The following is a 55,659-nucleotide window of genomic DNA, read 5'->3' as shown; positions in this document are numbered from 1 at the left end:
CTTAAACGGATATGAACTTTACAGGAACTTGAATATTTTAATTTTTACTAGGTGCGAAAGTTGAGTTTATTATAATTCGCTACCATAAGGAAACGAAATTTTATAAAAGTCTTGAAGAATGGGAAGCTAATCTCGATGTCACAAACTTGAACGAGGCGGAAAGCCCTTTTGAACAGATCGTTGAGGAAAGGCTGAAAAACCAAACCGAATGGTTGAAAAAAACATCAACCCTCCAGTCACTAACCTTGGAGCAGGAAAAGGATGAACTGCTATCCTGGATCCATGAGGTGAAAACACCGTTAACAGCGATGCAGTTAATGATCGACCGGCTAGAGGATAATAGTTTAAAAGCCCAACTCACTCATGAATGGCTTCGGGTTCATTTGCTGCTTGATCAACAGCTTCATCAAAAACGTATTCCCTTTATGAAAAATGATTTGTATATTGAAAAAGTGGCACTCAGGCCGCTGATTTTTGAAGAGATTAAAACACTCAAATTTTGGTGCATCCAAAAAGGGATTGGGTTTCATGTCGAAATCGAAAGTACTGAAGTTCTGACAGACGGGAAATGGCTGGGTTTTATTCTTCGCCAGCTGTTAACGAATGCCGTGAAATATAGCCAGGCATCCGACATTGAAATACGAACGTATGAGCAAGATGGACAGGTGAAGTTAGAAATCCGGGATTTTGGCAGAGGGATTAATCGAAAAGATTTGCCCCGTATTTTTGAGAAAGGCTTTACGTCAACAACGGAGCATCATGACAATAAAGCGACCGGGATGGGGCTTTATTTAGCGAAAAAAGCCGCTGAATCATTATTCATCCACATTGCTGTCCAATCAGAGGTTGGCAAAGGGACAGTCTTTACTTTACGTTTTCCGAAAAGAAACCAATTTCACTATATAACGGGCATGTGACAAAAATGTCATATGCTTTTATTATTTGTTCGGACAATGGCAGGAGAAAATCACCATCCTTTTTTATACTTTAAGAAAGCATAACTTTCGTAGCCATTTTATTCTTTTATCGGTTCAAAGTATAAGAAAAACTAAGGCTTTCGCTATTAAGACTCGGCGATAAGCCAAGTTTTTCTAATACTTAAATTCATCAACCACTAAAAAGGAGCACCAAGATATGAAAATTTTAGAAGCGAATAACATTCATAAAAGCTATGGCAATAAATTCAATCGGCAGGAGGTGCTAAAGGGGATCGATCTAAGTATTGACAAAGGGGAGTTCGTCAGCATTATGGGAGCCTCTGGGTCGGGAAAAACCACCTTGCTTAACGTGCTCTCATCCATTGACAAGGTAAGCAGCGGATCAATCAAAATTGAAGGAACCGAAATGACCAACATGAAAGAGAAGGAGCTGGCTCAATTTCGAAAGAATCATTTAGGCTTTATTTTTCAAGAATATAATCTGCTCGATACGCTTACCGTAAAGGAAAATATTCTCCTGCCTTTGTCGATAACGAAGACGCCCAAAAAAGCGGCAAACGAAAAATTCGAAGCATTGGCAAGGGAACTCGGCATTTATGAAATGAAAGATAAATATCCAAATGAAATATCTGGCGGACAAAAACAGCGTACCTCCGCAGCAAGAGCTTTTATTCATGAACCAAGCATCATTTTTGCAGATGAACCGACAGGGGCGCTTGATTCCAAATCCGCTTCTGACTTATTAAACAAACTTAGTGATTTGAACCAGAAACGAAAAGCTACGATTTTAATGGTCACTCACGACCCTGTTGCAGCCAGCTATTGCAGTCGTGTTATTTTTATAAAAGATGGGCAAATGTATACACAATTGAACAAGGGTGATGAAACAAGGCAGGCTTTTTTTACAGGAATTATGAAAACGCAAGGTGTTTTAGGCGGGGTGTCGTATGAGCATTAATCAACTCATCCTCCGCAATTTGAAAAAGAACCTGACAAATTATTACCTGTATGTGTTTGCCTTAATTTTTAGTGTGGGCCTCTACTTCGCGTTCGTCACGCTACAATTTGATCCTTCCATGGATGAAACAAAAGGATCGGTTAAGGGAGCGGCTGGGATTCGAACAGCTTCTATATTACTCATTGCCATTGTCTCCGTTTTTCTATTGTATGCGAATAACCTTTTTATCAAAAGAAGAAGCAAGGAAATTGGTTTATTCCAATTAATCGGCATGACAAAAAGTAAAATCTTCCGTCTTCTGACCACGGAAAATTTCCTGCTCTATTTCGGGTCTTTATTGATTGGAATTTTTATCGGATTTGCCAGTTCCAAATTAATTAAGATGATTTTATTTAAAGTAACGGGCGTGGAAATAAACACAACGCTTCACTTTTCGACCGAAGCGTTTGTTCAAACGTTGCTCGTGTTTGGGGCCATTTATGTTTTGATTATGGTGATGAATGTTATTTTCATTAAAAACCAAAGCATTTTATCCCTATTCCGTGTTATTTCGACTGCGGAAGGCAAGGTTAAGAAAATTACTGTCTTTGAAATCATGATGGGGATTCTTGGCATTGCCTTGATCATGATAGGCTACTATGTATCTTCAAAACTATTCGGCGGTGATTTTACCACGATGACTGAGCTATTTATGGCGATGATTTTTATTCTTGGCTCGGTCATCATTGGAACGTATTTCTTTTACAAAGGTTCAGTCCGGTTTATCACCAATGTGATTCGAAAAAACAGGGACGGCTATTTGAATATTAATGAGGTGTTGTCCTTATCGTCGATTATGTTTCGTATGAAATCGAATGCCTTTTTGTTAACGATCATCACGACCGTATCTGCTCTTGCCATTGGCCTGTTGTCGCTAAGCTATATTTCCTATTACTCTGCCGAGAAGGAAGCTGAAACGAGTGTACCGGCTGATTTTTCACTTTCAAGCGTTGAAAGTGCCGAGCAGCTTAAGCTTGCCTTGAAAGAGGAAGGAATTGCATTTCATGAAACAAAGCATGAGGTTATTCAGGTTGATGTAAATCTCGAGGATATTATGGAAACGAAATTAAAAGAAAAGGAATTCGATCCCAAGATGATGACCCTTTCTGTTGTAAGTGATAAAGGTTTGAAAGATATTAATGTATCACCAGATGAAACAATCTTCACAGGGTATGCTAAGGTGTTGAGCAAAATGCTGACCCTGAAGGATTCCGGAGAGATTGAATTGATGGGAAAAACGAAAAGCATTCCTCAAACATTCATTGGGCTTCAGGATGACCACATTCTTTCATACAATTTCACCAGTGGCGGCCTGCCTGTTGCCATTGTAGATGAGGCTGTTTTTGAACGTTTGAAGAAAGACATTAATCCAGAAATTCAAATTAATCCAGAACTTCAACTGGAATCCTCCGTATATATTGGGATTGATATAGAGGATAAGAAAAATATTAAAAGCGCGAATGCTGTTTTTCAGAACTTAAAATTAAGCGAAAACGACACAGCTTTATCTCGTTTCGAAATGGCGAACATCCAGAAACAAGTGAGTGGTCTCGGGATGTTTATCGTCGGCTTTTTAGGGTTAACCTTCCTGATCACGTCGGGCTGCATACTCTATTTTAAGCAAATGGATGAAGGTGAAGATGAGAAGAGAAATTACACGATTTTACGAAAACTCGGATTTACACAAAATGATTTATTGAAGGGGATTCAGTTGAAACAACTTTTTAATTTTGGAATTCCGCTCGTTGTCGGGTTGTTCCATAGCTATTTTGCCGTCAAATCAGGATGGTTCTTTTTCGGAACCGAATTATGGACGCCGATGATTGCTGTTATGGTACTGTACACTGCCTTATATTCGATCTTTGGCATCCTGTCCGTTCTTTACTCCAAAAAAGTTATTAAAGAAGCCCTATAATGGAAAAGAAGATAAACTCTAGTGATGCCCCTTCATTGCTGGAGTTTTTCTGCTGTATTAGAATTGAATGCAGTAAAGACCAAAACATGATTGATGAAGATTTATTTAAAGCACATCAAGAGAAATTAAATCCAAAACTGAAACGAAAAATTATGCGTTTTATCTTTAAAAAAAGAATGTTTGGGTATAGAGGATTGTGGATGAGGATTATGTTTTGGAAGAGAAAATGAAGGTTGTTCTGGTATATTTAACCTAGGTTAATAGACCTATAAATTCGATTATTCAACACCAATTGACAAATTCCTTCTAAATTTCTTAAAAATGTTAGCTTCTTGATCTATCGACCTTCTTGATAAAACATCAAGAGTACGTTCATGTTTTTCTTGCGTATTTTCAAAACGCTTGACTGTATCTGATATTTCAAAAACGGCTAATTTCATTGCTGGCATGTTGGAAACACCATCTTTGGTTGCCATTGTATTTTTGATAACTTCTACTTTTTCTTCTAGCCCCGAAAGATTTAGCCCTACCAAGAAAATCCGTAAACATAAAACAAAAATCAATCGGAAATACCGCAATGGAGGGAGCATGACTTTCATGCAAGGCTCACAAGTCTAAACCAGACTGTGGGTCTTTTATGTTAAAATGACGAATAGGCGCGATCCGTTGGGAGTTAAAAATTTTAAGCGAACAGTGGTGGTTGCATGGGGAGCAAAGACCGAAACAAGTTTGACGAGGATTTATTCGAAGATCTCGACGATGAACAGATGCATGACCTTGTTCTAGAAGCGCAAAAGGAAATCTCGGCTAAAGAACAACAAAGGAAGTCGAGTTCAAAAGCAAAACGCCCATTCCCTAAATGGGTATTTTGGCTGATTGCCATGGCAATGGTTTTCAATGCAATTGCCCTCATACCACAAACATTTTCAATTCCAGCGATAGATTTTCTCATAACCTCTGCTAAATTATCAACTCAAGACGACATAAAAGAATATAAAAAAGCAGTTGTTGTGATCGCGACGGAAGATAGCAGAGGGACAGGCTTCTCGATATCGAGTGATGGAACGATCTTAACAAACGATCATGTTATTGATGGAAAGGAGACTGTTACCGTTTCGTTTCCTAATGATGGGTTATTTACTGCAGAGGTTGTTATGACAGATCCATCGATTGATCTGGCTGTTTTAGAAACAAAGGGTGAAAATTTACCATATTTACATCTGGCAGAACGAACAAAATTTGTTTCCAATGAACCCATTCAAGTTATTGGAAATCCACTTCAATTTCAAGGGATTGCTAACGAGGGGACAATCATTGATTATATAAAATTGGAGAATTGGGAAAAAGAAGTCATGATGGTTAAGGCTCCGATTTATCGAGGGAATAGCGGAAGTCCAATTATTAATCAAAACGGCCAGGTGATTGGGATTGTCTTTGCGACATTAGATCATGAAGAATATGGAAAAGTAGGTCTGTTTGTTCCGATTGATTATTTTAATGAATCCAATCATTAATGTTTCATCTAATGGGGGAGGAATCACCTTGGAAGCTTTGTATATGACGGGAGGCATACTTGGTTTAACTTTTCTTCTTATAGGCGGTATGTTTTTCTACCTCGGATTCAGGCGATCCCATCCGACCAGGAATTGGGATATGACATCAGGCGTCATTAAATCGAGTTTTTGCTCCATTTTATTCATCCTTTCAAACGTTTAATTTAAAAAAGGGAAGTTTTGACTAGAGGATTGTGAATGAGGAATGTGTCAAAAAGAGGAAGAGAAAAGGTTATTATGGTATTTTCATCCTAGGTTATTAGGACCTATAAATCCGATTATTCTACACCAATTGACAAATTCCTTCTTAAATTTTGCATTAATTTTAAAAATTTTTCTCGATTTTCTATAAAAATGTTATTTTTTTTTACAGTTAGTTATTTAATCCGTTTACGAAAAAGCGAATGCCTTTTTGTCAGTTTTCCTTTGATGAGTCTTTTAATTCTTTATACAACATTTCGAGGTTAGGGTCAGCTAGTATTTTATCCCGTATTAGCGGGGGCGGTTAGAAGACTATTTTCATACGTTTAAATTTGCGAAAGAGAAAAATTATGCTTTCTATCTTAAGAAAAACGCTTACGCGTCCTCTTTCTTATTTTTTTAAAAAGGAAAGTTTTGACTAGAGGATTGTGAATGGGGATGATGTCAAAAAGGGGAAGAGGGAACGTTATTTTGATATTTTCATCCCAGGTTACTAGGCCTATAAAATCAATGATTCAACACTAAATGACAAATTCCTCCCTAAATTTCACAATTAATTTAAGAACAGTTTGGTGCCTCGGTTGCTTATCTATCCTTTAACTGTCGCTGGATTTTATTTTTCGGTCACAATCAAAAAGCGGGGGTGCTGCACCCTCGCTTTTTAAACCATTTTATTTTTTCAATAACAAATACATAAAATAGGGCCCGCCGATTAATGCCACCATAATACCTGCCGGAATACCGTCTGGATCGACCAGATTACGTCCAACCGTATCCGCAAGCAATAAGAGGAATCCGCCAATTAAAATAGCGATCGGGATAAATAGCTGGTTTCTAGGCCCCACTAAAGCCTTTGCCATATGAGGAGCCATTAGTCCGACAAAGGCAATGCCGCCAGTGACAGAAACCGCTGAAGCGGCGAGTGCGACCGCTGTAAAAAGCAGGACAATACGCTCCCTTTCAAGCGATACACCAACACCAATGGCTACAGGTTCACTAAGCCCGAGGAGGTTTATGCGATGTGCTTTATATAGCGTAAATGGAATAAGCAGCACTAACCATGGAAGCAGCGCCCAAATGAAGGGCCAATCTGTGCCCCAAATACTTCCGGCTAACCATTTTGCGATAAAGTCTACTTTTTCACGTTCGGCGGATGAAATAAGGACAATCATAACCCCGGCTAACGCAAATGAAAACCCAATCCCAATGAGCACTAATCTTACAGGCTGTAGGCCTTGTTTTTTATGATATGAAAACAGATAGATTAAGCATACGGTTAGTAAACCGCCGATAAAGGCAACAAGAGGAAGCAAATAAATAAACGAACCAGCTTCTATCGGAAAATACAAAAAGAAAAGGGCAACAGCAACGCCTGCCCCGTTGTTAATGCCGATAATGCCGGGATCAGCTAAGTCATTTCGTGTGATGCCTTGTAAAATTGCGCCGGATAATGCAAGTGCCATGCCTGCTAGCAATGTAATGATGATTCGGGGTAAGCGAACAGAAAATAGGACAAATTCTTCTTTAAATGTTCCCTGCCCAAGAAGGGTTGGAATAAGTCTGTCATAAGAGAGGGAGGAGTGCCCCAGCCCTGTCCCGATAACGATGGTTACGAAAATAAGCGTGAACAAGAGGGATAAAATAATGCGCTGTTTTCTGATTAAAGCTTGCTGGATCATGAGAACGCCTCGCCTCCTTTACGGACGATAATGAGGAAGAAAGGCAGCCCCATCACCGCAATGATGGCTACGACAGGTGTTTCATACGGCACATTGAGTGTACGGCCAAATGTATCAGCTAAAAGCATAAAAGCAGCGCCTAACACGGCTGACATCGGGATAATGAACCGGTAATCTGTTCCGACAATAGCCCGAACGATGTGGGGGATCATCAATCCGATAAAAACCATATTTCCAACGATGGCAACAGAAGCACCTGCAAGCAATGTGGTGATTATAAATAGGAGGATCTTGATTTGTGTTGATTTTTGGCCTAAACCAACTGCCACCTCTTCACTTAAACTAAGAATTGTAAGTTGTCTTGAGAGAAAGAGGGAAATGAGAATGCCTGCCAAAATAAAGGGCACAATCACTTGAAGTTGTTTCCACGAAACACCGATTAATCCTCCTGCTGTCCACATGGACACCTCTTTAGAAACTTTGAAATAAATGCCGACCCCTTCTGAAACGGCGAAAAGAAATGCGGAAACGGCTGCTCCGGCTAATACGATTCGAAGAGGGGAAAATCCGCCTTTTTTCAAGGCGCCAATACTAAAAACCAAAATTGCTCCAGCAGCTGCTCCGATAAAGCAAGCGATCATAGTACCGAAGTAATTTGCTGAAGGAAAGAAAACAATCGCAATCGCCAGTGCAGCCTTTGCACCAGCCGTTAATCCGAGCAATCCAGGGTCGGCAAGCGGATTCCGAGTCATACCTTGCATAATGGCACCAGATACAGCAAGTGCAGCGCCTACAAAGATTCCCGCGATTTCACGAGGTAAGCGAATTTCACGGATGATCGAAATTTGTTCACTCTTTACTTGGGACGTAAAGGCTAGCCAGACATCTTTCATCGCAATGTCTGCTGCCCCAAAAACGATGGAAATGACAAACATGCTAATTAATATCAGGATGCCTACGATAAATTTTAATAAAAATGGAAGGGTGCGCTTTGTGTCTTTTTTCATCGCTATCAGTCTTTCATCTTTTCTTTAACGGAGAAATGGGAAAAACCCCATTTGGTGAATTAGTTTCCTAAAAACGATTCTTTAAAAAATGCTAATTGCTTTTCCAATGTCACGGGATCAGTGAAGGAAGCACCGTTCCCATTGAGTTCAAAAACGTGGTTATTTTTAACGGCAGGAATGTTTTTATACGCTTCGGTTTCTTGGAATGAAGTGTCGGCATCTGAGTACTTACTAAGGATCATATAGTCTCCAGCATATTCCGGAATGAGTTCCGCGGATATTGTGTAATAGCCGTCTTTCAACGCCATTTCTTTTACCTTTTCAGGCATTTTCAATTTCATCGCTTGATAGAGGATTTCTGTTCCACGTGCCCAGTTGTCACCGAAAACGTAGAGTTCCTTATCATGGCTTTCTATCACAGATACCGTTGCATCTTCGCCAATTTTAGCGCGTACTTCTTCACCGAGTGCTTCCGCACGGCTGCGGAAATCGTCAACCCAAGCTTGGGCTTCTTTCTCTTTGTTTAAAAGCTTGCCGATTTCTAAATGCTGGGTTAAGTAGTCAACTTTCCCCCATGTATACGTTATAGTAGGTGCAATTTCTTTTAATTTATCGATGTTCTTAATCGTGGATAATCCGATAATGAGATCGGGCTCTAATTCGATGATTTTCTCCAAACTTTCGTCAGATACTTCTTCGACGTCTTTTAATTCCTCCTCGAAAGTTGGATTCGTTTTAGACCAGACATCGACACCGACAACATTTACACCTAATTCGAGTACATTACCTGTAAAGCCGGAAAGCAAAATGACTCTTTGTGGGTCTGCAGGTACTTCAATTGGCCCATCTTCAGATTCGTATGTAATGGTTTCTTGTTTCTTGTCATTTGTAGTGGAGGTGTCCTCTTTCTTTGTTGTATCGTTAGAGTTGCATGCACTAAGAATTAGCGTAAGCAGCAATAGGGGCAGGAATGCTAGCTTCTTCATTTCTTTCTTCTCCTTTTATTAAATTGTACGTGATGCACATTGGTTTGTTTGTGCGAGGATCACGTCCGATTTCGGCATCAATTTGAAAAACTTTTCTGAGCACACTTGGGGTCATTACTTCTTCACAGCTTCCGGCTTTTACGATTTCGCCATCCTTTAACGCGATAATGTAGTCAGCAAAACGAGCGGCTTGGTTTAAATCATGGAGAACCATGACAATGGTACGCCCCTGTTCCGCATTTAATTTTTGTAGAAGCTCTAACACCTCAAGTTGATGCGCCATATCTAAGTAGGTTGTCGGTTCATCGAGAAAGATAATCTCCGTTTCTTGTGCAAGCGCCATCGCAATCCAGACACGTTGACGTTGTCCACCTGATAAGGCGTCGACAGGCCGAAACTTAAAATCTTTTATTCCAGTGACTTCGAGCGCCCAATCAATGACTTCAATATCCTGTTTTGTTAAACGTCCAAAGCCCTTTTGATAGGGAAAGCGGCCGTAGGATACGAGTTCACCAACGGTTAGCCCGCCGGCGCCTTCTGGTGTTTGTGGAAGAATCGCCATTTTTTTAGCGAGTTTCTTTGTGTTTTCTTTTGAAATATTTTCCCCGTCTAATATGACCGAGCCAGATTGATGCGGAATAATACGAGTGGTGGCTTTCAATAGCGTCGACTTGCCACAGCCATTCGGACCGATAATTGTCGTGATCTTTTTGTCAGGAATTTCCACACTAAGATCTTTCACAATGAGTCGTTCCCCGTAGCCAATGCTGACGTTGCTTGTATATAAACGAGCCATTTGTTCACCCCAGTTTGTTAAAATTAAATAAGCAATTGAGAATGATTATCACTTTCTTTATATTGATTACTATAATTGCCATCTCAGTTACTGTCAACACTTAATTGAGAATGATAATCAAAAACAATAAATATACAAGGAGTGAAGGGAATTGGGCAAAAGGTTTGACGTGACTATAATCGGAGGGGGGCTGGAAGGGGTTTACCCCACTTTTTATCGCGGGCTGAGGGAAGTGAAGAAAAAGGTTATTGAATCGCTTGTAAGAATCATGAGGTGATTGAACGGGTTGAACTGACAAATCATGAAACAGGCGAGACATCTCTTTTACCTATTGATGAGGTGATTATTAATCACGGCTATGAACGGGATACATCATTACTTGAAAACAGTGAATTAGACATTGCAAGGATAAATGAATACTATATTGCCGGGAATTCAATGAATGAATCTTCCATTGATGGTCTTTACGCTGCTGGGGATATTTTACAGTATGAAGGGAAGGTAAATTTAATTGCGGGTGCTTTCCAAGATGCTGCAAATGCTGTGAATAAAGCAAAGCAGTTCATCCAGCCTGATGCGAATAAAATCGCTATGGTCTCTTCTCATAATGACATCTTTAAAAAGCGAAACAAAGAACTTGTTAAGCAAATGATTCGATAAACGTGCCTTCCCATCCAAGCGCTGCCTGGATGGGAAGGGAAATGCGAAAATAAAAGCTCTTGTAAAGGTAGAATGCTATAAATGTAAATAAAAAGTTTTAGTGAAAATAGGGTGCTAGTTCTTGAAGGCGTTCTTCAGGCAACGCTTTTTCGATCATGGGGAAAATAACCCGTTCTTCTTTTCGAATATGAGTCTCAAGAAGCAAGCCTAATTCATGCATCACTGGCAGATCATGTTCTTTGGATCGAAGAAGGGTGTCAATGAATGAGCGAATTTGTACATGTTCAAGAAGCATCTCTTTAATTTCCTGACGATCAATGGAAGCATATTGAGCAAAAGCAGGTAGCAGGATTTCTTCCTCTTCACGGAAATGCTGTTGACCTTCTGGAATCCAGAATTCGCGCAAATCGTTTATAATTTCCTCCAATATAAGCCTGCTTTCCTCAGTGCCTGCTCTCCTTAATTTTAAACCTGTGTGAAGACCGATCATATGGTGCCGAGACAATGGCTGCAACACTTTATGCCTTTTTAAACCTCTATGTTTTCCTTCCAATTGTATTCTCTCCAATCATTTTGATCTGTGTGTAAAGAATTGGCCAAGAATGCTAAAAAATAATCAACAGAGTGTGTGTACCTTAATGAAGTGTGCACACTCTTTTTGTGTTTGTAGCAATTGAACAGTGGGTTTTTGAAAAACAAAAAATACGGATGTGGCGAATGCAGACGCAACTGCTAAAAAAGCCCCCTTAGAAAAAGGAGAGCCGACGGTTCTTATTGCAATCACGGGTGAATACCCTCCATTTAAACGGGCGTGAATCGCGCAAAAAAAGATTTCCATATGACACTGGAGTAAATGCCAACAAAATAATTCATATATATTTACTGATACTTTTTAGCGACCAAAAATTCCACAAAAGGCAATATTATCATCGCTAAACCTAATATACCTAATAGAAAAACATTGATTGTACCGTTTATTAATTTGTCAGCAGCCACTGCTGCCAAAATAAAGAATAATAGAATGAAGTAACTGATTTTCGAGCTTTCTTCCGTAATTCTTTGTCCAAGCTCTTCTTCGAGTAATATTCCGTCTTTTTCTTCCTTATTTCCCCACGTAATGGCAGAGAAAAACATCATCAATAACGTCCCAATTACAATAACTTCATTGAATCCAACTTCTTTTCCAGTAATAATTTTAAAAATTGAATAGCCGATCACAATTAGAGTGGCAGCTCCAATTATAATTGCACCTATTTTTCGAGTACTCATTTTAAATCTCCTCCCCACTCAAAAATAAATTATCAATCTTAACGCCTAAAGTCTTCGAAAGATTAAAAGCTAATTGTAAACTTGGGTCATATTTGTTATTTTCAATCGCATTAATAGTTTGCCTACTTACATTACATAAATCAGCTAATTCCCCTTGGGAAATACCTTTCTTTTCTCGGTATTCCTTTATTCTATTTCGCATACGAACGACACCTTCAAATTTAAAATGATGTAAAACTTATTTTACACCATCATTATAAATTAAGACGAAAAGGCTGACAAACATTTTTTACAGCCATTCGTTTTTTACATATTTTCTGGCATTCCACACGATTATCCGATTTAGTGTTATGTAAACATAAAACTTTAAAAACAGGTTTGCTACACAATAATCCGAATACCTTATAGAAATTATTTAAAATATACTTGACACATCGGAATAATGGACATAGAATCTAAGTAATCTTAAATAACGGGAATCTTATTTATTCGCTGACTAGACAAACTAGAGGCGGTTTTAATCAATGATTGGTTAAAGCTGCCTTTTTTTAATGAAAAAATTTCATGGTGAGGGAGATTAAATTGCAACTTCAAGTAATGAACAGTCCTTTTAATAAGGAACAGGTTGAGCTTCTCAATCAGCTATTGCCAAATCTTTCAGAGATCCAGCGTGTGTGGTTAAGTGGATATCTTTCCGCTATTCCCGGAACAGGGAGTGAAGCGGCTGCAAGTATTGTCCTTGAGGATCCCGCTGTTGCATCTGCCCCAAATGCTCTTGCTTCGAATCAAGAGGTGACCGTGCTTTTCGGTTCGCAAACAGGCAACTGCCAGGAGCTTGCCGAAAGCATAACAGGAAAAATGAAGGAAAAAGGCTTTCAAGTAACGCTATCTTCTATGAACGATTTCAAGCCAAATACATTGAAAAAGGTTAAGAATCTACTTATTGTGGTCAGCACCCACGGGGAGGGAGATCCTCCTGACAATGCGCTGTCTTTCTACGAGTTCCTTAACAGCAGAAGAGCACCGAAATTGGAAGAGTTACGGTATTCCGTGCTTTCTTTAGGAGACAGTTCCTACGATTTTTTCTGCCAAACTGGCAAAGAATTCGATGAAAGATTGAAAGAGTTGGGAGCAGAAAGCCTTTGGCCGAGAATGGATTGTGATCTGGATTTTGACGAAACGGCAGAGGAATGGATGGAAGGGGTTTTAAGCGCCCTTAGTGAAGGGAGCGGCGGCAATGCCGGAAGGAAAGAGGCGACACTTGTCTTTTCTTCTCCTGCAAAAACCGTTTATTCAAGGACGAATCCTTTTCAAGCGGAAGTGTTGGAGAATTTGAACCTTAACGGCAGAGGGTCGAATAAAGAAACTCGCCACCTCGAATTGTCGCTTGAAGGCTCAAATTTTCAATTTGAACCAGGCGACAGCTTAGGCATCTATCCGGAAAACGATCCGGCGCTTGTGGACACTCTTATTGATGAGATGGGCTGGGACCCTGAAGAGCTTGTTCCGATAAACAAGCAAGGAGAGGAGCGAACGCTTCAGGAAGCATTGCGCAATCATTTTGAGATTACTGTGTTGACAAAGCCTTTATTGAAGCAAGCGGTTCAGCTTTTTCCAAATGAAAAATTAAAGGATTTGATGGAGCCAGAAAGAGAACAAGCGCTTAAAAATTATCTGAATGGCAGGGATCTGCTTGATTTCGTGAAAGACTTCTCTCTTTCAACTGTTCCGGCTCGCGAATTCATACCGATGCTCAGGAAAATGCCTGCACGCCTTTACTCGATTGCAAGCAGTTACCTTGCGAATCCAGATGAAGTGCATCTTACCATCGGAACTGTCCGTTATCATACCCATGGCCGTGCGCGAGCCGGCGTCTGCTCCATCCAATGCGCCGAGCGTGTGCAGCCGGGGGATACGCTGCCCGTCTATCTTCACCGCAATCCGAATTTTAAATTGCCGCCTGAACCGGATCGGCCGATTATTATGATCGGGCCTGGCACAGGCATCGCTCCATTTCGTTCTTTTCTGGAAGAGAGGGAAGAAATTGGAGCGACCGGGAAGACATGGCTGTTTTTCGGCGATCAACATTACGTGACGGATTTTCTTTATCAGATAGAATGGCAGCGTTGGCTGAAGGACGGGGTTCTGACCCGAATGGATGTTGCTTTTTCCCGCGATACGGCTGAGAAAATTTATGTCCAGCACCGCATGCTTGAGAAAAGCAAGGATCTTTTTACATGGTTGGAGGAAGGCGCAGCGATCTACGTTTGCGGCGATGAGAAACATATGGCAAAAGATGTCCATCACACATTGGAGACCATTCTAAAAACTGAGGGCCATATGAGCAAGGAGGAAGCTGAGGGCTACCTCATCGAAATGCAAAGACAAAACAGATATCAACGCGATGTGTATTAGAAAATAAAATGATGGGGAAAGGGGAACGAAAAATGAGTGAAGGCAAAGTTGCTCCATTACAGGATGGCCCGCCAAGCGATGTTGAGAGAATTAAACGCGAAAGTAATTATTTGCGCGGGACGCTAAAAGAAACGATGGAAGAGCAGATCAGTGCCGGTATTCCGGATGATGACAACCGATTAATGAAATTCCACGGCAGCTATTTGCAAGATGATCGCGATCTGAGAAATGAACGCCAAAGGCAGAAGCTCGAACCTGCTTACCAGTTCATGGTTCGGGTGCGAGCCCCGGGAGGAGTGACAACCCCGGAGCAATGGCTTGCCATTGACGATATTGCGCGAAAGTACGGAAATGGCTCGATCCGCTTGACGACAAGGCAATCGTTTCAGCTGCACGGGATTTTAAAATGGAATATGAAAAAAGCAATAAAAGACATTAATGAAACGCTGTTGACAACCCTTGCCGCCTGCGGTGATGTGAACCGGAATGTGATGTGCAATCCGAATCCTTATCAATCTGATATTCATTCGGAAGTTTATGAGTGGGCGGCAAAACTTAGTGAACATCTTTCGCCAAGAACGGCTGCTTATCACGAAATTTGGCTTGATGGCGAAAAAATGGTAGATAGCAGAGAATCAACAAAAGAAACTGAACCCATTTATGGTCCGGTCTACTTGCCGCGGAAGTTTAAAATTGGCATCGCCGTCCCGCCTTCGAACGACGTTGACGTTTTTTCACAGGATTTAGGCTTTATCGCTATCGTGGAAGAAGGCAAGCTGCAAGGATTTAACGTCGTTGTCGGGGGAGGCATGGGAATGACACACGGCGACCCGGCGACTTACCCACAAGTTGGCCGTGTTATCGGTTTTTGCAAGCCTGATGAAGTGATCGATGTTGCCGAGAAAATTGTTATGATCCAACGGGATTATGGCAATCGTTCCGTTAGAAAGAACGCCCGCTTTAAATACACAATTGACGCCCGGGGCTTGGATTGGTTGATTGGCGAGCTTCACGATAGGCTTGGATGGCGCCTTGAACAGGCACATTCCTATCATTTCGAGCATAATAGTGATCGATACGGTTGGGCGAAAGGGAGCAATGGGAAATGGCATTTGACATTATTTATTCAAAATGGACGCATTAAAGACGATGAAGAGTATCTGTTAATGACTGGCCTGCGCGAAATTGCCAACATTCATCATGGAGATTTCCGGCTTACCCCGAACCAAAATGTCATTATCGGTAATGTGGCGGAGGAAGATAAGCATCAAATTGATCAATTGATTGAAAAATACAATCTTTCAGATGGAACATATAACTCCGCACTAAGAAGAAATTCCATGGCATGTGTCGCCCTTCCGACATGCGGGCTCGCTATGGCTGAATCGGAACGTTACCTTCCCACATTGCTAACGAAGTTGGAATTGGTTTTGGATGAAGCGGGTTTACGTGATGAAGAAATTACGATTCGGATGTCTGGCTGCCCAAACGGCTGCTCCCGCCCGGCATTAGCTGAAATTGCGTTCGTCGGGAAAGCGCCTGGCAAATATAACGTATACATGGGAGGCGGTTTTGCAGGGGAAAGGCTAAATAAGCTATACAAAGAGAATATCGGGGAAACGGAAATTTTGGAAACATTAAAGCCGATTCTTTTTCACTACGCAAAAGAAAGAGAGCAAGATGAACACTTCGGTGATTTTGTTATTCGAGCCGGTTATGTAGACGAAGTAAAGTCTGGACTTGACTTTCATAACTAAATGTTGACCCCTTCTTGACAATTTGGGGAAAGGTGGATAAAATAATAACAATATTTAAAACATAGTAAATTTATATGATAACTATAAAATTTACAAGGAGGCTGCAGGTGAAGGATAAATTGGAAAATTTTGACCAACTTTCCAAAGAAATTTTAAACATGTTAAAAACTTTATCCTACGGTTCCATTACAATTGTTGTCCAAGATGGAAAAGTCATTCAATTGGAAAAAAATGAAAAAGTAAGACTAAAATAGCGCTGACTAGACAAACTAGAGGCGGCTTTCCCCATGAATGTTATGGGGGAAAGCCGCCTATTTTTGTTCATACATCACTCGGCGGAAGGGGATTTAGATGGAGGAAGAATTAACATATACTACCTGGCATGATGAAAAGGCGCAAAGGATTGAAGCAGATTTTAAAGATAGCTTGGATGTGTTGAAATGGGCCTATCGTGAATACGGGGATCGCGTTGTCTATGCATGCAGCTTCGGGGCGGAAGGGATCGTATTGCTTGATCTGATAAACAAAGTCAAAAAAAATGCCAAGGTCCTCTTTTTAGATACGAACCTTCATTTCAAAGAGACGTATGACTTAATTTCAAAAGTGAAAAAGCGATATCCAGAACTTCAAATCGATATGAAGAAACCTAGGCTAACCCTTTTGGAACAAGAAAAGGATTACGGCGAAAAATTATGGGAGCGCGACCCGAATCAATGCTGCCATATTCGGAAGGTCGAACCATTAACCGAATCACTCACCGGAACGCCAGCTTGGATTTCCGGTTTGCGAAGAGAACAATCCGATTCCAGGAAAAATACAAATTATTTAAATAAAGACAACAAATTTCAATCCATTAAAATCTGCCCGCTTATTCATTGGACATGGAAAGATGTCTGGATGTACATTACGCTGCACAACTTGGATTACAACGTCCTTCATGATCATGGCTATCCGAGCATCGGATGTGAAAAATGCACACTTCCTGCAACAGATCCATACGATACAAGATCAGGGCGCTGGGCCAATACCGGAAAAACAGAATGCGGCTTACATTCTATTTAACTTCAATCAGCTAAAATCCCTGGCTTCTGCAAGCGGCGATACAACATGCAAACAGGCAAATCATTCAGTACGGGTTCAAACTTCATCTGAATCTAGTGAAAACCTCCGGCGAATGCCATAGGTTTTACATCAAGGCGAATTTGATTGAAGAGAGTTTGTGATAAAAACATGTTCATGCTAATCGCTTTTACGGTTGCTTTATTTTTTGCGATGAACATAGGCGCAAGCGGAGCGGCGGCTTCCATGTCAATCGCTTACGGATCCGGGGCAATCAAGCGGAGAAAAGCAGCGCTTTTGTTGAGTGCGGCAGGCATTTTCGCCGGGGCGTCTCTTGGCGGGGGTGAAGTGATAAAAACGATCGGTTCAGGACTTATCCCGTCCTCGATCATCACAGTAAAACTGGCGATCATTATCCTTTCAAGCGCTGCGGTTACGCTGTTTATCGCGAACGTGCTTGGCATTCCGCTTTCAACGAGCGAAGTAACAGTTGGCTCGGTAATCGGTGTCGGAATCGCCTATGGTACGTTTCATGTTGAGAATGTTGTGATCATTGTCCTTTGGTGGATCGCGATTCCGATTTTTGCTTTTTTTCTCGCATTTTTCTTCGGAAAAGGTCTGGAAAAATGGAAAAAGCGATTTTCAACTTTTAAGAGTAAAAAATATCATAGAATCCTAGTATTCTTTGTTATTGTTGCTGGATTTTTAGAAGCCTTTTCTGCTGGGATGAATAATGCCGCCAATGCGGTTGGCCCTCTTGTTGGGGCAGGACTTATTTCAGTCGGAGGGGGCATGGTGCTCGGCGGTTTCTTTGTCGGATTGGGCGCGATGTTGCTGGGCGGAAAGGTCATGGAAACAAACGGCAAGAAAATTACGGATTTAACCTTAGCTCAAGGGGTCACAGTCTCTGGAACGAGCGCCATGCTCGTCATGGCCGCATCGATTTACGGCATCCCTGTTCCAATGACCCAGGTTACAACTTCAGGAATTTTAGGCATCGGTGCCTCAAAAAAAGGCGCGGAAATTTTTCAGCAAAGCATTATCAAAAAGATATTTACGGTGTGGGTAGTCTCGCCTGTCTTTTCGCTTGCTGTCGCTTATTTATTTGTGGAAATTTTTCTCGTACATGATTTGTATACGTTGCTTATCTTTGCAAGTGTCCTATTTGCAGCAATTGTAACAATGGTACGAATGAAACTAGTAAAAAAGGCCAGGAAATATAAACAAGGGAGGATCTAACATGGCAACAAGTGTCCCACATGGTGGGAAACTAATAAACCGGTTCGATGTCTCAATCCCTGTTAAGCATATTCAAAGTAAAATTGAGCTTGACTCCATTTCCCTAAGTGATTTGGAATTAATCGCCAACGGGGCATATAGCCCGCTTACAGGGTTTTTGGGTGAAAAAGATTACAATGCGGTCGTTGAACAGATGAGATTGGAAGACGGCACGATTTGGAGTATTCCGATCATGCTGCCGACAGATGAACAAACGGCAAATGAATTAAGTATTGGCAGGGAAGCGAAGCTTGTCTACCAAAATACGGTTTATGGCGTCATTCACGTCACCGAAATATTTGTGCCAGATAAACAAAAGGAAGCCGAAAATGTGTATGGGACAACAGATGCAGCCCACCCTGGTGTTAAGAAGCTCTATGAACGGCCAGATGTATACGTTGCGGGCCCCATCACTCTCATAAAAAAGCCGGATAAAGAATTTCCAGCTTTTCATCTTGAACCAAAAGAAACGAGAGAACATTTTAAAAAGCAGGGCTGGAAGACAGTGGTCGGCTTTCAAACGCGCAATCCTGTCCACCGTGCTCATGAATACATTCAAAAAGCTGCCCTTGAAATGGTCGACGGGTTATTTTTAAATCCGCTTGTCGGTGAAACGAAAGCAGATGATATCCCGGCAGATGTCCGAATGGAAAGCTATCAAGTCCTGCTCGAAAACTATTATCCGAAAGAACGGGTATTTCTCGCTGTTTTTCCAGCAGCGATGAGGTACGCAGGTCCTCGCGAAGCAATTTTTCACGCAATCGTCCGAAAAAATTTTGGCTGCACTCACTTTATTGTAGGGAGAGACCATGCAGGAGTCGGAAACTATTATGCAACCTACGAGGCCCAGGAGCTTATCAGCCAGTTCGAGGATGAGATTGGCATTCATATTTTAAAATTTGAACATAGCTTTTACTGCAAGGCTTGCGAAAATATGGCTTCTTCAAAAACTTGTGGGCATCGTGCTGATCAGCATTTGATTTTATCAGGGACAAAAGTTCGGGAAATGCTCCGGAATGGAGAGTACCCGCCAAAAGAGTTTAGCCGTCCGGAAGTAATCGAAGTATTGATTAAAGGAATGAAAAAAGCAGATACGAAAGTGTAGGAGGCTTACAGAATGACGAGTAATTTGACGTGGCACAAAACGGCTGTTTCGAAGGAAGACCGGGTAAGGCTGAATGGCCATCGAAGCGCTGTACTCTGGCTGACAGGGTTGTCAGGCTCTGGAAAGTCAACATTGGCTAATGCCATTGATTTGAAATTGCACGAAAGCCTTGTGAGAAGCTATGTACTTGATGGGGACAATATTAGGCATGGGTTAAACAAAGGACTCGGCTTTAGTGAAGAGGATCGCAAAGAGAACATCCGCCGGATCGGTGAAGTTGCAAAGCTGTTCGTCGATAGCGGGCAAATTGTTTTGACTGCTTTTATTTCCCCATTCCAAGAAGATCGAAATCGGGTAAGGGCATTATTTCGCAAAGATGAATTTATTGAGGTGTATGTCAAATGCGCACTCGATGTTTGTGAAACACGCGATCCAAAAGGCTTATATAAAAAAGCAAGGAACGGAGAAATTCCTGATTTTACCGGGATTAGCTCCCCGTATGAAGCGCCGGCCGAGCCAGAATTAACGATTGAGACGGATCGTTTGTCAATTGATGAAGCTTCCGACATCGTCATGCAATACTTAAAAACGGAAGGAATAATAGCGCCGTAACGGCGCTTACACCCTAAGAAAAAACGCTTGCGCGTTCTTTTCTGGAAGCCAGAAACCAGATTGGTCTAAATTTGGAAAGAGCCAATTTAAACTTTCTTATCTTTTAAAAAAAGGAGGGCGCCATGGAACAGGGAAAAGTGTATATTGTCGGGGCGGGGCCGGGAGATCCCGAGTTGATTACATTAAAAGGGCTGCGCGCCATCAAAGAAGCTGATGTTATTTTGTATGATCGATTAATTAATGGCGAATTGCTCACTTACGCAAAACCGGGTGCAGAACAGATTTTTTGCGGGAAACAGCCAAATTTCCATGTTCTCAAGCAAGAGACAATCAATCAATTGCTTGTACACCATGCACTGAAAGGCAAGATTGTTACAAGGTTAAAAGGCGGTGATCCGTTCGTTTTTGGGCGCGGTGGAGAAGAAGCAGAGCATCTGGCAAAACATCACATTGCTTATGAAATCATCCCGGGAATCACCTCTGGCATCGCAGCGCCTGCTTATGCCGGCATCCCAGTGACGCACCGGGAATATAGCCAGTCCTTTGCGATCATTACAGGCCATCAATGTCATGATAACGGCGATATCCAATGGGAAAGCCTCGCAAAAGGCATTGACACACTTGCGATTTATATGGGGGTAAAAAAGCTTCCATACATATGTGAACAGCTTATAAAATATGGACGGCATCCAGGCACGCCGGCGGTGCTTGTTTATTGGGGAACAACTGAAAACCAGCTTAACGTAACTGGGACACTCGAAACGATTGTACAAGAAGCAAGAAAATCTAACATTCAAAACCCTTCAATCATCATCATTGGTGACGTCGTAAAATTGGGTGAAAAATTAAACTGGTTCCAGCATGAAACGAACGAACAACAAGTATTACGTGCTGTGCTTTAAAAGAAGGTGGGGAATGATGAAAGCCGTTCTGTATGTTGCGCATGGAAGCCGAATGAAAGAGGCAGTTCAGGAAACAAGCGTTTTCGTCAAAAAAATGATGAAGCGGGTCGATGTCCCTATCCAAACGCTTTGTTTTATCGAGTTGGCAAAGCCGACGATTCAAGAAGGGATCGCTCAATGTATCGAAGAAGGCGCCACACATATTGCGGTCGTTCCGATTCTATTGTTAAAAGCTGGACATGCCAAACGTGACATTCCACAAGAAATCGCAAAAGCGAAAGAAACGTTTCCCCATGTGTCTTTTTCATATGGACGCCCATTTGGCGTACACGAATCAATGATTGATGTATTGGTTGAGCGGATAAAAGAACAGCAAACCCGGATTTTGCCCGAATCCCGGGTGTTGCTTGTCGGCAGGGGGAGCAGTGATCCTAGCGTTCTAGCTGATTTTTATAAAATAAAAGAACGTTTGAGCAAAAAGCTCAATGTCGCATCGATTAATGTCTGTTACCTTGCTGCAGCAGAACCGCATCTTCACGAGGGCTTACATCAAGAAATAAAAAGCGATGCGAAGCAAATTTTTATTGTACCTTATTTGCTTTTCACCGGATTATTAATGAAGTCATTAGAGGAGAAAATAAAAAGCATAGAATCAAGGAATCAAACGTTTATCCTTTGTAAGCATATGGGATATCATGAAAAAATAGCCGGTTTATTTTTAAATCGAGTGCAGGAAGCGCTAAACGAGGGGAACAAAGGAATGCTTCAATTGAAAGGACGAAATCGGTCTTATTCTTGAGTCTATTTCACTTAAAAACGAAGAAAAATGATTGCGGCAGCAAAAAAAGAAATCCTTCCTAAGATGAACTAAAGAGACAACGGCTTCCAATAAACATTGGGAGCTTTTTTTGTGCAGGAAGAACAAATTGCGTCTACAATGCAAGAAATAAGAAATGGCAGAGGAACAAGCGAATAATGCAACCAGCCATGCATGGCTGGTGAACCGAGAAAAATCAAGTAAACAAAACGGAAGAGTCTGCATTTAGTTGTTGGATGACTTTAAATCGTAAGAATTTGTTCACGCTTTTATTTTGAATGATCGATTGGATGAATTACAATAAAAGCATCGATTTGCAAAGGAGTGAAACGTTTTGCGAAAAATAGCTATTGTACTATTGCTTCTTTCAGTTGGTTTGCTGGGGGCTTGTTCAACAAATCATGATAAAGAACGGCATGATGAAGAAGGTTCTCATGTGATGGAGGACTTAAGGGAAGAGACCGTCTCGCAAAGTGAGCTTCCAGCCTTTTTAAACAACAAATCAGACGATATGAAGATGGTTTATACAGCGGTCGCACAACATCAAGATTTGCTGGAGCAAATCCCTTGTTATTGTGGATGCGGAGAAACGGTTGGGCACAAGGATAATTATGACTGCTTTATCCATGAAAACAAGGAAGATGGATCTGTTGTATGGGATGACCATGCGACGAGATGCCAGGCTTGCCTGGATATTGCCGCAGAATCGATTGTTCTGTTTAATGAAGGAAAGCCAGTGAAAGACATTCGAAGCATAATTGATGATAAATATAAAGAAGGCTATGCGGAACCGACACCTACACCCGAGGTATAAAAAAAGGCTTCCTCCAATTTTTTGGGGAAGCTTTTTAAGACAAGGTTTCAATGTATCTTTCAAGGTTTAAAAGCAGTGCAGGTATTCAGCGAATAAGTATTTGTTATGGTATGCCGACGTATGGATGCTCTTGGTAGAAAAAATTAGGTTTTACAACCTCATTATGATATGACTGATGGAATATGTGGGTCGTTGCAGGAGAGAGCGGTGGAATTAGCCAAGTCCAATTTCCTGTAATATCTCTTCCTTTTAGTTCTTCAATTTTTTCAAAGCTTTTAAATTGTTTAGCTGCGGTGTGATGGTCGACGATGGTGACACCCGCTTTTTTGAAAGAACTCAATACTGCAACGTTTAGTTCGACGAGCGCTTTATCCTTCCACAAAGACTGGTTTGATTTCGTCTCAAGACCCATAAGCTCTGCAACTTTAGGAAGAAGGTTATAGCGGTATTCATCCGCCAAATTCCTGGCACCGATCTCTGTACCCATATACCAGCCATTGAAAGGAGCCATTGGATAGTGGATGCCGCCGATTTCTAATCGCATATCTGAAATAATTGGAACTGCATACCACTTTATTCCCAATTCAGTAAAACCTTTCAGTTGAGGATGGGTAATGTCCACTTCTTTTATAAGTTCTTCCGGGATCGTAAAATATTGAGGGTTTTGTCCTTTTATTTGAATGACAAGCGGAAGAACATCAAATGAAGTCCTTCTCCCTTTCCATCCTAGCTCTTCACACAATTTAGTAAACTCAATTGAAGTCGAATCTCCGGTTACGTTGTGTTCCTCCTCATAGCCTGCGTAGCGTATAAGTTGATGATTCCAGATTCGCATTGGATCTTGTCCATCTTTTCGAGGCGGGAAGATGGTAACCGTTGACCGAATTTTCCCTCCGTTTGTTGCATAATCGATATGTCTTGTGAGTGCTTTATAAGCTTCTTCGGCTGTTGTAACCTCCCGTTCGTCAAATACACGCAGTGTATTCCAAAACAACCGTCCAATGCAATTATTGCTATTGCGCCATGCCATTTTTGCACCGTGTTCAAGTTCGAATGTCGTATGGGTGTAAGTCCCCGTTTCTAAAATTTCTTTTCGAATTTCTTCTATGCGTTCCTTCTGTTTGTTTTGTGGCATGCCAAGTTCTTCATAACAACGGTGGATAAAATGTGCAGCTTCTTGAAAAGATGTATTGATTTTCGTTTGAATTCGCATCGCCTATCATCTCCAACAATGAAAGTATAACATTGAAAAATTCCTCGTCACAGTTTCAATTCCGCCAAATTAATGAACATTCCCAAGAACGGTTTTCTTAGCTCCTTATTATTTTTCAACGCGGTTTACAGGAAGTTTGGGAGGGTAAACTAAGTAATAATGATATGTAGAAAGGGGCGTATCGGAGGATGAAAGGGAGTGCTGATCAAACTGATCGTATTTCTTTTTCGAGGCGGAATATTTTATCAGGCTTCTTATTTGGACTTGGGATGATTGCTTTTCTAGATGAGGCTGTTTTTCATCAACTCTTGAATTGGCATCATTTTTACGATAAATCGACAACAAATGTAGGATTAATTTCTGACGGGCTGTTTCATGCGTTTAGCTGGTTTGCGACAATTGGAGGCTTGTTTCTATTTGCTGATCTCCGCCGCCGTCACGCTGTAAGGCTTACGAGATGGTGGGGCGGTGTCTTGCTTGGATCCGGATCGTTCCAGTTATACGACGGAATTATTCAGCATAAAATCATGCGCATCCATCAAATTCGTTATGTGGAAAACGTTTTGATGTATGATATCATCTGGAATTTAATTGCTATCGTATTGATCATAGCAGGGACTATCGTTCTGTTCACTCTCAGCGCGAAAGAGCGGAGGAGGGATTGAATTGAATGAAGCACATTTTGCTCACAGCATGGGCTTTCCCTTCGAATACATTTTTATCTTTCTATTCATCGGCTTGATTGTTATCTATGTTTGGGCCGGGCTGTCAACTAGTGCACGAAAGCATTTAAAAACGTGGCCGCTTTATCGCTATGTTCTATGGATACTTGGTGTTTTTAGCGCAGCGGCAGCTGTGGTTGGCCCTCTTGCGGCTCGCGCCCATTCAGATTTTGCCGTTCATATGGTTGGCCATCTATTGCTTGGAATGCTGGCTCCACTTTTATTTGTTCTTGCGGCGCCTATGACGCTTCTTTTGCGAACAGTCAGCGTTGCGGCTGCGCGCCGCATATCGAAGCTGCTAAGGAGCTGGCCGGTGCGTATTGTTCATCATCCTATCGTTGCATCTTTCTTGAATATTGGAGGCCTTTGGGTCTTGTATACGACTAATTTATATGAGGCAATGGGGGAAAATTTTCTTTTGCATGTTCTCGTACATCTTCATGTATTTCTAGCCGGTTATGTATTTACAGCCTCGATGATTTATATTGATCCTATAGCCCATCGGTTTAGCTTTATCTTTCGGTCGATTGCCTTCATTTTTGCTTTAGCTGGACACCAGATTTTATCAAAATACATTTATGCTTATCCACCGAATGGTGTGGCGCGGACAGAAGCTGAGGCAGGCGGCATGATTATGTATTACGGCGGGGATGCAATTGACCTTATGATCATTTTCATCCTGTGCTATCAATGGTTCCGTGAGACCCGCCCTCGTTCGTCGATAGCTGTGAATCAATCTGGGTAACCTGAAAAATTTTCTGCAACATTCGTGAGAAGCTATAAAACGTTAACAAATAAATGCTAGGCGATTTGCCGATTCTAAACGTACTACTTTGTTCAAGGTTTTTTTCTTTTTACATGTTATTCTGAATGAAGTGCAATCAGAATATTGACTGTAAGGAGTGTTAACGTTTTGCGAAAAATTGCTATTCTACTATTGCCTCTCTCTCTAAGTTTGATGGGAGCCTGTTCGAACGAGAACACAGAGAGTGAAAAAGTGGTTAAGGAGAATGAAGGATCAACCGGCTCGCACATTGATGAGCATACCTGGGATGAGTTGATTGAGGAAACAGATAATGAAGCGATGAAAGGGGTTGTTGATGAGACCGTAACTGAAAAAGAAGAGGAGATAGAGAAAGCGAAAGTCGCTACAACAACTGAAGATTATGAAGACCTTCAATCCATTGATGAGGGGCAATTTAATCCTTCCGATTACGAAGTCCGAATTTTGACGGATAATGCAAATAAACGTGTTCTAATGTTTATAGATGATCATGACAAGCGAAGCTTTAAGACCGTTAATGTAAAACATGATCATTTTCTAAAAGTGATTGACATTCAACAGAATCAATTAGTAATGAAGAAAAACATTTCATGACGACAGTATCCCCTTTGTTAATCGAAGGGGATTTAAAATTCTTACAATGATGGTAAAATGAGAGGAAAATACATCCAATGTTCTGGGTGAATTGATGAAAAGGGAAAAGAATTGCCCAAAATGCAATGGCAGTGAATTTGCAGAAGGTACGGATCTTATGTCGATTAAACCGTTAGATAAGAAACTTTCATTGGGTTCAAATAAAGTTTGCACATTTTGTTTGAATTGTGGGAAGTTGTTTCAATTCGGGTGGAGCATCCTGAAAAGTTTAGAGATTAACAAATCGAAAGGTTATTAGGTTCTTCATTGGGAGGGGGTTGCAGTTGGATAAAATCAAGATAAAACAAATGCGAAAGAAGCAGCTGTTTGTTACAAACGTTCTCCTGTTATGCTTATTATCCATCTATTTCACTGTGATCAGTAATTTCCCTGTAACAATGGCAGAGATGTTTTTTGTCCTAGGCGCTTGGTTATTTTTTCAGGCTACCGTAGGATTTTTCAAAAGAAATCCGACAAGATCCATCATTCCAATATTTGAGAAAGTAGCCATTTACGAGAAAGAAAAAATGGGAGATGAATGGAGAAAACAACGTAAAACAAGTGTTATTGTACAATTCCTATTAGGCGGCTTTATGCTTTTTCAGTTTTATTGGACTCATGGGTCGACAGATCCGATGTTTGAAAAGGATATTATGCCAGCACTTATTGTGATATTCTTGGTGGTCATTGCAATGGTCAATATTCAGTTACTCCTACACATTAAAAAGGTTGACCATGCAAAATCAGCTGAGGATTTAGCTGGCTACACGAAAAATGTGAACGTGATAGGGATTGCTACAGGGGTCACTATTGCTTTTGTGATGGTTGTGTTTATCATTTCATACGTCATGATGACAAGCTAATATAGTGATAAAGTCATCTCAAAAAATTTTTTACTTCCTATCTTCAAATTCAATTTTTGTTCCGTCATTAAATGTAATCTCGATTTCAATTTTTTTATAGTCTGTCGATAGATCAAAGACGTCTAATGTTTCTTTAATGGCATCTTCTTTACTTGTCTGTTTATCAATTGTCAGCTTTTTCACTAGTGGGTAGAGCTCATTAAAGGCTTCTTCCCCTTTTTTCTTCACACCGTTTATATCGTCTTCGATTTCTGCATCAATGGTTTGATCGTGCTTGCTTTTTTCGATTTCCGCTTCATATTCTTTATGGTCTGCATATTCAACTTCTAACTCAAAATCGGTGTAATCAAGTTCATCTATTTTATTTTGCATATCCTCTTGGTTTGGCGCTTCATTCGCTGCGCCATTTGTCACTTCTTCATTATTCGAACCCTGCCCCGTTTGCACAGGATCTTCTGTCGTTTGATTTCTTTCGGGCGTTCCACAGGCAGTCGTCAAGATAGCTAGGCTGGTTATTGAAAATATTATTAAATATTTCTTCATTCCTTTTGTCTCCTTTTAATAAAGATCATTCTTACTCATCTTCCACTTTGACAATATTTTAAACCTTTTATTTTAATTCATCCGGTTTTCACAAGATTTTCGTTCAAAGACATGAAAAGGGGGTACTATACTATAGTAGAGGTGATGAGCTTTGTATAAGAAACATGAGCGTTGGTTGATTATCCTTGCATTTGCAGTGGCGGCAATTTTGTTAGTCTCTTTAGTTTCCAGAGTCTTCAGGTAATAAGAAAGGATGGAACGGAAATGCTGAATGAGGACGCATTGTTTTACAGCCGAGTGTTGACCGAACTTACGCTTTCATTCCATATTATTTATGCGACGATAGGCGTAGGGGTCCCGCTCATGATTATGATCGCGCAATGGGTTGGAATTAAAAAGAATGATGAACATTACATTCTATTAGCAAGAAGATGGACAAGAGGGTTTGTCATTACTGTTGCAGTCGGCGTTGTGACAGGGACTGCCATCGGATTGCAGCTTTCGCTTTTATGGCCGAATTTCATGGAGCTTGCCGGTCATGTGATCGCTCTCCCGTTATTTATGGAAACATTCGCTTTCTTTTTTGAAGCTATTTTTTTGGGGATTTACTTGTATACATGGGATCGTTTTGAAAATCAGCGAAAACACCTTCTCCTCCTCATACCTGTAGCCATCGGCGCTTCATTTTCTGCTGTTTTTATTACGATGGTAAATGCTTTCATGAATGCGCCGCAAGGGTTTGAAATCATGAACGGTGAACTCGTCAATATTAACCCACTCGTTGCGATGTTCAACCCGGCCATGCCGACGAAAGTAGCCCATGTGGTGGCAACAGCATATATGACCGCGGCGTTTATTTTAGCTTCGATTGCTGCTTTTCGCCTTCTAAGAGGTTCGAATCATATTTATCATAAAAAAGCGTTATTTTTGACAATGAAATTAGGTTTGATTTTTTCGATTGCTACCGCGGTGATTGGTGATTTTTCAGGGAAGTATTTAGCTGAATATCAGCCAGAAAAGCTAGCGGCGGCAGAATGGCATTTTGAAACGGAAGAAAATGCGCCGCTCATCTTATACGGTGTCCTTGATGATGGCGAAGTGAAGTACGCATTCAAAATTCCAAGTGCGCTTAGCATTTTGGCGCACGGCTTCCCTTCTTCAGAAGTTGTTGGCCTTGATCAATTTGCAGATGATGAAATTCCACCGCTATCTATCCATTATATGTTTGACATTATGGTGACGATCGGGGTGTGGATGGTCATTTTATCGCTTGTTTTCTGGTTGGGGACGAGAAGAGGTTGGGCATTTATTCAAACCAAATGGTATCGCTGGCTGATCGTGCTTGGAGGCCCGTTATCAGTTATTGCCATCGAGGCCGGTTGGTGGCTTGCCGAGGTTGGCAGACAACCATGGGTGCTGCGTGGAGTGATGAGAACGGCGGAAGCTGCCACATCGAGCAACCAAGTTGACAAGATGCTCATCTTGTTCGCTGGCTTGTATTTGATTTTGGGAATTGGAAGCATTGTTGTATTAAGCCGGATGTTTCGCCGGAATCCTGTAGAACGTGAAATTGAGGATCGCAAAGCGGAGAAAGGCGGTGCCACGTCGTGAATTTAGAAATCCTGGGTATCGTTGTTTTGTGGACGTTTCTGTTTGGCTACGTGATCGTTGCTTCGATTGATTTTGGGGCAGGCTTTTTTAACGCGTACAGTTTGATCGTTGGAAAGCAAAAGATTCTTACGAATATTATTCAACGCTACCTTTCGCCGGTGTGGGAAGTGACAAACGTATTTCTTGTGTTCTTTTTCGTAGGGATTGTCGGCTTCTTCCCAAAAACAGCCTTCTACTATGGAACGATTTTACTTGTTCCTGCTAGCTTTGCCATTCTTTTGCTTGCAATCCGCGGGTCATATTATGCCTTTGAAACGTATGGAGCAAGAGGGCACAAAGGGTATTCTTTTATGTATGGACTGAGTGGGCTTCTGATTCCCGCTTCTCTATCCATTGTCTTTACAATATCAGAAGGCGGGTTTGTCTCATTAGTTGACGGCCAGCCCGTTTTAGATTACTGGACACTTTTTAAAAGTCCGCTTACGTGGAGTATTGTCCTTCTAAGCATTACGGCTGTCCTTTACATTTCTTCTGTCTTTTTGACATGGTATGCCAATAAAGCAAAGGATGTAGAAGCGACTGCATTAATGCGTAAATACGCGCTGATTTGGGCCTTGCCAATGATAATTACAGCGTCAGGAATTATTGTAGAACTTAGGGGACACAATCTCGAACATTTCAATCGGATGATTGATTTATGGTGGATGTTTGGCCTTTCATTTCTTTTATTTCTCAGTACGGTATGGATCATTTGGAATCGAAGGAGTTACGGCTTGGCGTTTGTCCTATTAGTCGGCCAATTTGCCTTAGCTTTCTTCGCTTACGGGATCTCGCACTATCCATATTTACTGTATCCGCTATTAACGATTTACGATAGCTTTACAAATCGGGCGATGGCCATTTCCCTTGTTGTCGCATTTATTGCAGGGCTCTGTTTGTTACTGCCTTCTTTATACTTATTGTTACGCTTGTTTTTATTTAACAAACGCTATGTCCGAGGAGATTCAGATTACCATCCATAAAAAGGAGAGAATTTTACATGCAAAACTTCTTGGTGTTTTATGCCCCGTTTCTTGTTTTAATTGGATCACTTGTGTTCGCGTTTTGCGCAGCATTAAAAGATGAACCTGTTCAAAAAAATGCTGATCAATCATCAATTTCGAAATGAAGGAGCAATTTTGGGAAAGCTGCATGGCGGAATTGGTAGCCAATTGAAATTCAGAACACTCATTTTGTAAAGAAGCAACCGCCTTTCGATATTCAATCAGTGAGGCGGTTACTTTCGTTACGTAACAAATAGCGGATGCAATAAGTGAGCAGGGTTACGTATTCGTTTTGCCATTAAAACTTTCCAATAAAGTATCCGCGATATCGCTTGCAATGGGAATCCGAATGCGTTCATGATGGTAAGCTTTGGCCATAAGAACGATCCATAGTACGAAACCTAGGAAAGAGACAAGCATGCTAAGAAGCCATCCAACAAAAGGAACAAAGCCAAGGACAAAGCCTGCAATCCAAAGCGAGACGAAAACAACGATGGATTGCATCGCATGAAATTTGACAAACCGGCTATCTTTTTCCAAAATCGTGAAAATAATACCTGTAATAAAAGTCCCTAAATAACAGAGCAGCCCGGCGATATTTTCTTCCAAACCGGTTGAGGATTTATGATTATTCGGGGGAAACACCTCATTCTTATCTTCCATATGCACCTTCCTTTCTGTGAAATTAGGAATACCTGTCTTTGTTTGCTACCAGATTACATCTTTTCCAACCGTTCAATTCGGCTTTCAATCGGTGGGTGTGTGGCAAATAAGCTGCTTTTTCTTCTTTTTTTCTTAAACGGATTTGAAATATACATGGCTGCCGTTGCGTCTTTGGCCTGTTTCACTTCTTCCGGGCTTTGGCTGATTTTTAGTAACGCGTTTTTTAAGCCTGTCGGGTTTCGTGTAAATTCAACAGCCGAGGCATCTGCCAAATATTCGCGGTTTCGTGACACCGCAAAATGGACAAATTGCGCAGCAAGCGGAGCTAAAATAATCAAGATTAAGGCAATGATTAGTAATGCAGGATGCGTTTTCTGGTTCCGGCTTCTGCCGCCGCGGAAATACAGCATGCGTGAACCGAAATCGGCAATGATGGCAATGACTCCGACAAGTGCAATGCAAATCGTCATAAGCCGGATGTCGTAATTGCGGATATGTGCCAGTTCATGGGCCGCGACGCCAGCCAATTCTTCTCTGTTCAGCCTATCCAGCAACCCTGTCGTGAAGGCAACACTGCCATTTTCAGGCTTTGTCCCTGTCGCGAAGGCGTTTGGCGCCGGATCATCCACAATATAGATTTTTGGCATCGGAACGTTGGCTGCTATGGACAACTCTTCGACGATATTAAACAGCATCGGGTTGTCTTCTTTTTTAATTTCCTTTGCGCCGGACATGCTTAGCACCTGGGAATTCGCCGTCATGTATGTCGTCGGAAGATAGAAAGCCAGAATGACCAATGTAATAATAAGCCCGGAATAATAGTCGCCATTGAGTAAGTAGCCTACACCCCATCCAAGTGCGGTTACAGTCAAACTGAATAGAAGCATGAGCCAGATCGTTTTTCGTTTATTTTGTTCAATCTGTTTATAGAGCATCGTATGTCACCTTAATTAGAAAGAAACTTGTGGAACTTCACGCTCTTCTTCAGGAATGGACAGCTGTTCATGTGGCTGGAATCCGAGCATTCCTGCAATAAGTACGGTAGGAAAAGTTTCCCGTTTAATATTGTACTGCGCAACCGTTTTATTATAGAGCTGCCTTGAGTAGGCAATTTTGTTTTCGGTTGATGTCAATTCCTCTTGCAACTTCAAAAAGTTTTGGTTCGCTTTTAAATCCGGATACGCCTCTTTTAACGCAAAAAGGGATCGAAGCGCGCCTTGCAGCTGGTTATCGGCTTCAATACGTTCCTGCGGGCTTCCTGAAACAAGTTGGTTCCTCGCCTGGATGACTTTTTCCAGCGTCTCTTTTTCGTGTGAGGCATAGCCTTTCACCGTTTCAACCAAATTTGGAATCAAATCGTGCCGGCGTTTTAATTGAACGTCAATTTGGCTCCACGCTTCTTTGATCCAGTTGCGCAATTTCACAAGTGAATTGTAAGAAGCAATGAAAAAAATAACTAAAAGTACAACAATGGCAATCAATACAATCGCTAAAATCATACGCCCTCTCCTTTACAACCTTATTCATTTATATTATTACATTAACATATTAAACTTTGAATTTGGGTATTCTGAATGTTTCAAATGAAGAAAAGAAGGGAATTTTTGCTACATAGGATTATATTCCAAAAGAGGAGGATGGTTATGTTATCTTTTCTCCCTAGCAAAGATGAGAAAACCATTGCGATACAATTTGAGGGCAAAGCAACGAAAGAAGACGCGGAGAATTTGGATAATAAAGTGGAGGAGCTGTTCCGCTCAGAAGAACCGTTTAATATTTTGGCGATATTGTATGAGGTGGAAGGCTCGACAGTCAAAGGAATGATGGAAGGCATTAAATTTGATGCGAAGCGGTGGAAGCAGTTGCAAAAGCTGGCTGTCGTAAGTGACAGAGAATGGGTTGCACGAATGACGAACATAGGCAAATATTTGCCTGGCATCCAGTCGAAGCATTTTGAGAAAGATGAACTTGAACAGGCATGGGAATGGATTAAAGAATAAAATAAGATTTATCCATCGAAAGGGCTGCTTAAAGTCCTTTCGTTTCTTTATGCTTTCTTAACAAAATGGCGTTATGATAGAAGAAGAGGTGAGTTGCAGTGGGAGATGCGTGGGTTATCGGGCCGTTAATTATCCAACAGAAATGGGCAATCTATATGATTACGATCATCATGACGTATATTATTTTGCGAATCGCAGTAAAAATAAAAGCAGTCGAACTTTCAATTCTTGATCTTTTATGGAATGCTTTCTTCCTATTTTTAGTCGTGTATAAGCTAAGCTATTCGCTGTTTCACCCAATGGCAGTTGTAAAAAATCCTCTTTCCCAACTGTATTTTACGGGTGGAGGAAAAGGTGCCATTCTCGGTTTACTTGCAGCTTTTGCTTATTTTTACTATAAGAGCAGACGTGATACTCTTTCATTTCGCCAACTTATTGAGTTTGCGGTGGCAGCAGTCGTGTCGGCTGTGGGGATTAATCAAGGCTTGGCTGCGCTTTTTGCTTGGCCTTATTCTAATGTTCTCTTTTATCAGAGCGCATTTGCACTTATTCTTTTATTCTGTTGGTTTTTTAACTTGAAAAAATTAATGCCATACATACTTTTAATTGGGTTGATTGGCTGGGGCATTTATGATTTTTCGAGCGAATCAGCTAAAACGCCAATAGAGAATGAAATGGAAACAAATGGTTCTTCAACCAAAGAAGAACAAGGAGTTGCAGTTGGATTGAATAAAGGCAACCTTGCGCCAAATTTCACACTTCAAACATTGCAAGGTGAAACAGTAACATTATCTGATTTTCGAGGAAACAATGCCATTCTTAACTTTTGGGCGTCATGGTGCCCGCCATGCCGTGCGGAAATGCCGGATATGCAGAGGTATTACGATAAAAATAAAGATGAAAATTTCACGATTTTAGCGGTGAATATGACAGCGACCGAAAGCAGTCAAAAAGGGGTCAATCAATTTATCGAAAAATTGGGCGTTACTTTTCCTGTTGTACTTGACATCAATAATGAAGCAACAGATACTTACCAAATTATGGCGTATCCAACAAGCTATTTCGTAGATAAAAACGGTTTAATCCAATACAAAGTTATCGGTGCGATGAATGAGGATATGATGAAAAGACAAGGAAATTGATGAAGTCATTTTAACAGCGTGCATCATTTTTAGTGGCTTATTGCTTTTTCAATCGGTAGATTTCTAAATCAAGCTGTGCGGTCTTTTGGAAGTTATACGCAATATCAGTTTCAAGGTGGCCAAGGGTATGTTGAACTTCTTTAAAACGTTGCGTCATTTCAGTTCTAGTTCCCTGTTGTCCTGTCATAATAATTTGGAGAGCCGTTTTCGTTTCAGTTCGGAAATCTTTTAATTCAGTTTCAAGATTACCCACATCGACGGTTAATTTCTTTTGTCCTTTCTCTATGTTGCCGACACGCTTGGCCAGTTCTGTTTGCCCTTTTTCCATATTGCCTACACGCTTGGTCAGTTCTGTTTGTCCATTTTCAATATTGCTCACACGTTTGGTTAATTCCTTTTGCCCGTTTTCAATATTGCTCATACGATTCTCAATACTGCTTACACGCTCGCTTAGTTCTTTTTGCTCGTTTTCAATATTGCCTACACGCTCTGTTAACTCTTTTTGCCCCGTTTCAATATGTTCTAAACGGCGGTTGACATTCTGGAGTTCTTTTAAGATTAAGTCAAATGGCTGTTGGCCTGACATTGGTTATTCTCCTTTCATTAATTAATTGAGAAAATTGTCAATTCATCGTATTGCTTCCATTTTATCATTGTTTGTCCAGATAACAAGGGATAAAAATATGCATTGACACAAAAACGTTTACCCCCTAAACTGTTAATTAGTTTAGGGGGTAAACCAATTGAAAGAAAAACTGAAAGAAGCCATCGATTTGTTTGAAGAGGTTATGATCTACGGAACAGAACGAGTCATGAAATCGATGGATCTCCCGCTTTGGCAAGAATATTCGCCAGAACAAATCCAAGTGCTGAAAATTCTTTCTGCCCATGGAAAGGCGACGAGTGCGCAGCTTGCTGATTTTCAAGGTGTCCATAAAAGCGCCATTTCAAACCGGATTAAAAAGCTTGAAGAAAAAGGCTTAATCAGCTTGGAATCTGATGAACACGATCGCCGTTCAAAGGTGATTAGCCTTACAGAGCAAGGAAAGCAAGTTGTTCAAATTTCAGATGAAGCCATCTATCAAAGTATCGAAAAATTATTTTTAGGAAAAGTAGATGAAAAAGAATTAGACGAATTCCTTTTCATTTTTCAAAAACTGAAAGACATTTTGAAATTAAAGGGGATGTAGCGGTTGAGGTTTATTTTAAAATTCAAGTGGATCATCGTTTTTGCGCTCATTTCACTTTCAATCGGATTATTTTTCAGTTCGCCGGATTTAACAAAACAGGCGGAGGAAGCGGGAACATTCCAGCTTCCGGATGATGCGGCTTCATCGAAAGCAGCAGATATTCTGGAGAAAGCTGGTGCGGCGGAAGAGACGCTGTCACTCGTTTATCCGTTAAAAAAAGAAGTCGACGCTCCGTTAAAGAAAGAAATAACGGCTACGGCTAAGAAGATAAAAGCGCTTGGTGAGCCTGTGGCGGACGTGCTTGAACCGTTTGAAAGCGAAGAAATGGAAGAACAGCTCGTTTCAGAAGATCGGAAGACAGTGCTCGTTCCCATTACAGTCAACGGCTCAGATGACGAGATTGTCGACTTGGCCGACAAAATCCGCTCAGAAATTTTACCGGAAAATGAAACAGTCTATTTAACGGGAGAAGCCTTAATTAACCATGATGTGAATGTTAGCGCACAGGAAGGGCTAAAACGGACAGAAGTGATTACGGTCATTCTTATATTCGCGCTCTTGCTTCTCGTTTTCCGGTCGCTCGTCACACCATTCATTCCTCTCATCGCTGTAGGGATCACATATCTTCTTAGCCAATCGATCGTCGCGTATTTCATTGATTGGTTCGGCTTTCCGGTATCAAATTACACGCAAATTTTTCTCGTCGCCGTGTTATTCGGGATTGGGACAGATTACTGCATTTTGCTGTTAAGCCGGTACAAGGAAGAACTGCTCGCTGGGCATGAAGTGGAAGATGCCATCGTCAACACATACAAAACAGCGGGCCGGACCCTCGCCATAAGCGGGCTGGCGGTATTTATCGGCTTTGCAGCGATTGGTTTTGCTGACTTTCCTATTTTTAAATCGGCGGTCGGTGTCGCAGTTGGTATTGCCGTTCTGATTGTTGTGCTATTTACAGTGCTTCCGTTTTTCATGGCAATGTTAAAAGATAAATTGTTTTGGCCTTCCAAAAAAGCGGCATCACACCAAGACAGCAAGATTTGGATTGCTTTCAGTAAAGTGTCCGTCATGAGGCCGCTCCTTTCAATCCTAATTGTCGCTGTTATTGCAATCCCGCTTTTGTTCACGTATGATAACGATTTATCGTACAACACAGTGGACGAAATCGGCAAAGGCTATGAATCTGTGAAAGGGCTTGACGCCATCTCGGCTGGTTTTGGGGAAGGGGATTCACTTCCTGTTCAAGTCATTTTGAAAAAAGACAAAGCAATGGTGAATGAGAAAGATGTTCCTTATCTCGAAGGAATCAGCCGTGAAATTGAAAAAGTCGAAGGTGTGAAGCAAGTAAGGACAATTACACGTCCGGCTGGCGAGATGATCGAGGACTTATACATCGATCATCAACTAGGATTGATGGCAGACGGCCTTCGTGATGCGAACGAAGGTCTTTCAGAAGTGCAAAAAGGCCTCGAACAAGTGCAAAATGGATTAAATAACGCTGCATCAAGCCTTCCTTCAGGATCCCAAGCTTCATCAGGCGGGACACAATTAAAACAGGCAGCAGCGGGAATCGGGCAAATTAATGAACAAATCGGCTCCATATCCGGCGGCTTACAGCAAGGCATGCCTGCCCAGCAAGCGGTTGGGGGACTCGAAGCGCTTCGTCCAGAATTAGGAAAAATCAGCCAAGGCATCAACCAAGCTGCAGGACAAATTGAAAGCCAAGGCGGGCAAGTCGGAAGCTTGAGCTCAGGGTTAGGTTCCCTTTCATCAGGTGTCGACGAATCGAACAAAGGGCTTGGCGAAATCAGCGAAGGCTTGGAAGAGATCGCCTCTACAATGGAAGAGATGAGCCATTCGAAAGGGATTCGGGACACAGGCATTTTTATTCCAGAAGGCACATTGAAAGAAAAAGACTTTGAGCCTGTGATTGAACGGTACACTTTTGGCAAGGAAACGGGGATTTTGTTTGAAGTTATCCTTGAAGACAACCCGTATTCTTCTGAAGCCATCGATACCGTAAAACTTATTGAAGAAAGCGTTGAACGTGCTGTTATTGGAACCCCGTTTGAAGATGCGGAATTAGCATACAGCGGTGTAGCAAGCATGAATGCCGATCTTCAGGACATTTCGTCGAACGACTTTACGCGTACAGTAACGATTATGCTCATCAGCCTCTTTCTCGTCTTGGCGATTTTGTTCCGTTCGATCATCATGCCGCTTTATATGATTGGATCGCTTGCGCTCACGTATTTTACATCAGTATCCGTCGCGGAGCTTATTTTCGTAAATTGGCTTGGCTATGACGGCATAACCTGGGCCATGCCATTCTTCGGATATGTCATGTTGATTGCGCTTGGTGTAGATTATTCCATCTTCCTCCTTGACCGATTCAGGGAAGAAAGCCTGAACGGCTTGGATGTGCAAGAGGCTCTCACCGTTTCGATGGCGAAAATGGGAACCGTTATTATAACTGCAGCGATCATTCTCGCCGGAACATTTGGCGCGATGATTCCTTCAGGAGTTTTAAGCCTTATTCAAATTGCGACCATTGTTATCACTGGATTGCTTTTGTACGGCATTATCATTTTGCCGCTCTTGATTCCGGCAATTACAGTGTCATTTGGAAATGGCGTTTGGTGGCCGTTTAAATCGGTAGTTCAAAAAGTGCGGGAAAAATAACTGTCGAATTTCTTTGTCAGCTTCGTTCTTGCGGTACTCACGTAATTGAAAGGAGTTATGCACCTGCGTCTACGAGCATTGCTCCGAAGCGTGCTTCCTCGGTGCAACTCGCAGCGGGTCATAGTTGTGTTGCTCGTCGCTGCGTTCTTCAGAACTTTGCTTCCTCGAACTTCTCGGTTCTTTTTTTCCTCCTTTTTGAACTTTCATTGAAAAATATAAAAGAAGCGTTCATTCCTTCAATTGGAGTGAACGCTTTCTGTATGTTAAGCAGCCATTTTTCGGCAGGCCTCTGCACATTTGAAGCACGCTTCTGCACAACGCTGGCAATGTTCGTGGTCATGCTTTTTGCATTCCTCGCCGCACGCTTCGCAAATTGTCGCGCATAGCTCACAGATTTGCTTTGCGAAAGGGCTGTTTGACTGCATCGCCTTCACAGCAAACGCGCACATATCCGCACATTCGCGATCAAGGCGAATGCACTCCGCCATCATTTTCACATCTTCTTCACTCAAGCACGCGTCAAAGCAATGATTGCACGCTTCCGTGCATTCAAGGCAAGCTTTGATGCATTCTTCATAAGTTGCGTTCATTGAAAAAACCTCCTTTTTTTCGTTGGTTGTACCCTTCCCTTTGGAATTTTTATCGAAACATGATAGAAGATTAAAAAACAATTAAACTATTTCAATCAACTGCCGATATAAAAAGTGAGCAGGGAAATCAAGAAGATTCTACCGCTCAACAGTCACACAAGGACGTGGGCTAAAAACAACTATATGGAGGTAGAAAAGGAATGATTATCAATCACAACATTTCAGCACTTAACACACATCGTCAGTTAACTGCTAACAACAATGCGGTATCAAGTTCACTAGAAAAACTTTCTTCTGGACTAAAGATTAACCGTGCAGGAGATGACGCAGCTGGACTTGCGATCTCTGAGAAAATGCGTGGGCAAATTAGAGGTCTAGAAATGGCTTCCAAGAACGCACAAGATGGTATCAGCTTGATACAAACTGCAGAAGGAGCACTTAACGAAACTCATGCAATCCTTCAAAGAATGCGTGAACTTTCTGTACAAGCATCAAACGATACGAATACAGCATCTGATAGAGATGAAATTCAAAAGGAAATTAGTCAACTTATTGAAGAGATTGATAGAATTGCCAACACTACTGAATTTAACACCAAAAATTTATTAAATGGTGCAAGTGGTTTAAGTGTAGGAGATGGTACACAAATTGGTTTGGCAAGTGCTGGTCCTAACACTAAACAAGGTACTTATAATGTAAATGCAAACGATGCAACCTTAGCTACTCATGCTGCTACTGAAACTGCAACTGGTGCGACTGCATCCGCAACGGTTGTAGGTGCAGGAACGTTAACAATTAACGGGATAGATATTGCTGTAGCAAGTACGGATACTTATCAAGATTTAGCGGATAAAATTAACGCAAGTGTTTCTGGAGTTGTGGCTGATTTTGAAGGTGAAGATAGTACTTTCCGTATTCGTAGTGCAGATGTAGGAGGTTCAGCTAGCTTAAAAGTTGCTGAGAGTGCTGACATAATTGCGGGAGTAGATTATACTGGTGACAATGCGTTAGAAACATCAGGTACTAATGCATCAGGTCTAACAACAAGTAATTTCGGCACTGGCGCAAGCTTAACTTATGATGGAAACAAAGTTACTGTTCATGGCGGTGACGCTGATGGTCTATCATTCGAACTTAGAGATAATACTGCAGCCACCACTATTACAGTGAATGGATCATTGAATTTCCATATTGGAGCAAACGAAGGTCAATCTATGAGCGTAAGTATTAATGCAATGGATGCAACCAATTTGGGAGTAAAGGGAATTGATGTAACTACGACTACAGGTGCTGAAAAAGCAATCACTGTAATTCAAAACGCAATTGATTCAGTTTCTGCTGAACGTGCTAAACTTGGAGCAGTACAAAACCGTTTAGATCATACAATTAATAACTTAGGTGCTTCAGCAGAAAACTTAACAGCTGCAGAATCACGTATTCGTGACGTTGATCATACCGAAGCTGCTTAAAGCAGTATGAGGTATAGTCGTCCTAACTGGTAACGGTTAGTGATTATGATCGGGTGAATTGCTGGAACCCCCTTAGAGCTTGTCTTACCACAACGAAGTCGGAAACGACAATCGTGAAGGTTTGAAAAAAGATGAGATTGGGCAATCAGCAGCCAAGCGCCTGTGGCGAAAGCCTGGCGAAGGTTCAACGACTAGGATATACCATCTAAAAGCTTTTAGCTCAAGATGATGAAATCCATAGGTGAACAAGGAAGTCGCAAACCCTTGGAATCCGAAGTGCCCGACCCCTACTAGATTGCTAGAGGGTGAAGATATAGTCTAGTCACTTGTGAAAGCAAATGTTCGCACGATGGCGAAAGAGATGATGGAGTTCACGAAGAACAACATCCTAACTCAAGCGGCACAAGCAATGTTAGCTCAAGCACAACAAAGCCCTCAAGGAGTATTACAACTTCTAAGGTAATGTTGTGAACGGGCGTCTAATCTGGTAACAGGTTAGAACATAACTGGGTGAATTGCTGGAACATCCTAAAGTGTCTTGTACCACAACGAAACTGGAAACGGTAAACGTGACGGTTTGAAAAACAAGACAATGAAACAATGGACAATCAGCAGCGAAGCTCCTGTAGAGAAATCTTGGAGAACGTTCAACGACTAGAATGTACTACCTAACGCGAAAAGCTACGGTAATGAGATTCGTAGGGTGATGAAAATCATTCGAAGTGCCCAGCCCCTATCAAACATATAGGGTGAAGATATAGTCTATTCTATGATCGAAAGACATAGCGGCAAAGCAAGCCAACCAAACTCCACAAGGCGTACTACAACTTCTTCGTTAATATTACATTTGAATGGGACTCTAGCTTTGCTAGGGTCTCTTTTGAATTTATTGAAAGTGAGGAAAAGAGATGGAAGAAAGGGTAAAGGTTATTCCATTATTCTTGGAAGGCGATACGTATAAGGTGAATATCGTAGTTTCTAATATAACAGAAAATGTTATGATTAATGGGACATGTAGAAATTCATATGTAGTCAGTATTCCGGAGTGGAGATGGTCGGTTGAAACAGGGGCATCTTTATGTCATGAATCTTATTGGCAAGATAATTTAAGAGACAATATAGATTATGCATTAGAAAAATATATTCCTGAAATATCTAAAAAACTTTCCAACATCAATATGAAAAAGATTTTTTAATCGAGATTTTTAGTGGCAATTCTGAAATTTAAAGATATTATTAAAACTTTTAAGGCTTGTTCTGTCCATTCCAACTTCATTTATAATTTACCTTGCTGAATCATTTCAATGACTTTTTCTGATGTGTAAGTTTTTCCATCCAATATGTCCTTTTTTGCTTGAAGTAATTTTTGTTTTAAATCCAGGTCGTATTCGATATCTTCTGAAACTGTTGTTTCCGGTTCTTCAATTAAAGAAAAGTGATACTTCTTTCCGTCTATTTCAATGACTGTTTCTCCATCGCTGATAATTTCTTTCATAACTTTTGCGATATTTCCGTCAAATTTTTTCATAAAAGCAGCCTCCTTATCCGAATGATGGCATTTTGGTCAGTCTCCACTACATTCAATTTCAACATTAATAGCCAATGATCCTTAATCAGGGTCAATGGCTGTTTTATTATGCATTCATTCAGTATTGGAAGTGAATGACCTTTGTATATTGAGACATTCGCACAATGGTTACAATACGAAAGAAAAATCAAATTCAAGGGTGGAATAATTGTTGAACTAATGAGCTTCCATATCTGTAGAATCGAGTGCATAAGTAAAGACTATATGTTTATTTCACTTTATATGATAACCTTAACATAAGTATCTTAAAAGGGACGGTAATCATGTTGAAGGATGTTAGTGATTGGGAACACATTGGTTACGGTGGTAAAAGTACGCTGGAAAAGGAAGAACTCAAGTCCCCAAATCAATTGAAATATTTAATTAAATATCCAAGAAAGGTTAAAGTTGGTGTTTCTTGGGAAGATATTACTGAATTTGTTGCAGCTCAAATCGGCACGATTTTCGGCTTAGAAATGATGAAGGTTGAAATCGTAATTAGAAATGGAAGAAGAGGTTGTTTGCTTCGGAATTTTGTCGATGAATTCGGAGCGAAAATGTATGAAGAGGGCGGTGTCCTTTTAACAAGTTTAGTTGAAGGATATAATGAATTACAAGAGTCCCGTTTAAAAAATATCGATCTTATTGACGCTGGATTTCAAATGATTAGCAAGCTTGAGTATTGGGCAACTATTAAAGAGCAGTTCCTTAATATGCTGGTTTTTGATATTCTTATTGGCAATCAAGATCGACATCCTTTTAACTGGTTAATTTTATATTTTGATACAGAAGTAAAATTTTCACCAATATATGATAATGGTGCTTCACTTGGCTTTCGATTTGAAGATGAAAAACTAATGGAAATGGTTTCAGATGTTGCAAAGCTGAATAAATATGTAAGAAATACAAAAGTAAAAGCTGGATTGTTTGAAAGAAAATATGTAAAAGCAAGGGATTTACTGGCATATATTCAAATTCATTATTCTAATGAATTAGCGAATAGTGTAAAAAGACTGAAGAATTTTGACTTGGATAGATATAAACAGTTCATTCAATCGCTTGAATTATTAAGTGAGGTACAAAAGAATTGGTTAAAGCTTATAGTACCATATCGAAGGGAAAAAATTTTGGAGTGGATTCAAAAGGAGGGAGAATGTTATGAGTGAGGTTAAAACACTTCTTGTTGTTTGGCAAGATGAAAATAGTCGCCTTTTTTATCATATAGGAACACTTTCCCATTATGATGATCACTATGAATTTGTTTATACATCAACACAATTTGGTAAACGAAAGCTAGGGGACGCTATAGAGCGTGGTTATATGATTCATCCAGCATTTCCAAAAATAGATAAAGTATATCGCTCAAAAACACTATTTCCAGCATTTGACCGGCGTATCCCATCGTCTGATCGTTCGGACTTCCATGCTATTTTGACTGATTTGGGATTAAATGAAAGTGCAAGTAAAATGGATATACTTCAAGCAACACGTGGACGATTAGCCAGTGATACGTACTCATTTGAACAGCCTCTTCGACTTGAAAAAGATGGAAAATTACATTCCAGCTTTTTTATTCATGGAATGCGCCATCAACATTTACCTGATGGATGGGCATCCAGGATAAATGAGAATAGTTCATTGAAGTTAATACAAGAACCAACAAACGATTATGATCCAAATGCAGTGGCTATTTACACAACGGGCGGAATAAAACTTGGCTATGTTCCTAACTTTTATAGTCAAGCAATCTTTTCCTTAATAGATAATGGTGCGTCACCTTTAGTTCGTGTCGTCTATTTAAACGAAAAGTCTCATTCGCACTGGTGGGTCAAAGTAGACTTTGAGTGTGAGGTACCTTTAGAACAAGGAATACAATCGGTTGAATTGGTTTCTGTTATGCAATAAAAGAAAGAAGTAGTGGCGAGATAATGATTAATTATTCACTATTTTAAAGCGTTAGATTAAAGTACATTTCTGTAGGATTGGATATAAACAAGTACTACTTTAAGGTTAGTTTTGATAGGAGTTCTTACAATTGTTGTGGTCGTCAAACACAGAAAAAAGTAACCGCCCAGCCGCGACCAACGGATAATGGGTAGTTACTTTTTCTGTAAATACTTAGATTTCTTGGTCAGCCGCTCTTGTTGCGGCATGTAGTTGCGCGACCGAGTGTTACAGCACTCGGTTCTTTTTTATCTTTATGTTATTCTAATGAAATTATACCCTGAACCCTTAGAATCTTCAAGAGTTAGAGATGAAATGCCATTCATAAAGGGTTAGAACGATTACTTCGAGTTTTTAGAATGCGAATGCTATGGTCGTCACTTTTGTTGTATATTGAAGGGTTTTTCCAAAACGGTTTTTAAACCTTTTACATTTCATTTTACTGTTGAAAGGATTATATAATCATTTACAAGGTCTTTCAATAATTTTAAGGATTAACACTCTCATGTGTCAATATAAATCATGATAAATGTCATCCTCACTATTATCCCAAACCACACCACCATCTCTAACAATAAATGTACAGTATTCCAATTAATGCTAAAATGAGGGCAGCAACGTTATAAGCAGGATGGGCGGTTGGCCATCTCCCAAAGAAGGGAGGTGGTAAAAATGACGGCATATAAAGCAATGATGGCGGCACTCGCTTCAAACTTAGTTTTGATAGGATTGCCAGTCATTAAGCTACAATTTTTTTATGGGAGGGGGATTCGGAATGATTAAGAAGTACAGCATGAGAGACACTTTAGACATTGCCGATGCTGCAGCGAAGGATATTGAGCAATGGTTAAAAACATTTGAGGAAACGATTGATGTCATGAATGTTGAGAACGATGAAGATTACCAACTGAAAGATATTGACCTATTGTGGATAAAGCAGAATCGAGACGGCAGCAAAAGGACAATAACGATTGAAGTAAAAGGCGATCGTTATTACAGAACAGGAAACTATTTCTTGGAGACAATCAGCAATAAAAAGAAAAATACGCCTGGATGTTTTATGTATACCGAAGCGGACTATGTTTTTTATTATTTTGTGGATGAAAAAGAGCTCCATGTCCTCCCGATGCCGAGAACGAGGGATTGGTTTATTAGAAATCTCCATCACTTCAAGGAAAGGGAGACTTCAACACCTGTCGGGGATGGGCATTATATTACTGTCGGGCGGCTGGTTAATCGAAACGAGTTGCAAAAACATGTCCAAGGGGCAAGAGTGTTAAAGCTGCCGTAACAATCCGGGTCGAGCCGTTTTCAGGCGGAAAGACGAGACCGGAATATATTGTTTCAAGTGATGCGGTTATACAAGCAAAATAAACAAACAACAGCTGTTCCTTTGTTCGATGATCCTGACAAAGGAACAGCTTTTTTACATGCTTAGCTCTTTGAAGTACGCAAAAATTTCCGGTAGCCGGCAAATGCCAAGGCGAAGCCTAGCAATGTATAAGCTAGCAGGATGAGCAATGCTACGCCAATGTTTACTCCACTTGATTGTTCCGAGACGGTAGACAGAAGAGCTTGATGTGTCCAATATTGGGGTAAAAATTTGCCGATCGTTTGAATGATGCCAGGCAATATTTCGTAAGGCATCCATAGGCCGCCAAGAATGGCACCTGCAAAGGCGATGATTTGCGTCATAACGATGCCGGTGTTTTCTGTTTTTGAGAAAACAGCAATCGCCAAACCCCAGGAGGTAACCATCACTGCAAGCAGGACGACGATAAGAAAGTAGAGAAATGGTTGAACAATCGTCATGTCATAGGCAATGATTCCGACAGCGGCTAATACAGCAATCTGTCCAATGACAATGGCAACGAATGGAAGCCATTTTCCTATGAAGTACCCGCCGGGCGTTAATGGGGTGCTGGCAAGGCGTGCGACGAATCCTCTTTCTCGGTCTTTCACGAAGCTGATCGTCATGGAAATGATAATAAATATCGAAAAAAAGACGCTAAAGCCTGTGATAATTTGATTGGCTACCGCTGTTTTATCTGGTGCATTTGAACTGAAAATTGCCATAAATCCAACAATAAAAATGATGGGTAAAAGCAGTGTCCAAAATAATAATGATTTGTCCTGCAACTGCTTTTTCGTTTCAATTTCTGCTACAGCCCACATTATTTTCACCTCTCCTTATGAAGCGTTATCGCGTAAAGCCGTTCCGGTTAATGAAAAGAAAACATCTTCCAATCGGGGTTGCATTAATGAGAGTTGAACTGGGATGATGTTTTGCTTTTTACAGCGTGTGGCAAGGTCAGCCAATGTTTCGAGCGGATTTGGCGTAGCTAGGATCCATCCGCCGTCTTTATGTTGAACGGTCTGCTCCGTGCCAAGCCAAGCTCGAGGAATATCGCCTTTAATAAATACCTCTGGTTTCGCATAGCGGCTGAGCAGTTCGGTTACGCTCCCTTGTTCAATCAACTTGCCATTGTCAATAAATGCGACATGATCGCAAAGGGTTTCGATTTCTTCCATATAATGGCTGGCGTAAATGATCGTTTTTCCTTGTTTTTTTAATGAGTGAATAAGTTGAAAAATATGCCTTCGGGATTGTGGATCGACACCGACTGTCGGCTCATCCATGATAACGATATCCGGTTCATGCAGAAGGGCGCAGCCAATATTGAGGCGCCGTTTCATTCCGCCGGAAAAAGTTTTTACCTTTGATTTTGCGCGGTCTGTTAATCCAATTTCATCGAAGACCGCTTTTACCCTGTGGGCAAGTTTTTGTCCTTTTAACCCGTAAATTTTTCCGTAAAAATTGATGTTCGCGAAAGCTGATAATGTTTCTTCCAAACATATATCTTGTGGCACGTAGCCAAGGGAAGTGTTCTTTTTCGAAAAATTTAGCGAGCCATTGTAATCTTTCACAATACCTGCCAATATTTTCATCAAGGTTGATTTTCCGGCACCGTTTGGGCCGACCAAACCGTAACAAACGCCGTCCGGGATCGACAGATCAATTGATTGCAATGCTTGAATTTTGCCGTACACTTTACTGACATTTTTTATTGTAATCATTCTTCATAGCACCTTCTTTCAATTCTGATTTCTGGCTTCTAACTAAATATGCTTCAGCTCATCGTTCAATTTCTTGAGAAGATTTTTGAAGTAAAGATAGAAACAGGTCCAGATGATCGCATATATGATAATAAACAAACCGATTCCAAATAGTACACTTTTTACATTGAAAGGAATCCATCCAATGGACGTCGCTAAAATAAAATAAGGAATAATTGTTGTGAAAAAATGGAGCCCTGTTTGCTGCGGTAAAGTTAGATTATGATTTTCAAAGTAAAGCGGTGAAACGGTGAAGAGCCACCCGCAAAAAATCGCACCTGCTGAATTTTTCATAAAAACGCCGCTGTCCAGCGTTTCATAGCCTCCAAAATAAATGGCTAAAAAGGTGATGACAATCGAAATAAATGCACCGAAAAAGATGCCAATCATGCTTCTGAATAAAAAGGTTTTCATTCGCCTTTCCTCCTGGTCATTTTCAATGTTTCTTTGATTTTGCCGACATAGTTCCGGGAGACATATTCTTTCGCACCGGATTTGAAGTAGACGCAAAGCGTTCCGTTGAATGAGGCTTCGAAATGGCTAAGTTCGTAAAGGTTTGCGATCACGGATTTTGACAGCCGGATAAATCGGTTTGGCGGCAGGATTTTTTCAAGTTCATACAATCTTTCTTTCACTTTAAATTCTCCGTCCGCTGTTACCGCAAGAACAGAATCGTCTCCGGAATAGAAGAAGTGAATCTCATTCGGTTTTAAAATATGCTGCATTTCTCCGCTTCTTCCAACGATGAACCTTGTTTCTTTTTCTTTTAAAAAATCTAGAATTTCTTTGATTGTGTCATCAACTTCACTACAGTGAATGGTAATCTTTGTTTCCTTGTAGGCAGGGTCGATATCGAGTGATATTTTCAATGCTTTCCCCCTCTGAGTTCGTCATACTGACCTCATTATATGTGCTATTGAGATTAAAGTCTGCATGGTTGAGATGAATCGTTGTTTTTTGAGAGCAACATACATTTAAAAGGCGGTCAAATGCTTGAAAATTAAGAAGGCAAGCAAATGGCTGAGTAAAATATATGAACAGAACCTGTAAACGAGAGGAAATCAAAAGAAGCAAAGGTGGGGAGTAAGAACGTGTAGGGATGGCGTTTTTATTTGTGGGGGATATTGAAAAAGAAAAAAACCCGAGCCATTACAACGATGGATCGAGTTTCGGACTAAAGTGATTAATCAAGATCAGCGGGATACACGCCATTTTCGTCGTGGATTTCGCGGCCGCTTAGCGGTGGGTTAAATACACAAATCATTCTCGCATCCTCGATGCCGCGCAGCAAGTGCTCATCATGTTTGTCTAGTGCATAAAGCGTATTGGCCTTAATCGTATGTACTTTGTTATCGCTAAGTGTCACAACTTCTGCATGTCCTTCGATGCAGTAAACGGCTTCAAGATGATTTTTATAGTGAATATGTGTTTCCGTTCCTGCACGGATCATCGTTTCATTGACAGAAAAGCCCATGCCATCCTTTTTTGTTAAGAGACGATAGCTTTCCCAGTTGCCCCCATCGACATGATGCTCCGTTCCCCTGACTTCTTCAAGTTTTACGACTTTCATTTGCTTCAGCTCCTTTTTTTATAATGGTAAGGAACGGATGGATAAATCACAACAAGCATGAAACAGGATATCACCTAAAATAAGTGTGTGGCATACGGCATATAAAGCAGGTGTCTACCTTTTCTTAAAATGGCTCCCCTAAGCTCCCCTAAGCTCCTCTAAGCTCCGAATCAAAAAAGAAGCACAGGCCCCACCGCAGGCGGAGCTGTGCTTCTTTTTAAAAGTTAGAAAAGTATAAATTTGTTTCTTTGTTCCATTTATGACGGCACACCGACGACTGCTTTCACTTCCAAATATTCTTCAATTCCGTACTCGCCCCACTCACGGCCGATGCCGGATTGTTTATAGCCGCCGAACGGTGCAGAAAAGTCTGAGGCGCCGCTGTTAATTGTGATCCTGCCTGCGCGAATGGAAGAAGCGACCTTTTGTACCGTTTCTTCGTCTTCTCCAACGACATAACCTGCCAATCCGTAAATCGTATCATTGGCGATTTCGATGGCTTCATCTAAGTTATCATAAGCGATGATTGACATGACAGGCCCGAAGATTTCTTCTTGGGCAATAACCATATCATTTTTTACATCGGTAAAAACAGTCGGTTTCACGTAGTATCCTTTTTCGAAGCCTTCAGGCTTTCCGGTTCCACCGGCAACGAGTGTTGCCCCTTCTTCCATGCCTTTTTCAATATAGCCTTGCACACGTTTGTATTGTTTTTCGGAAATAAGCGGTCCTAGGGCGCTTTTGGCATCTTGTGGGTTACCAACAGGATAATGAGGCAAAATTTCTTTCACGGCTTCAACGAACTCATCAAGTTTTGATTTTGGAACGAGTGTCCGGGAAGCCAATGTACACACTTGGCCTGAATTAAAAATAACATTCGAAACGGCAATTTTTGCTGCTTTTTTCATGTCGTAGTCATCAAGAATGATCATTGGTGACTTTCCGCCAAGTTCGAGTGCCACTTTCTTGATTGTTTTTGCTGCATTTTCGGTTACCTTTTGGCCGACGGCACCGGATCCTGTGAATGAAACAAAGTCAATATCAGGATGGGAACTGATCCCGTTTCCGACGACTTCTCCTGTACCATTGACAAGGTTAAAGACGCCTTTTGGTAAGCCGGCGGCTTCGAAGATTTCAGCAAGAATAATGGCAGCAAACGGCGTCATTTCTGACGGTTTCAACACAACCGTACATCCGGCCGCAAAAGCACTTGCGAGTTTTGTAGATGTCTGGTTTGTCGGGAAATTCCACGGCGTAATGAGCCCGCTCACACCAATTGGCTCTTTGCGTATGACCGTATTCCCGCGTTTTTCTGTAAACTCGAAACTTTCAAGGTCTTTTGCCGCTTGGCGGAAATGAGCCAAGCCCATATTGTAATGTGCTTTTTCGCTTAATGTAAGTGGGGCGCCCAGCTCTTGTGTAATTGTTTCAACGATATCCTCTTTACGTTTCTCATATTCATCTGCAATCCGGTTTAACAGCTGAATCCGTTCTTCTTTTGTCGTTTCGGAAAATGAAGGAAAAGCAGCCCGGGCCGCTGCAACGGCTTTATCTAAATCCTCTTTTGTCCCGTCGCTGATTCGTCCGATGACTTCTTCAGTTGCTGGATTAATGACATCAATCGTCTTTGAACCAGTTGACTCAACCCATTCACCGTTAATAAAATGTTTTAAGCAGTCACGCATAAGCAATACCCCTCTCATATAAAATAATTCTTTCTCCACTCATTTTACCACTGTTCTGAATTTAATGTCATTAAGAAAACATTTTGTTCATTATACTAAAATTTGCTACAATCATGCTATCCGGCGGGACAGGAGTGTCTTTTTTGCTAAAAATACGAAGTATCTTTGTTTTATTGCTGATTGGCGGTGTATGGTATGTTTATGGCGAAAATTTCAAGCTTTCCGATTTTCAAAGCATTTATGAAGAAATTCATTCAGACGTAAACCAAATCATAGAAAATCCTGAAGTGCAAGCTACGGTTGTTACGGTAGGGGAACAAGTCCAGCGATGGTTTGATGAATTGAAAGGGAAGCTGGAAGATAACATAGAGACGCAGCCAAAGGCGAAAAAGCCGGATCTTGAAGAGCCTTCCAAGCAATCGTTTTCTGTTCATAATATTGAAATTGGCGACAGCCGCTCAGAAGTTGAGAAGCAGGCCGGTTCAGCAAAGCGCGCTTCGTTAAATGAATACGGAGTGGAATGGGTTGCATACCACGACAACTACCAAAACTTTTTCATGGCGGCTTATAATGAGGAAAATAAAGTAGCTGGTTTATACACAAACCAAGACTTGCTGGCATCGACATTGGATATCACTTTCAAAAGTTCTCGGGAATCCGTTCGCGCAACGGCTAGCGAGCCGCTCGAAAGCATACAAAAAGGGCTTGTCTCTTATAAAGTACAAAACGACCAAGAATACGATACATTTTTAATTGACAATAATTATGTCACAATCTTTTATGATAAGCATGAAGACAACAGAGTGACAGCAATCCAAATTATAAGCGGTGAACTCGAACAGCAAAAAGAAAAATTCTTTACAGATCCGAGCCCCGAGCTAAAAGAAGGCTTTGAATACCAATTATTCGATCTTACGAATGCTGCTAGAGTGAATCACGGCCTGTCTGTTCTTGATTGGGATGAATCAGTACGGGAAACAGCACGCGGCCATAGTAAAGATATGGCTGGAAACCATTACTTTAGCCATACAAATCTTGAAGGGCAATCTCCTTTTGATAGAATGGCGGAAGATGGCATTGCTTTCAGTATGGCTGGAGAAAATCTTGCAATGGGACAAGTAAGCAGCATTTTTGCCCATGAAGGTTTAATGAACTCTCCCGGCCACCGTGAAAATATATTGCAAAAAAATTATGAACGGCTTGGCGTCGGTGTCGCATTTAACGAAAAATCACAGCCGTTTTATACTGAAAATTTTCTAAAAAAGTAGAGCGGACAACATTTTCAACGTTGTCCGCTCTATTTGCTATGCATTGACCTCAATTTTTACTTGCTCGACGATTTCATGCACTTCATCCCGCGACATTTTTTCCTTGCCTTTCGATAGGGCGTTTAATGTGCTATGGGCGAGGCTGAGGGGGATTTTGCAAAATAAAAGAATGCGCCGATCTTTAATGTCTTTAATATAGTTATCAGCTTTCTCCAGGTTTTGTCTTGCATATTGAAACATATCTTCACGGCTCCAGCCTTCTGGAATAAAATTCACGCCACGTTCGCTGTCTTCGTCTTGATTGCGCAGCATATTAACAGCTTGGAGGCCTCTTCCAAATGCTATCGCTAATTCTTGATCAGTGTTCGTGTTATCATACCACTTCCACAAGTCAGATAACATACATCCGACCAATCCAGCAACATAATACGTATATTCATCCAAATCTGCTTTTGTTTTGATTAGAAAGTCCAGGTTAACCCACTTTGCCATCCCTTCTGCCATTTCACTTGTGGAACTCTTTACCTTTGATACGATTTCTGACGGACAAAGGCGAAGCCAGTCCCCGAGGCGTTGTGTGACGTCAGGAAGGACAGTGCGGTAAGGGCGAATCAATGAGGCGTATGCTTCTTCATCAAACGGTTTTTTTAATAGCTGGCTGATCGATAATAGCAGCTGATGTTTTGCTTCGCCTTCAAGCGATTCATGATCTTCGATTTCATCAATCGCCCGCATACATAAATAAGCAGAAGCGACGGTATGTTTCAGGTTGGATTTCAAACAGTTTATTGGTATAAAAAAGGTGCGGCTCGTTTCTTTTAACATTTTCATCGATTCTTTTTGCAAATCGCTTACTTTACTCATTTTTCTCCTCCTTATGAAGTCCGCACTTCAAATAGGCTCGTTATACTTTATTCTACCATAAAAGAGAGGAATTATTTTGTTTAAATAGAAAAACTGGTAAGATTAGAAAGGGACGAAGGGGGAGTGTCGTTTGAATAAGGTTGTGTACTGGATCATATGGGGCTTCGCGGCAATTTCTGTCAATGTTTTTGTCATTCCTTTTGCGACAGTGACAACGGAAGACAGCTTGCTGCCTGTTCTATTAATTATCCTTTTGTGCAATTTAATTACTGTCCAATTGTTTGTAGCAGCATTAAGAGAAAATACACAACGATTTATCATTGGCATCGTCATCGCTTCGGTGTTGGTGCTATCTCTATTTTTCGTTTTCCAAAAAATAATGATTCAGCTTGCCATTATTCTTCTGATTATTAGCCTACTTGCAGGTGCGATTTTATTTATAGTTGAAGTGTTCAGCAAAGCTTGGCAGAACAATTGATGCATTTATTGTAAAAAGGAAAAGAAAGGATTGGGTTGCGATTTATCAATTAATGAAAAAGTTTTTATTTAAACTTGATCCAGAAGAAATCCATGAGCGTACGGTTGCAGCGTTAAAGCTTGCTGAAAAAACGGGTGGGTTGGGGCTGCTTCGATCCGTGTACCAAGTCAGCGATCCAAGCCTAGAATCAAATTATTGGGGACTCTGTTTTCCAAATCCAGTCGGCCTTGCGGCAGGTTTTGATAAAAATGCAGGGGTGTATCGTGGGCTTGCAGCGATTGGATTCGGGTTTGTTGAAGTGGGAACCATTACCCCGGTCGGCCAGCCTGGGAACGAAAAACCGCGCTTATTCCGGCTCGTTGAAGATAAGGCGATCATTAATCGAATGGGGTTTAACAATCATGGGGCTGATGAAGCGGCAAAAAATTTAGCTGAATATCAGCGTGCAAACGTGCCCATCGGCGTAAATATCGGCAAAAATAAAGGAACGCCAAATGAAGAGGCATCAAGCGATTATGAAAAATGCCTGGAAAAATTGTACGCTTACGGCCATTATTTTGTTATCAATGTCAGTTCACCGAATACGCCCAACTTGCGCGATTTGCAGGGAACGGAAGAGTTGAGGCAATTAATTAAAGGCATTCAAAAAAAGAAAACTGAACTGGAGCAAAGTGGAGCAAAGGCGAAGCCGATTTTATTAAAAGTAGCGCCTGACATGGCAGATGAACAGATGCATGACATTGTCCATCTGGCGGTTGCCGAAGGGTTGTCCGGCATCATTGCAACAAATACAACATTATCGCGCGAAGGGTTAATAAATTCTAATAAAAAAGAAGCGGGAGGTCTTAGCGGAAGGCCATTGACGGAGGCATCAACAGCTTGGATAAAAGAGATTTACCAAGAAGTAGGGAGCCGCGTCCCAATCATCGGTGTTGGCGGGATCTTCAATGGGGATGACGCCTATGAAAAAATTCGCGCAGGTGCAAGCCTTGTCCAAGTGTATACCGGGATGATTTACGAAGGCCCAGGCATTATGAAAGCGATAAATAAACGTTTAATCCAATTGCTGAAGCAAGATGGCTTTACAAATATTCGTGAAGCCGTTGGGGTGGATCATTAAGAAGGAAGCGGAGCAATCGCTTCCTTCTTCTATTAATTAAACGCCATCCGGTTTTTCATAAAATACATAGAGCTGCGGCTTCTCCAAATCATCGATAATATAAGCATCATTTTTTACTTTTCTGAGCTGGTTATACATCGAAAAATCGCCCGCAGCGCCGCCAATTAGGAATGCGGATACGACAATGAGCACACCGTTGTTAAGCCAAATGCCAATGATAAAAGGCAAGAGGCCTGTCACCCAAAATGGGAGGAGAAGCGCTTTTTTCATTGCGTGATTTTGAATCATTTTTTTCGTTCCGGCGTAGGCGACACCCAGTTCGCGGTTAATGCCGTAAACAAGGTCGTTCCAGCTAGCCTTTCCCCACATCATAAAGCCGAGTAAATGGCAACACTCGTGAAGGATAATGCCGGCGATATACAAAACAATAAATAAGAGAAAATTAGTCAAGGTTATTTTAAAGATGCTTTCTGTATGGATCATTGATGCAATGATGGCGCCAAAAAAAATGGCAAGAACAGAAACGACGAGCACTAAAATGTGCATTTTTTTCATTTCGAATGTAATCGTTTTATCGGGATCGCGTGGCAAATCCATTGAAGAGTCTCCTTTTTCAAATCTTATTCCATTATATCAATCCCGTATTTATTGTGTATACAGCTTCTAACGTAATTTTTGTATCCGAAAATTATCATAAAGCAATTGCCAATTTTGCGGGAAGGGATAGCCAAGAACCCAATAGCTAATCCCGCGTAGGCCATAGTCTTTGACTAAATTAAACTTCGCCTGGGCGCTGCGGGCATCCTCAAACCAAACTTCATGTGTACGGCCTTGGCTGTCTACATACCGATAAAATGGCGTTTGGGATGTTTCATCAAATTGGATCGTTGCACGATGTTCGTTCGCACGGCGGATTGCCTCCTGCATATCAAATGTTTCCGCTTCTCTTCCTTGAACATGGGGAAGAAGCCAATCACGGGCATAGAGCTGGAAGCCCATCAAGATTTTATTTCTTGGAATAACAGTGACTGCATAATCAAGGACGCGCTTGATTTGGTTCAGTGGTGAAATGGCTTGCGGAGGCCCAAGGCGATAGCCCCATTCATATGTCATTAAAATGACGAAATCAGCGATTCGGCCGTGTGCGGGATAATCATGGGCTTCATACAAAAGCCCCTTTTGCTCTCCGCTCGTTTTCGGAGCAAGGGCTGTTGAGAGAAAGTAGCCTTCTTGGTCCATGCGTGATCTAGCACGTTGAAGAAATTGATTGTAAAGCTCACGATCAGATGGAAGGACGTTTTCAAAATCAATATTTAAGCCGCGGTAACCCTTTCTTTTCATTGTATTTACAATGTTCGTTAGTAATGTATTTTTCAAATCTGTGCTTGAGAGGATTGTATGAGCTAGCTTTGAACCAGGATCTCTTGCGGTGAAATTTGTGATACACATCATTGGAATGACTTGCGCGGCTTGAGCGGCTTGAATCGTTGCGGCATCGTCCAAATCGCCAAGTGTGCCGTCTTCTTTAAAGCTGTAGCCAAAAGGGCAAACGTAAGTTAAAAACTGGCCAACTTCACGTACTTCATTGCCTCCGGCTGCTCCAAAATGAATGGTATACGCATTAACATCGATCGTTTGTTTAGGAAAAGGAATGACCAAATTTGTCCCGGGATAAATAAGATTTGGATTTTGAAGGTTATTGGCTTGAATGATTTGATCAACTGTGATGCCGAAACGTTGCGCGATCGACCATAACTGATCGCCGGGCTGTACCGTATAGATTCGGGGAGGTATCACAATAACCATGCCCGGATAAATCCTTTCCGGATTAGATATTTGGTTCGCTTGTATGATGGACTGGATCGGCACACCATAGCGCTGTGCAATTTGCCATAATGCCTCGCCAGAACGAACCGTATGTTGGATGGCGAAAGAAGGGATAAGAATGGATTGCCCGATTAACAATTGATTAGGATCGGGGAGTTGATTAATGGCAATCAGCTGTGAAAGATTAACGCGGTATTGCTGTGCGATCTGCCATAATGTTTCCCCTCTATTGACTACGTGAATCAGCATGTTAGACCTCCCGAAAATAATTGTCGTATAAAACTATATGCCGTTAAAGCAAACATAAAACT

Annotated in this window: 58 protein-coding genes and 3 pseudogenes; 36 read left to right on the top strand and 25 right to left on the bottom strand. The window is 41.1% G+C overall.

Annotation, left to right across the window (positions count from 1 at the left end; translation table 11 throughout):
- Positions 1–59 precede the first annotated feature (59 nt).
- From DCC39_RS12825 to DCC39_RS12810, 4 genes and pseudogenes are all read left to right on the top strand, one after another.
- Positions 60–917, top strand: a pseudogene (locus DCC39_RS12825) (ATP-binding protein); the annotation flags it as partial.
- A gap of 217 nt (positions 918–1,134) precedes the next feature.
- Positions 1,135–1,896, top strand: a complete 762-nt coding sequence (locus DCC39_RS12820; RefSeq protein WP_116555299.1) for an ABC transporter ATP-binding protein — start codon at positions 1,135–1,137, stop codon at positions 1,894–1,896.
- Complete coding sequence (locus DCC39_RS12815; RefSeq protein WP_116555298.1) at positions 1,886–3,850, top strand: ABC transporter permease; 1,965 nt, start codon at positions 1,886–1,888, stop codon at positions 3,848–3,850. The genes DCC39_RS12820 and DCC39_RS12815 overlap by 11 nt, the downstream gene beginning before the upstream one ends.
- Positions 3,850–4,080: a hypothetical protein gene (locus DCC39_RS12810; RefSeq protein WP_116555297.1), complete on the top strand. Its 231-nt coding sequence runs from the start codon at positions 3,850–3,852 to the stop codon at positions 4,078–4,080. The genes DCC39_RS12815 and DCC39_RS12810 overlap by 1 nt, the downstream gene beginning before the upstream one ends.
- Before the next feature lie 48 nt (positions 4,081–4,128).
- Here the strand turns inward: DCC39_RS12810 and DCC39_RS12805 are convergent, their stop codons facing one another.
- The gene (locus tag DCC39_RS12805; RefSeq protein ID WP_133243487.1) at positions 4,129–4,413 is read right to left on the bottom strand and encodes a hypothetical protein; all 285 of its coding nucleotides are present in this window, start codon (positions 4,411–4,413) and stop codon (positions 4,129–4,131) included.
- Between the two features lie 141 nt (positions 4,414–4,554).
- Between DCC39_RS12805 and DCC39_RS12800 the strand changes: the two genes are divergently transcribed.
- Positions 4,555–5,364, top strand: a complete 810-nt coding sequence (locus DCC39_RS12800) for a S1C family serine protease (RefSeq protein WP_116555295.1) — start codon at positions 4,555–4,557, stop codon at positions 5,362–5,364.
- Positions 5,365–6,275: 911 nt separating this feature from the next.
- Here DCC39_RS12800 and DCC39_RS12795 read toward each other — a convergent pair.
- From DCC39_RS12795 to DCC39_RS12780, 4 genes are read right to left on the bottom strand one after another with little or no spacing between them, the layout of a single operon-like run.
- On the bottom strand, positions 6,276–7,283 hold the full coding sequence (locus tag DCC39_RS12795) for a FecCD family ABC transporter permease (RefSeq protein ID WP_116555294.1): 1,008 nt from the start codon (positions 7,281–7,283) through the stop codon (positions 6,276–6,278).
- The gene (locus DCC39_RS12790; protein ID WP_116555293.1) at positions 7,280–8,290 is read right to left on the bottom strand and encodes a FecCD family ABC transporter permease; all 1,011 of its coding nucleotides are present in this window, start codon (positions 8,288–8,290) and stop codon (positions 7,280–7,282) included. Before DCC39_RS12790 ends, DCC39_RS12795 begins: the two co-directional genes overlap by 4 nt.
- A gap of 59 nt (positions 8,291–8,349) precedes the next feature.
- Positions 8,350–9,276: an iron-hydroxamate ABC transporter substrate-binding protein gene (locus DCC39_RS12785; RefSeq protein ID WP_116555292.1), complete on the bottom strand. Its 927-nt coding sequence runs from the start codon at positions 9,274–9,276 to the stop codon at positions 8,350–8,352.
- Positions 9,227–10,072 carry an ABC transporter ATP-binding protein gene (locus tag DCC39_RS12780; protein WP_116555291.1) on the bottom strand — a complete coding sequence of 282 codons (846 nt, stop codon included), beginning with the start codon at positions 10,070–10,072 and terminating at the stop codon, positions 9,227–9,229. Before DCC39_RS12780 ends, DCC39_RS12785 begins: the two co-directional genes overlap by 50 nt.
- Positions 10,073–10,324: 252 nt before the next feature.
- On the opposite strand from DCC39_RS12780, the pseudogene DCC39_RS12775 reads away from it, so the two are divergent.
- A pseudogene (locus DCC39_RS12775) lies at positions 10,325–10,732 on the top strand (NAD(P)/FAD-dependent oxidoreductase); the annotation flags it as partial.
- 97 nt (positions 10,733–10,829) lie between these two features.
- On the opposite strand, the gene DCC39_RS12770 reads toward DCC39_RS12775, so the two are convergent.
- The 3 genes from DCC39_RS12770 to DCC39_RS12760 form a co-directional block, all read right to left on the bottom strand.
- Complete coding sequence (locus DCC39_RS12770; RefSeq protein WP_240613638.1) at positions 10,830–11,285, bottom strand: hemerythrin domain-containing protein; 456 nt, start codon at positions 11,283–11,285, stop codon at positions 10,830–10,832.
- Positions 11,286–11,611: 326 nt separating this feature from the next.
- Positions 11,612–12,001, bottom strand: a complete 390-nt coding sequence (locus DCC39_RS12765) for a hypothetical protein (protein WP_116555289.1) — start codon at positions 11,999–12,001, stop codon at positions 11,612–11,614.
- A gap of 1 nt (position 12,002) precedes the next feature.
- Positions 12,003–12,203 (bottom strand): helix-turn-helix transcriptional regulator, encoded by a 201-nt coding sequence (locus DCC39_RS12760; protein WP_116555288.1) that lies wholly within the window; start codon positions 12,201–12,203, stop codon positions 12,003–12,005.
- Between the two features lie 380 nt (positions 12,204–12,583).
- On the opposite strand from DCC39_RS12760, the gene DCC39_RS12755 reads away from it, so the two are divergent.
- From DCC39_RS12755 to DCC39_RS12710, 10 genes are all read left to right on the top strand, one after another.
- On the top strand, positions 12,584–14,416 hold the full coding sequence (locus DCC39_RS12755; protein ID WP_116555287.1) for an assimilatory sulfite reductase (NADPH) flavoprotein subunit: 1,833 nt from the start codon (positions 12,584–12,586) through the stop codon (positions 14,414–14,416).
- A 32-nt stretch (positions 14,417–14,448) separates the two neighbouring features.
- Complete coding sequence (gene cysI, locus DCC39_RS12750) at positions 14,449–16,173, top strand: assimilatory sulfite reductase (NADPH) hemoprotein subunit (protein WP_116555286.1); 1,725 nt, start codon at positions 14,449–14,451, stop codon at positions 16,171–16,173.
- Between the two features lie 119 nt (positions 16,174–16,292).
- Entirely contained in the window at positions 16,293–16,427 is a 135-nt protein-coding gene (locus DCC39_RS12745; protein ID WP_240613640.1) for a YezD family protein, read from the top strand.
- Positions 16,428–16,524: 97 nt separating this feature from the next.
- A complete protein-coding gene (locus DCC39_RS12740; RefSeq protein ID WP_116555284.1) occupies positions 16,525–17,235 on the top strand; it encodes a phosphoadenylyl-sulfate reductase in 711 nt (236 codons plus the stop codon).
- Between the two features lie 168 nt (positions 17,236–17,403).
- Positions 17,404–18,471 (top strand): inorganic phosphate transporter, encoded by a 1,068-nt coding sequence (locus DCC39_RS12735; RefSeq protein ID WP_116555283.1) that lies wholly within the window; start codon positions 17,404–17,406, stop codon positions 18,469–18,471.
- A gap of 1 nt (position 18,472) precedes the next feature.
- Positions 18,473–19,615 carry a sulfate adenylyltransferase gene (sat, locus tag DCC39_RS12730; RefSeq protein WP_116555282.1) on the top strand — a complete coding sequence of 381 codons (1,143 nt, stop codon included), beginning with the start codon at positions 18,473–18,475 and terminating at the stop codon, positions 19,613–19,615.
- A gap of 12 nt (positions 19,616–19,627) precedes the next feature.
- Complete coding sequence (cysC, locus tag DCC39_RS12725) at positions 19,628–20,227, top strand: adenylyl-sulfate kinase (protein ID WP_116555281.1); 600 nt, start codon at positions 19,628–19,630, stop codon at positions 20,225–20,227.
- A 122-nt stretch (positions 20,228–20,349) separates the two neighbouring features.
- Positions 20,350–21,129 carry a uroporphyrinogen-III C-methyltransferase gene (cobA, locus tag DCC39_RS12720; protein WP_116555280.1) on the top strand — a complete coding sequence of 260 codons (780 nt, stop codon included), beginning with the start codon at positions 20,350–20,352 and terminating at the stop codon, positions 21,127–21,129.
- 13 nt (positions 21,130–21,142) lie between these two features.
- Complete coding sequence (locus tag DCC39_RS12715; protein ID WP_165820867.1) at positions 21,143–21,928, top strand: sirohydrochlorin chelatase; 786 nt, start codon at positions 21,143–21,145, stop codon at positions 21,926–21,928.
- A gap of 352 nt (positions 21,929–22,280) precedes the next feature.
- Entirely contained in the window at positions 22,281–22,760 is a 480-nt protein-coding gene (locus DCC39_RS12710) for a PCYCGC motif-containing (lipo)protein (RefSeq protein WP_116555278.1), read from the top strand.
- 103 nt (positions 22,761–22,863) lie between these two features.
- On the opposite strand, the gene DCC39_RS12705 is transcribed toward DCC39_RS12710, so the two are convergent.
- Complete coding sequence (locus DCC39_RS12705; protein ID WP_116555277.1) at positions 22,864–23,973, bottom strand: nitric oxide synthase oxygenase; 1,110 nt, start codon at positions 23,971–23,973, stop codon at positions 22,864–22,866.
- Between the two features lie 188 nt (positions 23,974–24,161).
- Between DCC39_RS12705 and DCC39_RS12700 the strand changes: the two genes are divergently transcribed.
- From DCC39_RS12700 to DCC39_RS12680, 4 genes are all read left to right on the top strand, one after another.
- A complete protein-coding gene (locus DCC39_RS12700) occupies positions 24,162–24,638 on the top strand; it encodes a DUF2243 domain-containing protein (protein WP_116555276.1) in 477 nt (158 codons plus the stop codon).
- A gap of 1 nt (position 24,639) precedes the next feature.
- Positions 24,640–25,440, top strand: a complete 801-nt coding sequence (locus DCC39_RS12695) for a cytochrome c oxidase assembly protein (protein ID WP_407071856.1) — start codon at positions 24,640–24,642, stop codon at positions 25,438–25,440.
- A gap of 168 nt (positions 25,441–25,608) precedes the next feature.
- Complete coding sequence (locus DCC39_RS12690; protein ID WP_116555275.1) at positions 25,609–26,073, top strand: hypothetical protein; 465 nt, start codon at positions 25,609–25,611, stop codon at positions 26,071–26,073.
- A gap of 323 nt (positions 26,074–26,396) precedes the next feature.
- Positions 26,397–26,975: a hypothetical protein gene (locus DCC39_RS12680; protein WP_116555274.1), complete on the top strand. Its 579-nt coding sequence runs from the start codon at positions 26,397–26,399 to the stop codon at positions 26,973–26,975.
- Positions 26,976–27,005: 30 nt separating this feature from the next.
- Here the strand turns inward: DCC39_RS12680 and DCC39_RS12675 are convergent, their stop codons facing one another.
- A complete protein-coding gene (locus DCC39_RS12675) occupies positions 27,006–27,518 on the bottom strand; it encodes a YusW family protein (RefSeq protein WP_116555273.1) in 513 nt (170 codons plus the stop codon).
- Between the two features lie 264 nt (positions 27,519–27,782).
- Here DCC39_RS12675 and DCC39_RS12670 point away from each other — a divergent pair, with 264 nt between their 5' ends.
- Genes DCC39_RS12670 through cydS form a run of 3 tightly spaced genes read left to right on the top strand, consistent with a single transcriptional unit; the run spans position 27,783 to position 30,297 of the window.
- Positions 27,783–29,129, top strand: a complete 1,347-nt coding sequence (locus DCC39_RS12670; RefSeq protein ID WP_116555272.1) for a cytochrome ubiquinol oxidase subunit I — start codon at positions 27,783–27,785, stop codon at positions 29,127–29,129.
- Positions 29,126–30,151 carry a cytochrome d ubiquinol oxidase subunit II gene (locus DCC39_RS12665; RefSeq protein WP_116555271.1) on the top strand — a complete coding sequence of 342 codons (1,026 nt, stop codon included), beginning with the start codon at positions 29,126–29,128 and terminating at the stop codon, positions 30,149–30,151. Before DCC39_RS12670 ends, DCC39_RS12665 begins: the two co-directional genes overlap by 4 nt.
- Positions 30,152–30,168: 17 nt before the next feature.
- Entirely contained in the window at positions 30,169–30,297 is a 129-nt protein-coding gene (gene cydS, locus DCC39_RS19645) for a cytochrome bd oxidase small subunit CydS (RefSeq protein WP_276309919.1), read from the top strand.
- A gap of 154 nt (positions 30,298–30,451) precedes the next feature.
- On the opposite strand, the gene DCC39_RS12660 is transcribed toward cydS, so the two are convergent.
- Genes DCC39_RS12660 through DCC39_RS12650 form a run of 3 tightly spaced genes read right to left on the bottom strand, consistent with a single transcriptional unit; the run spans position 30,452 to position 32,334 of the window.
- The gene (locus DCC39_RS12660) at positions 30,452–30,835 is read right to left on the bottom strand and encodes a DUF4870 domain-containing protein (RefSeq protein WP_116555270.1); all 384 of its coding nucleotides are present in this window, start codon (positions 30,833–30,835) and stop codon (positions 30,452–30,454) included.
- Positions 30,836–30,888: 53 nt separating this feature from the next.
- Entirely contained in the window at positions 30,889–31,770 is an 882-nt protein-coding gene (htpX, locus tag DCC39_RS12655; RefSeq protein ID WP_116555269.1) for a zinc metalloprotease HtpX, read from the bottom strand.
- A gap of 15 nt (positions 31,771–31,785) precedes the next feature.
- Positions 31,786–32,334: a LemA family protein gene (locus DCC39_RS12650; protein ID WP_165820866.1), complete on the bottom strand. Its 549-nt coding sequence runs from the start codon at positions 32,332–32,334 to the stop codon at positions 31,786–31,788.
- A 144-nt stretch (positions 32,335–32,478) separates the two neighbouring features.
- Between DCC39_RS12650 and DCC39_RS12645 the strand changes: the two genes are divergently transcribed.
- Positions 32,479–32,835, top strand: a complete 357-nt coding sequence (locus tag DCC39_RS12645; RefSeq protein ID WP_116555268.1) for a SpoIIAA family protein — start codon at positions 32,479–32,481, stop codon at positions 32,833–32,835.
- Positions 32,836–32,933: 98 nt separating this feature from the next.
- Positions 32,934–33,977, top strand: coding sequence for a TlpA disulfide reductase family protein (locus DCC39_RS19470; RefSeq protein ID WP_240613637.1), 1,044 nt, complete (start codon positions 32,934–32,936; stop codon positions 33,975–33,977).
- A 37-nt stretch (positions 33,978–34,014) separates the two neighbouring features.
- Here the strand turns inward: DCC39_RS19470 and DCC39_RS12635 are convergent, their stop codons facing one another.
- Positions 34,015–34,563 (bottom strand): coiled-coil domain-containing protein, encoded by a 549-nt coding sequence (locus tag DCC39_RS12635; protein ID WP_116555267.1) that lies wholly within the window; start codon positions 34,561–34,563, stop codon positions 34,015–34,017.
- Positions 34,564–34,720: 157 nt separating this feature from the next.
- Between DCC39_RS12635 and DCC39_RS12630 the strand changes: the two genes are divergently transcribed.
- Positions 34,721–35,167, top strand: a complete 447-nt coding sequence (locus DCC39_RS12630; protein WP_116555266.1) for a MarR family winged helix-turn-helix transcriptional regulator — start codon at positions 34,721–34,723, stop codon at positions 35,165–35,167.
- 3 nt (positions 35,168–35,170) lie between these two features.
- Positions 35,171–37,849 carry an MMPL family transporter gene (locus DCC39_RS12625; RefSeq protein WP_116555265.1) on the top strand — a complete coding sequence of 893 codons (2,679 nt, stop codon included), beginning with the start codon at positions 35,171–35,173 and terminating at the stop codon, positions 37,847–37,849.
- A 263-nt stretch (positions 37,850–38,112) separates the two neighbouring features.
- On the opposite strand, the gene DCC39_RS12620 is transcribed toward DCC39_RS12625, so the two are convergent.
- Complete coding sequence (locus DCC39_RS12620; protein WP_116555264.1) at positions 38,113–38,439, bottom strand: four-helix bundle copper-binding protein; 327 nt, start codon at positions 38,437–38,439, stop codon at positions 38,113–38,115.
- Positions 38,440–38,639: 200 nt separating this feature from the next.
- Between DCC39_RS12620 and DCC39_RS12615 the strand changes: the two genes are divergently transcribed.
- From DCC39_RS12615 to DCC39_RS12605, 3 genes and pseudogenes are all read left to right on the top strand, one after another.
- A complete protein-coding gene (locus DCC39_RS12615; RefSeq protein WP_116555263.1) occupies positions 38,640–39,908 on the top strand; it encodes a flagellin N-terminal helical domain-containing protein in 1,269 nt (422 codons plus the stop codon).
- A gap of 349 nt (positions 39,909–40,257) precedes the next feature.
- Positions 40,258–40,371, top strand: a pseudogene (locus DCC39_RS12610) (flagellin); the annotation flags it as partial.
- A gap of 445 nt (positions 40,372–40,816) precedes the next feature.
- Positions 40,817–41,104: a hypothetical protein gene (locus DCC39_RS12605; protein WP_116555262.1), complete on the top strand. Its 288-nt coding sequence runs from the start codon at positions 40,817–40,819 to the stop codon at positions 41,102–41,104.
- A gap of 80 nt (positions 41,105–41,184) precedes the next feature.
- On the opposite strand, the gene DCC39_RS12600 is transcribed toward DCC39_RS12605, so the two are convergent.
- Entirely contained in the window at positions 41,185–41,436 is a 252-nt protein-coding gene (locus DCC39_RS12600) for a hypothetical protein (protein ID WP_116555261.1), read from the bottom strand.
- Between the two features lie 323 nt (positions 41,437–41,759).
- On the opposite strand from DCC39_RS12600, the gene DCC39_RS12595 reads away from it, so the two are divergent.
- The 3 genes from DCC39_RS12595 (at position 41,760) to DCC39_RS12585 (ending at position 44,710) form a co-directional block, all read left to right on the top strand.
- Positions 41,760–42,641, top strand: a complete 882-nt coding sequence (locus tag DCC39_RS12595; RefSeq protein ID WP_116555260.1) for a HipA domain-containing protein — start codon at positions 41,760–41,762, stop codon at positions 42,639–42,641.
- Positions 42,634–43,380, top strand: a complete 747-nt coding sequence (locus DCC39_RS12590; protein WP_116555259.1) for an HIRAN domain-containing protein — start codon at positions 42,634–42,636, stop codon at positions 43,378–43,380. Before DCC39_RS12595 ends, DCC39_RS12590 begins: the two co-directional genes overlap by 8 nt.
- A gap of 814 nt (positions 43,381–44,194) precedes the next feature.
- On the top strand, positions 44,195–44,710 hold the full coding sequence (locus tag DCC39_RS12585; RefSeq protein ID WP_116555258.1) for a hypothetical protein: 516 nt from the start codon (positions 44,195–44,197) through the stop codon (positions 44,708–44,710).
- Between the two features lie 143 nt (positions 44,711–44,853).
- Here DCC39_RS12585 and DCC39_RS12580 read toward each other — a convergent pair whose 3' ends face one another.
- The 6 genes from DCC39_RS12580 to DCC39_RS12555 all read right to left on the bottom strand — a co-directional run bounded on the left by DCC39_RS12580 (position 44,854) and on the right by DCC39_RS12555 (position 49,791).
- A complete protein-coding gene (locus DCC39_RS12580; RefSeq protein WP_116555257.1) occupies positions 44,854–45,594 on the bottom strand; it encodes an ABC transporter permease in 741 nt (246 codons plus the stop codon).
- Between the two features lie 15 nt (positions 45,595–45,609).
- A complete protein-coding gene (locus DCC39_RS12575; protein WP_116555256.1) occupies positions 45,610–46,497 on the bottom strand; it encodes an ABC transporter ATP-binding protein in 888 nt (295 codons plus the stop codon).
- Positions 46,498–46,539: 42 nt separating this feature from the next.
- Positions 46,540–46,950 carry a DUF3021 domain-containing protein gene (locus tag DCC39_RS12570; RefSeq protein ID WP_116555255.1) on the bottom strand — a complete coding sequence of 137 codons (411 nt, stop codon included), beginning with the start codon at positions 46,948–46,950 and terminating at the stop codon, positions 46,540–46,542.
- The gene (locus tag DCC39_RS12565) at positions 46,947–47,405 is read right to left on the bottom strand and encodes a LytTR family DNA-binding domain-containing protein (protein ID WP_116555254.1); all 459 of its coding nucleotides are present in this window, start codon (positions 47,403–47,405) and stop codon (positions 46,947–46,949) included. Before DCC39_RS12565 ends, DCC39_RS12570 begins: the two co-directional genes overlap by 4 nt.
- Before the next feature lie 314 nt (positions 47,406–47,719).
- Positions 47,720–48,106, bottom strand: coding sequence for an ectoine synthase (locus DCC39_RS12560; RefSeq protein WP_116555253.1), 387 nt, complete (start codon positions 48,104–48,106; stop codon positions 47,720–47,722).
- A gap of 257 nt (positions 48,107–48,363) precedes the next feature.
- On the bottom strand, positions 48,364–49,791 hold the full coding sequence (locus DCC39_RS12555; protein ID WP_116555252.1) for an aldehyde dehydrogenase family protein: 1,428 nt from the start codon (positions 49,789–49,791) through the stop codon (positions 48,364–48,366).
- Positions 49,792–49,925: 134 nt separating this feature from the next.
- On the opposite strand from DCC39_RS12555, the gene DCC39_RS12550 reads away from it, so the two are divergent.
- Positions 49,926–51,059, top strand: a complete 1,134-nt coding sequence (locus DCC39_RS12550) for a CAP domain-containing protein (RefSeq protein ID WP_338066560.1) — start codon at positions 49,926–49,928, stop codon at positions 51,057–51,059.
- A 36-nt stretch (positions 51,060–51,095) separates the two neighbouring features.
- On the opposite strand, the gene DCC39_RS12545 is transcribed toward DCC39_RS12550, so the two are convergent.
- Positions 51,096–51,923 (bottom strand): squalene/phytoene synthase family protein, encoded by an 828-nt coding sequence (locus tag DCC39_RS12545; RefSeq protein WP_116555251.1) that lies wholly within the window; start codon positions 51,921–51,923, stop codon positions 51,096–51,098.
- Between the two features lie 130 nt (positions 51,924–52,053).
- Between DCC39_RS12545 and DCC39_RS12540 the strand changes: the two genes are divergently transcribed.
- Positions 52,054–52,401, top strand: coding sequence for a hypothetical protein (locus DCC39_RS12540; protein ID WP_116555250.1), 348 nt, complete (start codon positions 52,054–52,056; stop codon positions 52,399–52,401).
- A gap of 40 nt (positions 52,402–52,441) precedes the next feature.
- On the top strand, positions 52,442–53,521 hold the full coding sequence (locus DCC39_RS12535) for a quinone-dependent dihydroorotate dehydrogenase (protein ID WP_116555301.1): 1,080 nt from the start codon (positions 52,442–52,444) through the stop codon (positions 53,519–53,521).
- A 36-nt stretch (positions 53,522–53,557) separates the two neighbouring features.
- On the opposite strand, the gene DCC39_RS12530 is transcribed toward DCC39_RS12535, so the two are convergent.
- Both DCC39_RS12530 and DCC39_RS12525 read right to left on the bottom strand, forming a co-directional pair.
- Positions 53,558–54,118, bottom strand: a complete 561-nt coding sequence (locus tag DCC39_RS12530) for a DUF3267 domain-containing protein (protein ID WP_116555249.1) — start codon at positions 54,116–54,118, stop codon at positions 53,558–53,560.
- 66 nt (positions 54,119–54,184) lie between these two features.
- On the bottom strand, positions 54,185–55,597 hold the full coding sequence (locus DCC39_RS12525) for a LysM peptidoglycan-binding domain-containing protein (RefSeq protein ID WP_116555248.1): 1,413 nt from the start codon (positions 55,595–55,597) through the stop codon (positions 54,185–54,187).
- Between the last annotated feature and the right edge of the window lie 62 nt (positions 55,598–55,659).

Origin of the sequence: Pueribacillus theae, assembly GCF_003097615.1 — a bacterium.
In the GTDB taxonomy this organism is placed as follows: Bacteria; Bacillota; Bacilli; order Bacillales; family UBA6769; genus Pueribacillus; species Pueribacillus theae.
Note: the sequence above shows the minus strand (reverse complement) of the source record. Positions and strands in the feature narration are given on the sequence as shown.

Excerpts from the sequence above, each read along its gene's own strand:
- DCC39_RS12820 (WP_116555299.1), top strand. The coding sequence starts at position 1,135 with ATGAAAATTTTAGAAGCGAATAACATTCATAAAAGCTATGGCAATAAA.
- DCC39_RS12815 (WP_116555298.1), top strand. The coding sequence starts at position 1,886 with ATGAGCATTAATCAACTCATCCTCCGCAATTTGAAAAAGAACCTGACA.
- DCC39_RS12810 (WP_116555297.1), top strand. The coding sequence starts at position 3,850 with ATGGAAAAGAAGATAAACTCTAGTGATGCCCCTTCATTGCTGGAGTTT.
- DCC39_RS12800 (WP_116555295.1), top strand. The coding sequence starts at position 4,555 with ATGGGGAGCAAAGACCGAAACAAGTTTGACGAGGATTTATTCGAAGAT.
- DCC39_RS12795 (WP_116555294.1), bottom strand. The coding sequence starts at position 7,283 with ATGATCCAGCAAGCTTTAATCAGAAAACAGCGCATTATTTTATCCCTC.
- DCC39_RS12790 (WP_116555293.1), bottom strand. The coding sequence starts at position 8,290 with ATGAAAAAAGACACAAAGCGCACCCTTCCATTTTTATTAAAATTTATC.
- DCC39_RS12785 (WP_116555292.1), bottom strand. The coding sequence starts at position 9,276 with ATGAAGAAGCTAGCATTCCTGCCCCTATTGCTGCTTACGCTAATTCTT.
- DCC39_RS12780 (WP_116555291.1), bottom strand. The coding sequence starts at position 10,072 with ATGGCTCGTTTATATACAAGCAACGTCAGCATTGGCTACGGGGAACGA.
- DCC39_RS12765 (WP_116555289.1), bottom strand. The coding sequence starts at position 12,001 with ATGAGTACTCGAAAAATAGGTGCAATTATAATTGGAGCTGCCACTCTA.
- DCC39_RS12760 (WP_116555288.1), bottom strand. The coding sequence starts at position 12,203 with ATGCGAAATAGAATAAAGGAATACCGAGAAAAGAAAGGTATTTCCCAA.
- cysI (WP_116555286.1), top strand. The coding sequence starts at position 14,449 with ATGAGTGAAGGCAAAGTTGCTCCATTACAGGATGGCCCGCCAAGCGAT.
- DCC39_RS12740 (WP_116555284.1), top strand. The coding sequence starts at position 16,525 with ATGGAGGAAGAATTAACATATACTACCTGGCATGATGAAAAGGCGCAA.
- DCC39_RS12735 (WP_116555283.1), top strand. The coding sequence starts at position 17,404 with ATGTTCATGCTAATCGCTTTTACGGTTGCTTTATTTTTTGCGATGAAC.
- sat (WP_116555282.1), top strand. The coding sequence starts at position 18,473 with ATGGCAACAAGTGTCCCACATGGTGGGAAACTAATAAACCGGTTCGAT.
- cysC (WP_116555281.1), top strand. The coding sequence starts at position 19,628 with ATGACGAGTAATTTGACGTGGCACAAAACGGCTGTTTCGAAGGAAGAC.
- cobA (WP_116555280.1), top strand. The coding sequence starts at position 20,350 with ATGGAACAGGGAAAAGTGTATATTGTCGGGGCGGGGCCGGGAGATCCC.
- DCC39_RS12715 (WP_165820867.1), top strand. The coding sequence starts at position 21,143 with ATGATGAAAGCCGTTCTGTATGTTGCGCATGGAAGCCGAATGAAAGAG.
- DCC39_RS12705 (WP_116555277.1), bottom strand. The coding sequence starts at position 23,973 with ATGCGAATTCAAACGAAAATCAATACATCTTTTCAAGAAGCTGCACAT.
- DCC39_RS12700 (WP_116555276.1), top strand. The coding sequence starts at position 24,162 with ATGAAAGGGAGTGCTGATCAAACTGATCGTATTTCTTTTTCGAGGCGG.
- DCC39_RS12675 (WP_116555273.1), bottom strand. The coding sequence starts at position 27,518 with ATGAAGAAATATTTAATAATATTTTCAATAACCAGCCTAGCTATCTTG.
- DCC39_RS12670 (WP_116555272.1), top strand. The coding sequence starts at position 27,783 with ATGCTGAATGAGGACGCATTGTTTTACAGCCGAGTGTTGACCGAACTT.
- cydS (WP_276309919.1), top strand. The coding sequence starts at position 30,169 with ATGCAAAACTTCTTGGTGTTTTATGCCCCGTTTCTTGTTTTAATTGGA.
- DCC39_RS12660 (WP_116555270.1), bottom strand. The coding sequence starts at position 30,835 with ATGGAAGATAAGAATGAGGTGTTTCCCCCGAATAATCATAAATCCTCA.
- htpX (WP_116555269.1), bottom strand. The coding sequence starts at position 31,770 with ATGCTCTATAAACAGATTGAACAAAATAAACGAAAAACGATCTGGCTC.
- DCC39_RS12650 (WP_165820866.1), bottom strand. The coding sequence starts at position 32,334 with ATGATTTTAGCGATTGTATTGATTGCCATTGTTGTACTTTTAGTTATT.
- DCC39_RS12645 (WP_116555268.1), top strand. The coding sequence starts at position 32,479 with ATGTTATCTTTTCTCCCTAGCAAAGATGAGAAAACCATTGCGATACAA.
- DCC39_RS12635 (WP_116555267.1), bottom strand. The coding sequence starts at position 34,563 with ATGTCAGGCCAACAGCCATTTGACTTAATCTTAAAAGAACTCCAGAAT.
- DCC39_RS12620 (WP_116555264.1), bottom strand. The coding sequence starts at position 38,439 with ATGAACGCAACTTATGAAGAATGCATCAAAGCTTGCCTTGAATGCACG.
- DCC39_RS12615 (WP_116555263.1), top strand. The coding sequence starts at position 38,640 with ATGATTATCAATCACAACATTTCAGCACTTAACACACATCGTCAGTTA.
- DCC39_RS12605 (WP_116555262.1), top strand. The coding sequence starts at position 40,817 with ATGGAAGAAAGGGTAAAGGTTATTCCATTATTCTTGGAAGGCGATACG.
- DCC39_RS12600 (WP_116555261.1), bottom strand. The coding sequence starts at position 41,436 with ATGAAAAAATTTGACGGAAATATCGCAAAAGTTATGAAAGAAATTATC.
- DCC39_RS12595 (WP_116555260.1), top strand. The coding sequence starts at position 41,760 with ATGTTGAAGGATGTTAGTGATTGGGAACACATTGGTTACGGTGGTAAA.
- DCC39_RS12590 (WP_116555259.1), top strand. The coding sequence starts at position 42,634 with ATGAGTGAGGTTAAAACACTTCTTGTTGTTTGGCAAGATGAAAATAGT.
- DCC39_RS12585 (WP_116555258.1), top strand. The coding sequence starts at position 44,195 with ATGATTAAGAAGTACAGCATGAGAGACACTTTAGACATTGCCGATGCT.
- DCC39_RS12580 (WP_116555257.1), bottom strand. The coding sequence starts at position 45,594 with ATGTGGGCTGTAGCAGAAATTGAAACGAAAAAGCAGTTGCAGGACAAA.
- DCC39_RS12575 (WP_116555256.1), bottom strand. The coding sequence starts at position 46,497 with ATGATTACAATAAAAAATGTCAGTAAAGTGTACGGCAAAATTCAAGCA.
- DCC39_RS12570 (WP_116555255.1), bottom strand. The coding sequence starts at position 46,950 with ATGAAAACCTTTTTATTCAGAAGCATGATTGGCATCTTTTTCGGTGCA.
- DCC39_RS12560 (WP_116555253.1), bottom strand. The coding sequence starts at position 48,106 with ATGAAAGTCGTAAAACTTGAAGAAGTCAGGGGAACGGAGCATCATGTC.
- DCC39_RS12555 (WP_116555252.1), bottom strand. The coding sequence starts at position 49,791 with ATGCGTGACTGCTTAAAACATTTTATTAACGGTGAATGGGTTGAGTCA.
- DCC39_RS12545 (WP_116555251.1), bottom strand. The coding sequence starts at position 51,923 with ATGAGTAAAGTAAGCGATTTGCAAAAAGAATCGATGAAAATGTTAAAA.
- DCC39_RS12530 (WP_116555249.1), bottom strand. The coding sequence starts at position 54,118 with ATGGATTTGCCACGCGATCCCGATAAAACGATTACATTCGAAATGAAA.
- DCC39_RS12525 (WP_116555248.1), bottom strand. The coding sequence starts at position 55,597 with ATGCTGATTCACGTAGTCAATAGAGGGGAAACATTATGGCAGATCGCA.